The following is a 57,671-nucleotide window of genomic DNA, read 5'->3' on the forward strand; positions in this document are numbered from 1 at the left end:
CACCCCACAAGACACTTCCAACAAGAAAATTCACTCTTTGTGGAACAGGCATCTTGCCTGTTCCCAGAAGCCCACAACAAACTTCCCACCAGAAAATTCACTCTTTGTGGAACAGGCCCAAAAGCCTGTCCCAAAATGAAACTTATATTTCATTTTACAGGGGTACATTTACCTAGCTGACTTTTTTTCCAAACGCAAGATATTTCCCCTAGCATTAGTACGGTAAACCCAAGTTTGCCTACCATCAGAAACCACAACCCGCCAACCTTCGACAATCATTTGACCGCACATTTCATCTGCTTTCGAGAGTCCTAAACAAGTATTCGGCCAACTTTGTCCGCTCGATTCAGTTACTTTCAACTTGTCAGCAGCAATGCCAGTGGAGTCCGACAACTCTCGGCGAACTGCTGCTGCTACGGTTGCGGGCAATTTGTTCGGGGGATTTTGGCGTGTAGCCTCGGCCAAATTGCCCGGTTCGGAAATTAGAGTATTAAGTGCCAATACCGAATAGCTGATTTTTGGGGGCAGCGCTGCTGAGGAAAATTGCTGCGCGGTTTGTTGCTGTTGCTTTTCCAACTGGGCAAGGGAATCTTTAAGAGCGCCCGCGTTCGCCGCAGCGGTGTGTCTTAGCGCCGGATACATTTCCCATACCAGAATTCCTGTCAGCACCAAAGCCAAGATTACAGGATTGGGCTGCTTTTGGTCTCGGTTTTTATTCTGGGGAAATTTATTGGTGGAGATTCTTTTCATCATACGCCCTCTGCCTCACTTTACACAATGCGCGATCGCTCCTGAACACTCAACTGCAGATACTTATTTAGGCACTTTTGCTGATGCTGCTAGTTCCTTTGTGGAGAACTAACTTGACTGCTGGTGCGGCCCAAGTATTTCCTACTCGCGGCCGGCAGTTGTGTTTCAGGAAACTTGCACTACCCAGTTATCACTTAATTTTTACTTTTTGTCTCGGGGTATTAAGAAAAATTTATGCTTAAGTAAATATTCTTAAAATCCTCTAATTGTGTCCCACAATCTCAGTACGAATGACTTTTCATCGTTCCAAAACTGCTAAAGGTGTTTGAGACTGCGGTAGGCGAGCTGAGCCGCCGAGATGAAAGGGATGCCACAAAACTTGTTGCAACAGGACGGAAACGCATTATAAACTAAGCTAGCTATCGCTGATTAATTGTATTAGCATTATTGTTTTTTAGAGCGATAGTCCCGGGAAATACTTTAGTAGCAAACGCTAGTTTTTTAGTTCAATTTTTTTGAAACCTATCGATTATGAGTAGAAAATCCCTGGGAATCCATTTAATGAATCGGTTGAGCTATCCTCAAAAATTTACCCTAATCGGTTTTCTATTTGCAATACCGTTAACCTTAGTCATGTACCTGCTGATTTCCGAAATTAATAGCAGGGTTGATTTTGCCCAAAAAGAAATCTACGGTAATGAATACCTGCGCCCGCTTCGCCATTTGAGGCAATACATACCTAAACTTCAACTGTTAAATTATCAGCCTTTAAATACAAATTTAAGCGCGCAAGAAGATACGATAGCAGATTTAGAAGCCAAGATTGACGCGAACTTTCAATCCCTGCTATATACAGACCGTCAGTTAGGAAAAGAATTAGTTTCTAGCGAGTATTTTAATAAAATCTATCACAATTGGCAAAAATTTAAACTTCGTCGCAGCCAGTGGAGTAGAGAAACTTACGATTTTGTATGTCAAGGTTTAACAGAAGATATTAATAGATTGAGCGCTCACGTCGGCGATATCTCCAATCTCATATTAGACCCTGATTTAGATACCTATTATTTGATGGATGCTACTTTGCTGAAGATTCCAGAAATGCAAAAAATTTTATCAGAAATTAGACTAATTTCTCAAAAAAATAGTTTGGTTTCCTATGTCAAACCTGAAAAAAGAGCAAAGCTGATTACTTTGGCTGGCAAATTGAAAGAACTTAATCAGGATTTAGCAATCAATATGGAGGTAGGATTTAGCAATAATCGTCACGGGAATCTGCGATCGAAATTAAGCGATAAATTGACAAAATTTAACTCGGTAGTAGATCTCCTAACGGCGCAACTAGATAAACTGATTAATCCCACAGCCGTAGTGGAATATTATGCCTATCTTGATGGAAGCGATAGAGTTCTGGATTCGAGTTTTGAACTATGGGACGAAACTTCTAATGAATTAGACTTCTTACTGCACAAACGTATTGAGAGTTTTATTACAAAAAAAATTCTTATTTCGGTTTTGGTGTTAATAACCTTACTAATAGTTATTTATTTATTTGTAGCTTTTTACAGAAGCGTTATGCAAACTGTATTTGTCCTAGACGAAGCCTCAAAAAAGATGGCAAGCGGCAATGTCGATCACAAAATTATTTTGGATAACAGAGATGAACTGGGGCAAGTTGTGGCTGCGTTTAACAAAATTGCCGATGCCTTAGTTGCTGCTAATCAAGAAATTACTGTTCTCAACGATCGCTTAAAAGCTGACAATCTCCGAATGAGCGCAGAACTAGACGTTACTCGCAAGATTCAGCAGATGCTGCTGCCGAAAGACCGAGAACTCAAGGAAGTTACGGGCTTAGATATTGCGGGATTTATGGAAGCTGCCGATGAAGTAGGCGGCGACTATTACGACGTACTCCAGCACAAAGGTAGAGTGAAAATTGGCATTGGCGACGTGACGGGACATGGATTGGAGAGCGGCGTTGTAATGATTATGGTTCAAACGGCAGTCCGAACTTTGCTCGCTTACAATGAATCAGACCCGGTTAAATTTTTAAGCGCTATTAACAGTGTAATTTACGATAACATCCAGCGGATGAAATGCGACAGAAACGCTACCCTTGCCTTGCTCGACTATCAGCAGGGAATGCTGAAGTTGAGCGGCCAGCACGAAGAAATGATTGTAGTGCGGTCGAACGGTTGTGTAGAGCGGTTTGATACGATCGATTTGGGTTTCCCGATCGGACTGGATGCAGATATTGCTGAATTTGTTGCTGAAACAATTGTGCAGTTGTATTCAGGAGATGTGGTAGTGCTGTACACTGACGGGATTACGGAAGCTAAAAATATGGATAAACTGCTTTATGGTTTAGAGCGGTTAATTAAGGTAATAGAGATTAATTCGCAGCGTTCGGCTGCCGAAATCAGGCAGGCTGTAATTAACGACGTGCGATCGCACATCGGCGAACAAAAAGTTTTTGATGACATCACATTGCTGGTACTCAAACAAAAATAACTACTTGGATATCTCTTATAAAGTTTAAAATATATTCAGTGATCCCACTGATCTCAAACTTTAGCTCTCACATCGATATGACCCAGATTTTCGGCAATTTCATCGAGCAGCCCGCTAGTCAAGAATACTTAATAATTGGATTTTCTCCGAGTTCGGTTCCTCTCAAGCAGCGGTGGCGGAACAACGGTTTGTCGGCGGATTTTCTGGCTGACTACCTGACGACTTTTTTTCCGCGCAACGAAGACGAGCCCTCGACAATTGAAAGACAAGCTGAAATAAAAAGCGCTGTTAGCTACATTGCTAACGAGTTATTGGAAAATGCCATGAAGTTTAATGATGAAACCTCGGAGTACCCGATCGATATTAAACTGCAATTAGAGAGCGACGGTGTGATTTTCTCAGTTGCTAACAGCATCTCTCCGCAAGCTGTGGACAAGTTTCAGGCTTATATTCAGCAGTTGCTGTCTTCGGAGCCAAGCGAACTTTACCTTCAGCGGCTGGAAAAAAATGCTGCTGACGAAAGCTGTACCAATTCTGGATTGGGTTTGTTGACCATGCTCACCGATTATACCGCCAAACTTGGCTGGAAATTCCAGACCGTGCACCAAGATCCGGAAGTAATTGCGGTGACAACTATGGTGCAATTAACAGTATAAGCAACGCTGGCGATCGATAATATCTAAGGGACTTTTTTTTGTGGCTATGGAAATTAATACACGAGATTACCAAATCTGTTACGATCCAGCAACGGCAACCGTGAGTTTTCTTGGATCTCTAAGGCTGAGCGGGCCTGCAGAGTACACGCCGATAGCGGAGTTGCTGGCGAAGGTTGCCGACGTGGAACCGATGAAAATTACCCTAAATTTGCAGCAGTTAGAATTTTTGAACAGTTCTGGCATCAATATGCTATCGAAGTTTATTATCGAGGTTCGGAAAACAGCCAGGGTGCAAATGGCGGTACAAGGTTCTCAAAGCATAGCTTGGCACGGTAAATCTTTGAAGAATTTCCAGCGCCTAATGCCTGGTTTGGAGTTGGATTTTTTCTAGAAACACGATTACTTTTAGGGTGCGAGCTGTTGAGCAATTTTTTGTTAGTCGAGGCGCCAATTCTCGAGTTATGCTGGAAGAACAACCATCTAGAGAACAGCTACTTTTAGAGATTGAAAGATTGCGCCAGCAAGTGGAAGACTTGAAGGAGGAAAAAGCGGATCTGGAAATCTTGCTGGAAACTACTGCTGAACATTCCGATACGGTTGAAACTGAGTTGCGATCTCGTGCATTCGAGGCGGTGCGCGAAGGCGAAGTCAAGCTGGCTCAATTTCTCGAAGCGATTCCCATAGGTGTGCTCGTGCTGGATTCTCAAGGCAGACCTTACTACGTAAATCAGGCCGGACAGCAGTTACTCGGTCAAGGAGTTTTGCCATTAAATGCAGTTGAGGATTTGTCAGAAAGTTATCAAATTTATATGGCGGGAACTGACACTATTTACCCTTTCGAGAAGTTGCCGATCGTCCGAGCTTTGAGGGGCGAAAACGCGACGGCTGAGGATCTGGAAATTCATCAACCCCACAAGAAAGTTCCCCTTGAGATTTGGGGAACGCCAATTTTTGACGAGGGTGGCAAAGTTGCTTTTGCGATCGCAGTTTTTCAAGATGTTACGGAACGCAAAGAAGCTGAAGCCGATCGCCATTTATTTATTAAGAAACTATTTGACCTTAATCAAAATTTAGAAAAATCCCTGGATGCCGAATCAGAGTTAACGGATGCCTACGGTAGATTTGTGCCTCACCAATTTTTAAATTTGTTGGGATATGAAAGTATTATAGATGTCAATTTAGGCGACCAAGTGCAGCAGGAAATGTCGGTGCTATTTTCGGATATTCGCGATTTCACGACGCTTTCAGAAACTATGACTCCCCAACAAAATTTTAAATTTATCAATGCTTATCTTTCGCGGATGGAGCCTGCCATTACTAGCAATAACGGGTTTATTGACAAATACATCGGCGATGCAATTATGGCTTTGTTTAGTGACTTTGCAGATGATGCAGTGAAAGCGGGTATTGCAATGCTAACTCTCCTAAAAAATTACAACGAATACCGTCAAGGCGTCGGCTACATCCCAATTCAAATTGGAATTGGCATCAATTCGGGTTCTTTGATGCTGGGGACAGTCGGGGGTAAAAGCCGAATGGACAGCACTGTGATTAGCGATGCTGTTAATCTAGCATCTCGCATTGAAGGATTGACCAAAGATTACGGCGTACCTCTGTTAATTTCTCAGCAGACTTTGGAACGGTTGCGAAATCCGAACGATTATGCTATTAGGATTGTGGATAAAGTACAGGTAAAAGGAAAATCTCAATATGTCGTAGTCTATGAGGTATTTGATGCAGATCCGCCGGAAATTCTGTCGGCCAAGCTAGCAAATTTGCCTGTATATAATGAAGCTATGTTACTGTGCGATCGCAAGGATTTCCGAGAAGCGGGGAAATTGTTTGAAGAATGTTTGCGGACAAATCCGAGCGATCGGGTAGCTCGCATTTACCTGAAACGCTGTCGGGATTGGCGATCGCTCCTCAAAGGAATTTAAAGCAAGTTACTCGATTTTAGATTTTTAATTTTAGATTTTAGATTTACTCCACAGATGAATCTGGGAGATAGAAGTTTGATCTAAAATTTTGAGCTGCTTACCGCACAATAATTCAGGATTCACGAGCCAGAATCCAGAAGAGATTCTGTGCGACAGGTAAGTCACAAAGTCATCCAAGCCCGGAGAGCTTTCTGGGATGAAGAAAACAGAAGCCTGTCCCGTGTTTAAAATCAGCCACAACAGCATTAACAATCGAGCTTTTAGGCACAACCCAGAGACTTTCAAGAAAATCCGGATCGTCCCCGATACCACACTGGTTTTTAGGGAGTATCTCACTTTTGCAGCCAAGCTAGAAATTGGAGTTTTGAGGCAGGAGGCAGAAGAAGTGTTTTTAGAAAAATTAAGATACTCCGGGTTTTTAAGGTGAAGCGTTTATATTTTCAAGCCACTACAACTAAAATATATCGGGAGAGTGATGACTGAGCTCCGGAATCTGTCAAAGGTGTAAAATATAAAAAGCTTTATACCTGTTAATTCTGAGGCCTCTCAAAAAAATAGAACGGCTGAGGGCGGAACGACCAGCGATCGATAATTGGGGGCGAGAACTGGGGCAAGCGCTGAAGCTGTCTCAGAAAAAGTTGGCGGATGAATGAGGGATGACCATTCCCACGATTAATTGTTGGGAAAACGGACACGCTACCCCTTCTCGCTGGGCACTCAAGCAACTTTACATCTTGCTGGATGAGTTAGGTAATTCGCCTTACTGCATTCGCGAAGCGTTGCAGTAAGGCGCAGCGAGGAAGATATTTTTCGGATAAGGAGTACAAAGGGTGAGTTTAGAGGGAATCAACAGCATTTTCAGAGTTCGACTATTTCCCTATGGGGTGGCGACCTTCTCTGTGGCTCTGGCACTGGGGCTAACGCGATCGCTTTTACCGTGGATCTACCCAACCACGACGCCCCTGTTTTTCATCGCGGTGATAGTGAGTACCTGGTATGGCAGTTTCGGGGCCGGGTTGCTGGCAACAATTTTATCCACGCTGGCAATCAACTATTTTTTTATTGAGCCGTTCTATTCGTTACAGAGCGCTAATCTACAGACAATAGTTCGGTTGGGTATGTTTTCGATCGCGGCAGGATTGATCGCTTCACTCAATCTATCGTGGCGCACTGCTATAAAAAACGCGAAAGCAGCCTTGCAAAATTTACAGCAGGCAATGGAACTAGAACAACGGGTGCAGGGCGAAGCAGCACAAGCTGCGGTGACTGAGGCAAAAGAACAGCTAGAAACGGTACTTTCTAGCATCAACGATGGGTTTTACATCCTCGATCGCGATTGGCGCTACACCTATGCCAACGATCGCTACTGTGAAATGGTTGGAATGCCGCGGTCAGCGATTCTGGGTCAGAACGTTTGGGAGCTATTTCCCGCTGCCGTTGACACCGATGCTTATGTGCAGTTTCATCGGGCAATGCGCGAACAAAAGCCGCTCCAGTTTGATTATCTCTACTCTCCTTGGAATGGTTGGCACGACCATCGAATTTACCCTTCGCCCAGTGGACTGACCGTTTTGCTTGCTGACATCACCGATCGCAAACAGGCGGAACTCATCCTAATCGAGCAGAAACGACTGCTGGAGTCGATCGCATTCGGACAGCCACTAGACGACTGTCTGGCAGCCGTGTGTGGCTCAGTATCCAGGCTAAATCCGGGTACCCGCGCCTGCTTCCTGCTAGCCGACGCTCGGCGACTGACGTTTAACGCTTCCATTAGTCCAGACTTTCCACCGTCTTTTGGTGAAGGACTCAAGGATGCTCCGATTAACGATTTGTGCATTGGAACCTGCGGCGAAGCAGTGTATTGCGGTCAGCCCGTGACCTGCGCCGACATTGCCAACGACGATCGCTGGTCGCAAGCATGGCGAAATTTATGCGTGGCTCATGGCATTCTAGGGTGTCATTCTCAGCCCGTGATCGGGCAGGACAATGTAGCTATGGGGTCGCTGATGCTTTGCTTTAGCGAGACGCGGAGGCCGACGGATTGGGAATATAAACTCGCCGAGTTCGGCACGCAAGTTGCCAGCATCGCCTTCGAGCGCGATCGATCGTTCCAGGCGTTGCGTGAGAGCGAAGAACAGCTCCGACTGGCTTCCGAAGGCGGAAATTTGGGTTTGTGGTATTGGGATATAGAAACAGACACGCTGAGTTGTACGGATAGAGCCAAAGCGATGTTTGGTTTACCCGTGGATAAGGCAATGTCGGTGCAGGTGTTTTTAGAAGCCGTGCATCACGACGATCGCCCATTCGTTCACACCGTACTCACTGAGCTAAAAGCGAATCAAGCGCATACTGAAATAGAATATCGGACGCTGTGGGCAGATGGCACCGTTCGTTGGATTTTGGCAAAGGGCGATTGCGCCTACAACGCTGAGGGAATCATAATTTCGACGCGGGGCGTATTGCTCGACATCAGCGATCGCAAACAAGCCGAAGAAGCGTTGCGTCAAAGCGAAGAGCAGAGTCGGAACATTCTGGAAAGCATTGATGATGGGTTCTTTTCCCTGGATGAGAATTGGCGTTTCACTTACCTGAATCGGTCAGCGGAACTTCTGCTAGACCGCACTTCGGGCGATCTGATTGGGAAGAATTTGTGGGAAGAATTCCCAGGACTCGGTGGCAGCGAGTTTGAGCGGGTTTATCGGCGCGTGGCCAACGAGCGCGTGGCTTTATCAGTCACGGCGTTTTATCCCGACCACGATCGGTGGTATGACGCTCGCACCTACCCTGCAGCGAACGGGATTACCATTTATTGCCGAAATGTTACCGATCGAAAACTTGCCGAGGAGGTATTGCAACAACGAGAAGCAGAACTTCGTTTAGTTACCAATGCCGTGCCTGCCTTGATCACCTTTGTAGACTCAGACCAATGCTACCGCTTCAACAATCGAGCATATGAAGAATGGTTTGGACATCCGGCCGCGGAAATCTATGGCAAGCACCTCCGAGAGGTTTTAGGCGAAACTGCCTATGAAGGGATTCGTCCTTATGTTGAGCAAGTCTTGGCAGGAGAGGAAGTGACCTTTGAAACCCAAATTCCCTACAAAGATGGTGTAACCCGTTATGTCAATGCAACCTATGTTCCCCGCTTCAATAGCCAGGGAAAAGTTGAAGGGTTTGCAGCACTGGTCAACGATATCACCGCTCGCAAACAAGCCGAAGCCACACTACGGGAGAGTGAGGAAAGGTTCCGGCTGATGGCAGATGCTGCCCCTGTGATGATTTGGATGGCTGGCACCGATAAACTCTGTAATTACTTCAACCTCCCGTGGCTAAACTTTACGGGACGGACGATCGAGCAAGAAAAGGACAATGGTTGGGCACAAGGAGTCCACCCCGACGACCTCGATCGATGTTTAGGCACTTATGTGACTGCCTTTGATGCCCGTCAACCGTTCAAGATGGAATATCGCTTGAAACGCTTTGATGGCATATACCGTTGGGTTATGGATGAAGCTGTTCCTCGCTACGGATTGGAAGGTGAGTTCTTAGGGTACATAGGCTCTTGTGTTGATATTGAAGACCACAAGCAAGCTGAGGAAGCCCTGCGCCAGAGTGAATCCCGCCTCCGTCTGATCTTTGAAAGCGCCAAAGATTATGCCATCTTCACCCTCGACCTTAACGGCATTATTGCCAGTTGGAACTCAGGGGCAGAAAGGTTGTTGGGCTATACCGAGACAGAAGCACTTGGTTGCTCGATTCGGATGATCTTCACGCCCGAAGATAACGAACAAGGACAAGCCGAGTGCGAGAGGCAAACGGCTCTACTGCAAGGACGGGCCGAAGACGAACGCTGGCACGTCCGCAAAGATGGGAATCGCTTTTGGGCCAGTGGATTGATGATGCCCCTGCTTAATGAAGCCGATTGTCCGCAGGGATTTGTCAAAATCATGCAGGACAAGACCGCACAACGGCAAGCAAGTGAGCGACTGCAATTGCTTTATGAAACTACCCGCGATCTGTTGAAGACACAACAGCCTCTGGCTTTGATGGACACGCTATTCCGCAAACTTTCAGTGCAACTCGATCTGCACTGTTACTACAACTTCATGGTGGAAGAAAAAGACAACCGCCTGATGCTGCATTTGAGAAACTACGACGGCCTCTCTGAAGAAAGGGTGCAGGCGATCGCATGGATCGAATTAGGTGAATATCTCTGTGGAGTCGTTGCCCAAACGCAGCAGCAACTAATCTTGAATCAAGCCCAAATTTCCACTCATCCAAATGCTAAAGCCCTCTTTGAAATGGGCATCACGGCTTACGCGGGTCAACCGTTAATCGCTCAAGGGCGGTTATTAGGAACGCTCTCATTTGCCAGTCGGACTCGGACGCACTTCACGCCTGCAGAAATCGAGCTGCTGCGCTCGACCTGTGACCAAATTGCGATCGCTCTGGAACGGGCAAGCCTGAACGATTCACTCCAGCAGCAAGCGGAACAGCTAAAACAGGCAAATCGGATCAAGGATGAGTTTTTAGCGGTACTATCCCATGAATTGCGATCGCCCCTCAATCCCATCCTGGGCTGGTCAAAGCTGCTGCAAACTGGCAAGCTGGATGCGGCGAAAACGGCACAGGCGTTAGCGACGATCGAACGCAACGCCAGGCTGCAAAGTGAACTGATTGAAGATTTGCTCGATGTCTCGAAAATTCTTCAAGGCAAGCTCAGTCTTAATATGCGTCCAGTCGATTTAGCTTTAACGGTGGAATCGGCGATCGAAACCGTCAATTTGGCTTCAGTTGCCAAATCCATTGATATTCGGACTGTGTTAGATCCTCAGGTGGGACAGATTTTGGGGGATTCGGGCCGTTTGCAGCAGATTGTTTGGAATCTTGTTTCTAATGCGGTCAAATTCACCTCAGCCGGAGGGCGCGTTGAGGTGAATTTGACTCGTGTTGGCAATCACGCTCAAATTACGGTGGCGGATACAGGGATTGGCATCGCGCGGGAGTTTTTACCCTACGTGTTTGACTACTTCCGGCAAAAAGATGGCGCCACAACCCGCAATTTTGGTGGCTTGGGATTGGGGCTGGCGATCGTGCGCCATCTAGTCGAACTGCACGGCGGCACCGTTGTCGCAGATAGCCCGGGTGAAGGGCTAGGAGCTACCTTTACCGTAAGACTGCCCCTATCAGGGAAGGTAAAGGGACAAGAAAACTCTCTTGCAGGACTTTCGGAACGATCGACTGCAGATGAACCGTTATCCGGGATGCGGATACTGGTTGTAGATGATGAGCCGGATATGCGAGACTTGATTTCCTTTTTGCTAGAAGATGCAGGTGCAGAGGTACTGACTGTTGCTGTCCCTCAAGAAGCCGTCACAGCGTTGACTAATTTCCAGCCAGATGTCCTGTTGAGCGACATTGGAATGCCGGGGATGGATGGCTATATGCTGTTGCGGCAAGTGCGAGCCTTACCGCCAGAACGGGGTGGGCTGATTCCCGCGATCGCCCTGACTGCCTATGCGGGCGAGTTTAATAAACAGCAAGCTTTGCAAGCTGGATTTCACCGACATCTGGCAAAGCCGATCGCACCGGATGAATTAATTAAGACGATCGCCGCACTTCTTAGCAAGAATACTCATGAGCCAGCCAGCTATAAAAATTGATCTGAAGGATCTCAAACCGATCGAACATCACCAAGCTTTTAAGTTGCTGTGGTTAGGCAGCGATATTTGTATTGCAGGAGAATCTACAAATAAATCCGGTTTCTAGTCTAACAGTGCGTAAGTCCTGATAATATAATCAATAATTTGGAGTGTCAAAAAAAGACGATGGGAATTAACAAGCAGCAGCCTAGAATACGTATAAAACCTTCAGTGATTAAAGCAATAGCTCTGTTCTTTCTGTGCTGCTTTTTAACTGCAAGTTGCGGACAGGGACCACGTAGATCGGTGACTGCGAGCGGCGAAAATGCTAATAACCGCGTTACTATTGGCACAACCTTGAAATTGCGGACGATCGACCCTGCAGACGGTTACGAAACCTTATCAGGACAATTGCTGCGAAATTTGGGCGACACTCTCTACACCTACGAGTCGGGAACTACAAAGTTAATCCCCCACTTAGCGACAGCAATGCCAAAAGTTAGCCAAGACGGATTGACATATACAATCCCCTTGCGTCAAGGAGTTATTTTTCACGACGACACACCGTTTAACGCCGCAGCAATGGAATTTTCCTTGCAGCGGTTTATCCAAAATGGCGGCAGTCCGGCTTTGTTGTTGAGCGATGCAGTGGAATCGGTGAAAGCGACGGGCGAATACGAATTAACTTTTCAACTCAAAAAGCCTTTTGCTGCTTTTCCTTCCCTGTTGACATTTTCCGGTATGTGTGCCGTTTCTCCAAAAGCTTACGAGATTGGGCAGGGTAAATTTAAACCCGATACCTTTGTGGGAACTGGACGTTACAAGCTGGCGAAGTACGGCAGCGATTCTCTCAAGTTTGACGTGTTTGACAAGTATTGGGGGGAAAAGCCGGTTAATCAAGGAATTGACATTTTGCTGCTTTCTAGTTCGTCAAATTTGTTCAATACTTTTCAGACTGGTGCAGTCGATGTGGCTTATTTGTCTCTGGATGCAGACCAAGTTCGCAGCTTGGACGAGGGAGCAAAAAAAGGTAAATGGCAGGAAATCGCGGGGGAAAGCAGTACGGTTAATTACATGACGCTGAATATGCAGTCTAAACCGCTGGATAAGTTAGAAGTGAGACAAGCGATCGCATCAGTGATGGATCGCCCCCTGATTAACGAGCGCGTACTGCAGGGACAAGCACAACCGCTTTACAGTCTGATTCCCACAACCTTGGACGTTCAAAAACCAGTTTTCAAAGAACTGTACGGCGACGCCAACACCGCAAAAGCTAAGGAACTTTTAACGAAAGCGGGATACTCGGCTACAAATCCTTTTGTTCTGCCAATTTGGTATGCTTCGGCTTCCAGAAAAAGAGCTTTAGTCGCCAGTACGATCGAGGCGCAAACTAAACTCAAAATGGACGGGATAATGCAGGTAGAAATTAACAGCGTTGAATCTCCGACTTTGTTTCAAAACATAGAGAAGGGAATTTATCCTGCGGTTTTAGTGGATTGGTCCGCCGACTTTTTTGACGCTGACAATTACATTCAGCCGTTTTTAGATTGTGCCACAGGTTCGGAGGCTGGGGGCTGTTCCAAGGGTGCCAGTCAAAGTCAGGGTTCGTTTTATTATAGCGATCGGGTAAATCAACTGATCGACCAGCAGCGCAAAGAAACAAACCCTGAAACCCGCAAAGGCATATTTGCCGAAATTCAAGACATACTGGGTAAAGATGTACCTTTCATCCCTCTTTGGCAGGATAAGGACTATACATTTGCTCAGAACAGCATCGCTGGGGTTCGTCTCGAACCGACGCAATCTTTTCCTTTTTGGTTCCTGAAGAAGCAATAATTCGTTACAATAATTTGGGGGAGTTGAAACGTCAATAATTATTGCATAATTTGTGCACAACAGGGTGATGATTGTCACAGTTTCTCAAAGAGACTGATCACCCTAACCTCTTTAATAATGTGGGATATTATTAAAAGAGAGATTTTGCTGAGGGTGGGTATATGAAACTTGGAATTTTAACAACAACAGGGCTGCTGATTGCGATGGGCTGGACCTCGGGAGTAAAGGCAGAAAACGTATCCCACGTCAAGCAACTATTAGAAACTAAAAAATGTAGCCAATGTGACTTGACGGGAGCGCAACTTGCTGGTATGAATCTGAGCGGGGCAGATTTGAGCGGTGCGAATCTCAGAGGTGCAAATTTGAACGGTGCAAATTTGGACGAAGCCAAACTGAACGAAGCCAATCTGAAACAAGCTAAATTGCAAGGTGCGAGTTTAATTGCGGCTAAAATGCACGGGGCTAATTTGGAGGGTGCGGATTTGAGCCGTGCTAATCTAAGTATGGCGGGTTTAGTGATTGCGAGTTTGAAAAATACCAACCTCACCAGCGCTAATTTAATCGGCGCTAATTTAGAAAGCGCCAATTTGGCGGGTGCAAACCTGAGAAATGCTCGCCAGTCTGTAGCGAATTTAGCGAATGTCAGCCTCAGAGGTGGTAGTTTGTCGGGAATGGACGTACAGGGAGTCAACTTGCGGGATGCAAATTTGACCAATGCAAATTTGAACGGTGCAAATTTGAACGGTTCGGACTTGACAGGTGCTAATTTAAAGAATGCCAATATGGCAAATGTAGATTTGAAAAACGCTTCTTTGCCGTAGGACGATCGCCAATTGCTATATCAAATTCTAGTCCTTAAGAAACTTAATATAACAACGTAGGGGCAATTCTGAAATTGCCCCTACAGTTTTAATTGTAGGATTTATCTTGTTTCCGATCGCTGGGTAGGTCAATCGATTTTAGATTTTAGATTTTAGATTGAAGCATTGACCCCACGTATTAATCCGGGGGCTTGTATCCTGGATGCTTTCGATCATTGTTCGGTGTGCGAAGCTTTTCCCTAGCGTCTGGGATTGCTTCATATTTGGATCTAGGATCAATCTTCCTCGTGACTATCTTGGGCGAAGCGGATAATGTCATCATCGCCGAGGTATTCACCATTTTGGATTTCAATCATCACCAGGGGTATAACGCCTGGATTTTCTACGCGGTGAGCAGTATTCATGGGAACATAGGTTGACTGTTTCTGCATGAGAATCGTCTCTTTGTCGTCGCAGATAACTTTAGCGGTACCGGAGACGACAACCCAGTGTTCGCTGCGGTGATAGTGCATTTGGGTGCTGATGTGATGCCCCGGCTTGACTTCAATGCGATTGATCTTATAACGATCGCCCGCGTCTATAACTGTAACTTGACCCCAGTAGCGGGTTTGTGTGCGATCGTCAATTTTTTCGATTGTGTCCACTGTTTCCACCATGCTGTTTATCTCGCTAACGGTGTCTGCAAAAATATCTGTAGTTGAAAGTATAGCAGGGATTAGGTAAGTGCGATCGATTTAAAGATTACTGAATTAGTCGCCACTCGCGAGCATCAACAAATTGTGACAAATGCCCCACATTTGTTGTCGCAATTAACACCTCATTGCCTTCACTGGCCTCCAATATTGCTTGAGCCGCCAAAATCACATCTCCGTCAAGTGCATTAGGTTCGGCTGTTGGTCTTCCTCTCCTTCTCGAATCAGCCCACAACTGAGCGGCTAAAAGCATTACCTCTGTAGTCAAAGGACGGTAGGGAAGTTGCGATTTAAGTTCATCAAGTCGTCTAATGCCTGCCGCCTTACCTGCACGAATTAATTCGCGCCTCACCTCATAGTCAGCAATTTCAGGGATCATTACAATGTAACCTTTCATGGGCAAAGATTGCAGCCAAAGTTTGCCCTCTTGATATAAAGGAGAGGTGGCTTTGGGATTGGTAACAATTCCTAACGGCCCAGAATCTAAGAACACTATTCTGCTCATGGAATGCTCTTATATATGCACGGGATTTTCTTCTAGTGCCTTGCGGAGAACTTCAGCGGTTTCTGTTTGCTCCTGTTCATCTCCATCGTCAACCCAAGACTGTAGCAATTTGCTCAGAGCTTCGTGCTGCTGTAGGGGATCGATGGTCTTAATTTCGTCTGTAGCTTTTATCGAAGTATCGGGGGTTCCTGGCTTCATTTCTACTGTTTCGCGAAATAGCCGAATCATCTGAAGTAAGTTTGGCCAATATTCTCTCGGAGTTTGCTGAATCTCCCGCAAAAAATCTACAATTTCTTCGCCTATGCGAGTTTCTGACGCTGAAGTTGCTGTCGCTTGGCTTTCGCTGATTAAAGCTTGCTCAGGCATAATCACTTTTCTCCTTTCTCAGATTTATATGAAGTTCAATTGATTTACTAAAAGGGGAGGGGGGCGGGTCGATCAATATCGTGGACGTGAATTAGAGATGCAGGCGTGAACCCTTACTCCTATTATAAACAAAGGGCGGGCTAGGGCCCGCCACACTTTTTACTTGCTCAACACACCATCGGGAATCCCCAAAATATCCTCAATGCGAGGCATATCTTCCAAAGCAATCACTCGCCCTTCATCCTCAAAACCAGCAATTTGATCGAAATTCAAATACCGATACAAATCGCCAGCAAAAGGATCGATTCTCTTCGACACAATGTCATTGTATTCTTCGACTGTAGGAATGCGACCTAACAGCGAACAAACGGCCGCCAATTCCGCTGAACCGAGATAAACTTGTGCATCTTTGCCCATGCGGTTGTTAAAGTTGCGAGTAGAAGTGGAAAAAACCGTTGTCGCATCTTTAACCCGGGCTTGATTGCCCATACAAAGACTGCAACCGGGCATTTCTGTGCGAGCTCCAGCGGCTCCAAAAATGCTGTAGAAACCTTCTTCTTTGAGTTGCTGTTCGTCCATGCGAGTGGGCGGACAAATCCACAGGCGAGTTTTCACTTCCCCTGCACCTTCCAACACCTTCGCAGTGGCGCGGTAGTGACCGATATTTGTCATGCAAGAACCGACAAATACTTCGTCAACGCGATCGCCCGCAACCTCACTCAACAACTTAACATTATCCGGGTCATTGGGGGCAGCCACAATTGGCTCTTTAATCTCGTTCAAATCGATTTCGATGATTTCAACGTATTCCGCATCAGCATCAGCCTCCAGCAGTACCGGATTTGCCAGCCATTCCTCCATCTTCGCTACCCGGCGCATCATCGTCCGCGCATCTTGATAGCCCCGCGCCACCATGTTTTTGAGCAGCGCGACATTGGAACGAATGTACTCGGAAACAGTCTCCACGCTCAGTTTAATCGTGCATCCAGCGCAAGAACGCTCGGCCGTCGCATCGGTCAATTCAAAAGCCTGCTCCACCTTCAAATTCGGCAAACCTTCAATCTCCATAATCCGCCCAGAAAAGATGTTTTTCTTATTCTGTTTCTCGACGGTTAGCAAACCTTTTTGAATTGCTACATAGGGAATAGCATTCACAACATCCCTGAGCGTTACTCCCGGCTGCAATTCACCTTTAAACCGCACTAAAACCGATTCCGGCATATCCAAAGGCATAACGCCCAAGGCGGCAGCAAAGGCCACCAATCCCGAGCCCGCAGGAAAGGAAATTCCCAAAGGAAAACGAGTGTGAGAATCGCCGCCGGTTCCCACTGTATCCGGCAATAACATTCGATTCAGCCAGGAGTGAATAATGCCGTCTCCGGGGCGCAAAGCTATGCCGCCACGCTGTGAAATGAAATCGGGTAATTCATGGTGAGTTTTGACATCAACTGGTTTCGGATAAGCGGCGGTGTGGCAGAAACTTTGAATTACCAAATCGGCGCTAAATCCCAAACAAGCAAGTTCTTTCAATTCGTCCCGAGTCATCGGCCCGGTGGTATCTTGCGAGCCGACTGTTGTCATGGCTGGTTCGCAAGATGTACCGGGACGAACGCCGGACAAACCGCAAGCTTTGCCTACCATTTTTTGTGCTAAAGTGAAGCCTTTGCCCGTATCTACTGGGATTGTAGGGCGGGTAAAAATAGTGCTGGGTTCTAGTCCTAAAGCTGCGCGGGTTTTGTCGGTTAAAGTGCGTCCAATTAATAGCGGAATTCGACCGCCGGCGCGAACTTCGTCTAGAATTGTGTCGGGTTTGAGAGTGAAGGTGGAGATAATTTCTCCGGCTTCGTTAGTGATTTCGCCTTTGTAGGGATGGATGGTAATTACCATTCCTGTTTCCATTTGGGAGACATCACATTCGATCGGCAATGCACCGGAATCTTCAGCGGTATTGAAGAAAATCGGGGCGATCGCACTTCCCAGAATATAACCGCCACTGCGCTTGTTGGGCACAAACGGAATATCATTGCCAATGTGCCACAGCACGGAATTAATCGCTGATTTCCGCGACGAACCGGTACCGACAACATCACCAACATAGGCTACCGGATGGCCTTTTTGCTTCAATTCTGCAATGGTTTGCAAACCCCCAGGCATCTTACTTTCCAGCATCGCCAAAGCGTGCAGGGGAATATCGGGCCGCGTGGTAGCATGAGGTGCTGGCGACAAGTCGTCAGTATTCGTTTCTCCAGGAACTTTGAAGACTGTAACGGTAATCGCTTCTGGCAACACAGGACGACCCGTAAACCACTCGGCATCCGCCCAAGAATCGACTACCTGCTTGGCGTAGGGATTTGTATCCGACAAAGCTATAACGTCGTGGAAAGCGTCGAATACTAACAAGGTTTTGCTCAGTGCCCGGGCTGCGGTGGCGGGAATGGCGACCTCGGCAGTGGGGTTGAGCAAATCGATTAAAGATTGGACGTTGTAACCGCCCATCATTGTCCCCAGCAGGTAAACTGCCCATTTGGGAGCAATTAGGGGGCTGTGGATTTCACCTTTAGCAATGCCAGTTAGAAAACCAGCTTTGACGTAGGCGGCGCTGTCTACTCCGGGCGGGACGCGATCGCGCAATAATTCTATTAAGGTTTCTTCTTCTCCAGCCGGCGGATTTTTCAGCAGTTCACACAGTTCCGACGTTTGCTGGGCGTCCAGCGGCAGCGGTGGAATTCCCAAAGCGGCCCGTTCGGCAGCGGTACGGCGGTAAGATTCAAGCATTTCTCCTCTCTCCTCGGATAGTATTCGGTGGTTGGCAAGCAGGTGACTTTACTTTTTAGATTAGGAGCTTCCGCTGCACATTGAGTAAAGTACCTCGCTCTTATAAAAACTTAACGCAACTTTAAAAACTGTAGATTGTCATACCAAAGATAGATGTGTTCTCCATTCGGAGTGTACGAGATCGCACTCCAGGCGAGCAGTGTAGAGGCCGTCTGTTGCATTGTTGTGGTTAAGATTAATGTGTTGTGGGCTACGATCGATCGTCCTCTGCATCCATCCCTAACAGCTAAAGCTAGGGAAGCATTTGTCAGTGAGCAATTATGCTCAGAATTTACTCGGATTGTGGGTACAAAACTCAGATTGGCGCGATCGAGGAATCATGCCGAGTGCCATATTTAGGCTCACCCACTCCCAAATCGCGAATTTTCTACTCCTAGAAAAGCAGTTTTTTTGAGTAATCTTACTGATTGACAAATGAAATTAAGTCCTTCAGTTGTTACCAATGCTCTGCATCGGAAATCGTCATTTACCACAAGTTTAAAAAAGTTGTCCTGCTAATGGATCGATTAAACAATGGAAAGTTTTATCCCTGAAAAGTCTGAAAACTGTCACGGCTGGGCCTCTAAGCCAGACTTGTACCAAGAGCTGCAAGGAACCAAAGAATTACTGCTGACGATCGCTCACTCGATGCCAATGCCACTGATCGTCAGCAGTCTGGCGGACAGCACAATTCTTTATAGTAACGATTTATGCCGTCAGGCTTTCGGGTTCACAGCCTTCAAGTCGATCGACGGCCAAAAAGCCGAAATACTCTACCACAAACCTGCAGATCGCCAGGAATTGCTGTTGCGGCTCGCCCGCAACGAACACGTCTGCGAGACAGAAGTCCGGCTTAAAAAAGCTGACGGCACGCTGTTTTGGGCAAGTGTATCGATGCGGTATCTGACATTGGTGTCGGGGAAAGCTGTTCTGTCGGTGTTCAGCGACATTACCGCTCGGAAACGAGCGGCCGCGAAAGAGCAGGAATTGCTCACGTCAATCCACTCGCGGGCCCGCCAGCAAGCGGCCGTCGCTTACTTGGGGCAGCAGGCCCTGGCCGAAACAGATTTGTCTGCACTGATGGACAAAGCTGCGGTTTTAATTGCTCAAACCCTCGACGTTGATTATTGCCAGTTGTTAGAACTGTTGCCCTCTGGTCATGCTTTTCTGCTGCGAGCGGGGGTTGGCTGGCAGCAGGGCCTCGTCGGCAGCGCTACTGTTGCCGCTTCTGCCCGATCGCAAGCAGGTTACACATTGCTAGCGGGCGAACCGACAATCGTCGAAGACTTGCGGGTGGAAACGCGCTTTAGCGAGTTGCCGCTACTGCACAACCACCGGGCTGTCAGCGGCGTTACTGTAATTATTCCCGGCAATCGAAAACTGGGAAGCAACTGGGGACAAGCAGAACCAACGAACAGTTCCTCCTCGCAGGCCTGGGGCATTTTGGGGGTTCATACCAGCCAAAGGCGGGTTTTCAGCCAAGATGACGTTTATTTTGTAGAAGCCATCGCCAACTTGTTAGCTGCGGCGATCGAGCGCATTGTATCGCAAGAGCGCTTACAAATGATGGAACGGGCGATCGAAAGTTGCAGCAACGGCATTGCAATCACCGACGCAACCGTTGCAGATAATCCGATTATTTATGTCAATCCCAGTTTTGAGCGGATTACTGGTTATCGCAGAGACGAGTTAATCGGCAAAAATTGCCGATTTTTGCAGGGCACAGACACTGACAGCCCCGCTGCCAAACAATTGCGAACTGCGATTGAAGAAGGCAGAGAATCTCAAGTTATATTACGCAACTTTCGGAAAGACGGCACGCCTTTTTGGCACGAACTGTCTATCGCTCCGGTTTACAACTCGCGGCGACACTTAACCCACTTTATTGGAGTACAAACAGACATTACCGACCGCCAGCGCTCGGAAGAAGAATTATTTTTAAATTCTCAAGCTTTAGCAACTTTTAGCGCTAATCTCAAACACTTGCACCGGATTACAACTTATCATTATCAAAACTTTGAAGAACTGGTTGACGATTATCTAACAGCAGGCTGTTTGATGTTTGGACTTTCTAGGGGCATCATGGCTGAAGTTGACCGCGAGACTTTTATTGTACGAGCAGCGAAAACTGATTTAGAATACTTAGTGCGAGGCTGTGAATTGAACCTCAGCGATACTTACTGCGCTGCCGTCATTCAACTTAACAAAACAGTTGCGTATTCTCATATAGGAGCAGAGCCTGAGATGCGCCAACATCCAGCTTATCAAAAATGCCCCTCGGAATCTTACATCGGGACGCCGATATTTGTTAATAACAAAACTTACGGCACTTTGAGTTTTAGCTCTAGAGAAATAAAGAAAAAAAAGTTTCAGTACGAGGAGATAGAAATTATAGAACTGATGGCTCAAAGTATTGGCAAAATTCTGGCGGTTCACCAAATGGAAGTCGAACGCCAGCAAGCTGAAAAAGAGCGATGCGAGTTGATAGTATCTCTCAAAGAAAGTGAAGAACGCTATCGCCGTTTAGTAGAACTATCTCCCGAAGCGATCGCAGTTCACAGCCAAGGGAAAATCGCCTACATCAATGCTGCCGGCGCTAAACTCCTCGGTGCGAGTTCTCCCGAGGCGCTAATCGGCTTTCCGGTATTGCATTTCGTCCATCCAAACTATGTGGAAACAGCCAGAGAGCGCATTCGGCTAGTCGAGACAGAAAATCAGCCGCTCGACCTTGCCGAACAAAAACTGATTCGGTTCGACGGACAAATAATAGACGTTGAAGTTGCCGGCATCCCCGCTACTTATCAAGGCTTGACCGCCGCCCAGATTATTATCCGAGATGTCACCGAGCGCAAGCGAGTAGAACGGGAACTGCTGCACGGCGCTTTTCACGATGCGCTGACAGGTTTGCCCAACCGCCTTTTGTTCCTAGACAGGCTAGGACAAGCCATCCGCCGATCCCATCAGTCCCCCGATTACAAATTTGGTTTACTTTTCCTAGATTTAGACCGCTTCAAAGTAGTTAATGATTCTTTAGGACACGTTTTAGGAGACAAACTGCTAATTGCCCTCGCGCAGCGACTGCAAACCTGCGTCCGGGTTTCTGATACCGTCGCCCGGCTGGGGGGAGACGAATTCACCATCCTGCTAGACCACATTCAGAGCCTCAGCGACGCCACCCTCGCAGCTAAAAAGATACAAACAGAACTGACGAAGCCGTTTCATCTTGAAGGGCACGAAGTATTTACCACGGCTAGCATTGGCATTGTTTTCAGTCGAGGCGACGCCACCGCCAGTGGCGAATCAAATTCGTACACTCACCCGGAAGAATTCCTACGCGATGCTGACATCGCTATGTACCGCGCTAAAGCTTTGGGTAAGGCCCGCCACGAAGTCTTTAATTTGGCGATGCACGACCAAACTATGTCGCTGTTGCAGTTAGAAACTGACCTGCGGTTGGCTATTTTGGGGAAGGAGGAATTAGGACAGAGCAAGGATCAATGTTCGCACTTTATTGTGCACTACCAACCGATTGTTTCGATCGCCAGCGGTGCGCTCGAAGGTTTTGAGGCCTTAGTGCGCTGGCACCACCCAGTTCGCGGTCTAGTTCCGCCGTCTACTTTTATCCCTGTAGCTGAAGAAACAGGTTTGATCGTGCCTCTGGGAGCCTGGGTGTTGCGGGAAGCTTGTCAGCAATTGCGGATTTGGCAAGAAATGTTAACGGAGCAAGAGAGAAGAAGTCCAATGGAAGTCGGAATAAGGCCCTTCGACTCCCTTTGGCTTCACTCAGGGCAAGTCGCTCAGGGTAACAAAAAGGAAGAAGGCGCTTCGACTTCGGTCAGGGTAACAACAGGGAAGATGGCAACGGGCAATGTAGGGGATTTAACTGATGTAACACATACAGGGAATGAGGAACACGGAACTTTTACTGAGGTTAGCCCCAGTATTGGTCACAGGGAAGAAAGAATCGGTAAAAAATTACCACTTCCCAGTTACCAATTCCCGATTACCGATTTCCACTCATCTATTACCAATTCCCAATTCCCAATTACCAATACTTCGGCTACGTTCAGTACAACTTCCCAGGTACCAATTCCGAATTTTAAATTACCAATTATTGCTCCTTCGCAATTAACAATGAGCGTCAATCTCTCTCCTAAACAGTTAGGTATGCCGAATTTAATCGAGGAAATCGATGAAATTTTAGCAGAAACGGGCTGCAATCCGAGCTGTTTAAAATTGGAGATTACTGAAAGCGCGATCGTGGAAAATGTGAAGAAAGCCAATATTGTGCTAGCCGAATTAAAAGCTAGAAATATTCGATTGTCGATCGACGATTTCGGTACTGGCTATTCGTCTTTGAGTTACTTGCACCGTTTTCCGCTGGATACACTGAAGATCGATCGATCTTTTGTGAGCCGCTTGGGGGCTGGCGAAAATGGTGACGACGGGGGTCAGCCTTTGCAGATTGTGCGGGCGATCGTAACTTTGGCTCACAATTTGGGATTGAATGCGATCGCCGAAGGTGTAGAGACAGGCGAACAGTTAGCGCAGCTTCGAGAACTCGACTGCGAATTAGCTCAGGGATATTGGTTTTCTAAACCTTTGGACAGTTCTGCCGTGACACAAATCCTGATAAATCTCGGTAATAGAGCAATTATGGACTGAGTGAGGTACAGATTGGTAAATAGTGCGTCACCCCGTGAAGACATTTTTGCTACAAACTCACAATCTCAAAACTGATGCACCAGAGAATAAATGGTGCATCAAAATTAGATTTTCGGTGATGATATCAAATCTGTTAGCATCGGAATTATAGCCATCCTAAATCATTTGTGAATTTCTTACTCCCTCCCCTTGATAAGGGGAGGGTTGGGGTGGGGTCAAAAATTTACGACTCCTGCAAGGATTGCTATATTCATATATCTATTCTCGGCATCTGCGTGAATCCGCGTTAATCCCTTGTCATATGCGGCCCGAGAAATTATCTTTTTCACACCGCCGATGACCGCAGATAAACACACATTAACGCAGATGAATTCTATCAATTCCGGTTGCCCCGTCCGTGATTGTTAACTATTGACTGGATTTTACGCCTGACGATGCTACCGGATTTGATCGGGTTGAAAATTACCCAACGGACGCACAGTAACGCTTTCGCAATGACCAATTGCCAATTACAACTTACCAATTCCCCATTAACAATTAGCTTTGAGGGGAATCTCGATCGTCAATTCTGTACCCTTTCCCGGCGAAGAACTGCATTTCAGCGACCCATTGTGTCTGTCTGTAACAATTTGATAGCTAATTGACAAGCCCATCCCAGTGCCTTTACCCACAGGTTTAGTGGTAAAAAACGGGTCAAAAAGGCGAGTGCCGACAGCCTCCGGTATTCCCGGCCCGTTGTCAGCAATCCGAATAATTACCTTGCCCGCTGGCGATATTTCAGTGCGGATGCGGATGTGGCTCGGCTGTTCCCGCATTTCCTCAGCAGAACGGCGCAGATCCCGTTCTTCCAAAGCATCCAAAGCATTGCTCAAGATGTTCATAAATACTTGATTTAACTGTCCGGCATAACATTCTACTAAGGGCAGTTGACCGTATTCTTTAATCACCTCAATTTCTGGATGATTGTGTTTAGCTTTGAGCCGGTGCTGCAAAATCATCAGGGTGCTATCTATGCCGTCGTGGATGTTGACTGCTTTCATTTCCGCTTCGTCCATGCGGGAAAATGTGCGGAGAGAAGCAACAATTTGTTGAATTCTGTCTGCACCGACTTTCATTGAAGAAAGCAACTTTGGCAGGTCTTCCATCAGAAAGTCGAGTTCAATAGTGTCTACTTCCTCTTGAATTTCCGGGACTGGATCGGGATAGTGATTTTGGTAAAGTTCGATCAGGTGGAGTAAGTCTTGAGTATAGTCGTTAGCGTGGGTGAGATTGCCGTAAATAAAGTTAACTGGGTTGTTAATTTCGTGCGCGACTCCTGCCACAAGTTGACCGAGACTCGACATTTTTTCATTTTGAATTAACTGCGATTGAGTGCTGGTTAATTGCTGCAAGGTTTGTTCTAATTCGAGAGCTTTATTGCGAGTTTGGGCGTAAAGATCGGCTTGGTTGAGAGCGATAGCCAATTGAACTGTAATCGCTTGCAACAATTCTACTTCGCTGTCGCTCCAATGCCGCACACAAGCGGAGTGGGAGCAGGTAACAACACTCAGGACTCCCGAAAGTGCCTGCATCGGAATTGCCAATATAGATTGGTAGCCCATAGAACGAAGAGACTTTCTCCAAACAGGGTCTGCGATTGCTTCGACATTATCGACTTGCAGCGTTTCTAGACGCAAGATCGGTTCTCCTAAAGCGCCCAATTCCGAAGCTTTATAGCGACCTATTAAATCGGGAAGTTCGGGAAGGCAAGATTCTTTAATAATTTCCCAGAAAGGTTCCTCCCCGTCGCAGCGATACCAGCTAAAGTTGCAACGATCGATCTGCAGGAAAGCGCGAATTTCTTGGACGGCGACAGCAATGATGCTGTCGAAATCGAGGGAATTACGGATTTGAGCGGTGAGACTGTTGAGCAATTTTTCTCGATCGGCCTGCTGTCTGAGTCGGGCTTCCGATCGCCTCAAGGCAATTTCTCCCCGCTTGCGATCGGTAATGTCTTCAGTGACAACTAATAGATATTGCGGTTTGCCATCAGCATCGAGAATTGCGCTTTTCTTCGTATGAAATATGCGAGTATCGCCTTCTCTTGTTTGAATCAGTTCTTCGGGAATGTCTACAATTTGCCCCCTGGCGAGCGCTTCCCGGTCTTTGGCGGTGACAAAGTCGGCTTGTTCTCTGGGCAAAACGTCGGAGTCCTTTTTGCCCATAACTTCTGCTGAACTGTAACCGAGCACCTGTTCGGCGACTGGGTTCCACAGTACAAACCGCAGTTCTTGGGCCTCCTTGACAACTACTGCGACGGGTATGGTGTTGAGCACTGATTCCATAAACTGTTGAGCCTGTTGCAGTTCTGCTTCTGCCTGTTTGCGATCGCTAATATCTCGGACGTTGGCAATGACGCTGAGATTGCCGTTGAGATGAATTCTGGACAGGGCAACTTCTGCATCAAAAGTTGAACCGTCGTTGGGACGCCTCGCTTTCCATTCCACGCGACCTGTTTCGCCGGCTAATACTCTTTCCCAAAGTTCTCCCATTTGTTCAATGGGATTGTCGCTACTTGAATAGTCATTTTTAGTTGATAATTTTGTTGCTTGTTCCTGGCTCACTCCGTACATTTCTAACATTCGATTATTGACATCGAGAATGTTGCCTTCTAAATCGTGAATGAAAATAGCATCGTAGACATTGTTAAATATGGTTCGCAGGTTTTGCTCGGAAACTTGCAGCGCTGCTTCTGCCTGTTTGCGATCGCCAATTTCTTGTTCTAATTGGGTGACTGCTTGGGAAAGTTCGGCCGTGCGCTCGCTCACTCTGTCTTCCAGCTCGGCGGCTGCTTGTCGCAGGGCTGCTTCGGCGGCTTTGCGATCGGTAATGTCGATCACCGTACCGAACATTTTTACCACCTTGCCGTTCACATCGGTTTCCGCTTGGCCCACGGCGTTCACGTGTCGCAAGATGCCGTCGGGACGGTAAAGGCGAAAGTCAAAATCAAAAGGGATGCCTGTTGCGAGTCCCCGCTGCACTTGAGTTTGCCACAATTCCAAATCTTCTGGATGAATCAGAGCGACCTGTTCGGCTAGGTGGGGCGCGATGGGGGCCGGTTCGAGTCCGAAGATGCGAAAAAGTTCTTCCGACCAAGTGAGGGTTTCGGTGGCTGCGTCGAGTTCCCAATTGCCGACGTGGGCGAGTCTCTGGGCTTCTTGTAGCTGCCGCTGGCTTTGGCGGATGGCGGTTTCGGCAACTTTGCGATCGGTAATGTCGAACAATACGCCGCAAAATACGATTTCGCTGTTCTCGCTGCGGGTGGGCATGGAGTCGCCCTGCCACCAGCGAATCTCACCGTCGGGCTTGACTAACCGTCCTTCGTAGTGCCAGGGAGAGAGGTTTTCTACGGCTTCGTTGACGGAACCGATGTAACTCTCCAAGTCTTCAGGGTGGATGCGAGAAATGAATGTATTGATGTCTTGCATCATTTCTGCTGCTGTAACGCCGCTGATATCTTCTATGCGATCGCTCATGTAGTCAATGCGCCAAACTCCCTCACGGTTGCAAAACTGGAACAAGGCTCCGGGCATGGTGGCCGCGATCGTCCGAAACTTGGTTTCGCTGGCACTGAGGGCGGCAAAAGTCTGTCGCAGTTCGGCCGTGCGTGCTTCTACTCGGCGCTCTAGTTCTGCGTTGGCGTGTTGTAAGGCTGCTTCTGCTCGCTTGCGATCGGTAATGTCGGTAGCTGTACCCGTGGTGCCGAGGAAGTTTCCGGTTTCGTCGTAGAGGGCGATCGCGTTAAACATCAAATGTTTCATGCTGCCGTCTTTGGCGATGTGGGTGCTTTCGTACTGGAAAACTGATTCTCCGGCAAACAGGCGGGCGAAAACTTCTAAATCTTTCTGGCTTTGTTCTGGTGTCGCAAAGTCGGAGAACGACCTACCGATCATTTCTTCTGGTTCGTAACCGTAAATGTACTTAACTGCTGGGTTGACGAAGGTATAGCGTCCTAAAGCATCGACCGACCAAATCATGTCTTGGGAGGTTTCTACCAGGCTGCGGTATTTGCTTTCACTGGCTTTGACGGCTTCTTCTGTTTTTTTGCGTTCCGTCATGTCGCGGGAGACGCCGACAGTCATGACAATTTGGCCGTCTGCGTTGCGAATCGGTGTTTTGACTGTGCTGAACAGCAGCACTTCTCCGTCGTAGCGCGTCACCGGTTCTTCGGAAATTTGCAGAGTCTGTCCGGTTTCAAATACGAAGGCGTCATCTTTGATGTACTGGAGAGTATTGTCGGTATCGGCGAAAGGTGCGTCTACTATGTCTTGAAGTTCCTCTTCAGTCATGCCGTAATAGTCGCGGAACGCTTGATTTGCCCAAACAATTTTGGATTTGGGGCCTTTGACTAATACCATATCGCCGATCGAATCGAGAATTTGGTGATATTTTTCCTCGCTGTCGCGGAGTTTCTGCTGTGCCGCTTCGATTTGTGCTATTTGCCTCTGGGTTTGCAAGTGCAGTTCGGCTTGGTGGATGGCAACTGCTAAATGGTCGCCTACTTGTCTGGCAAATTCGATTTCGTCTTCTTGCCACTGGCGGGGTTGACCGCAGGAGTGAATGCACAGCAATCCCCACAGGTGTTGCCCTTGCAGGAGCGGTACGACTAAGTTGGCTCGGATTTGAAATCGCTTGAGGATTTTGAGGTGACAAGGGCTCAACCGGGCTTTGTAAATGTCCGTGACTGCTTGAACGTATCCTTTGGCATAGTTGGCGGCAAATTGTTCGCCGAAACAGTAGTCGCTGACTCTTGCTCCCAAAGATGGGCTGTATTGGGGCAGTACGTCTTCGGACACTACTTCGCCCTCATTCCATTCGGATTCGGGAAGAAAGCGGTAGACGGCGACTCGATCGGCATTTAGGAGTTGCCGAACTTCGGTGGCTGTGATTTTGAATATTGTTTCTAAGTCTAGGGATTCACGAATTTTGCTAATAACTCCCATCAGCGCTTGCAGCTTTTTGAACCAGGTTTGAGACTGCGTTTGTCTTTCTAGGTGAGCTAGTTTCTCGCGCAGGTTGCTGACTTCGTGATACAGGTATTCATGAAACATAATGCTTTTTCTTTAGTTATTTTGCGGTTTGTTATCAAGGTTGATGGCATCTCAATAGCGCTCTGCAAGTTGAGCCTGGTAACTCAAAAAGGCAAAGAACATATTCTCCTCCTTCTGCTAGCACTTAGCAGCTACTCACGCTGCATTTCCGTATTTTTTCTAGATTGAATGGTCAATCGACCATGTTAGCTCCTGTATTTTTACTGAAAAAATGGCATAATTTGTTACTTAATAAATTGGTAATTATTGAGAAGAATGGCAACCAAGCTTAAACATAAACCCGGTTTCTTAAGGTAATTAAGTCAGGGAATTTCCGAAACTGGAAACAAGAAACAGCCTTTCATACCAGGAGCCTGGGGAGCATCCTGACTAATTTTGACATTTTTTTCGCTCGCCTTCGGTTGCAATTGTCACCTTTTTATTATTACGGCCAACTCGATCTATGGTTTCCTTGGTTGGGCGCTCGAATATCCTGTTGGGAGCGCCTGTATGAAAATTTGTTTAAAGTTAGGCGCTCGCCTTTTCTATGGTTTTCGCTAATTCTCGATTTATCTGTCCTAAATTAAATTTAATACAGACTTTCGGGCAACCCGATATTTTAGAGAATTTTCCTAGCCTTCTAATTGTTTTATGCTATCGATTTGATTTTTTAAACTTATTAAAATCCACCGCAGCAGAGATCAGTTTTAAGTTAAACACTTGAGGTAGTTGCAGAGTATGGTTAAATTGGCTGAACTCAAGGGCGATTCCCTACCCTTCACCGAACGCACCCGGGTTCGGGATAGCTTCGCTTTACGAACAGTTTTTACCCAATTTTTGCATTTTTTGAGAAGTGTAGAAATTTTTAGATAATACTAAGATTTAGGGTATCACATTTTTGACTAAAGTCAAGGTCTTTCAAGCTTGATGAACAGAAATGGGGATCGCGAGGATTAAAGTTTGGGCAAAGTAATGATAAATTGCGTATAAACTCGCATTGCGCTTTGTATATTTAAAGTGCCACCCTGCTGTCGGGCAATAATATCGCGAGTCAGAGACAATCCAAAACTGATGGCTTCTGCTGTCGGTTTAGTAGTAAAGAAAGGCTAAATTTTTTCTTTGCTTTTTAGATAAATTCCGAGGTTGTTTTCGCGGATAAAAAGTTCAAGTGCTTTTGCCAGTTTTGGCATTTTTACCAAATTTTGGATAATATCGTTTCCGGTTGCATCGGAATGATACCGAGGAGACGGCTTGGCCGTCCCTACCCCGATTAATTGTAGGGACTTAGGCCAAGCCGTCTCCTGACAGCAGGTAATATTAATTCCGATGCTACCGGAGTTGATATAATAAAACTTTCAGTTTAGCGATCGGTTCCTTGCTGCCATTTTTCTGCTTTTAAAATGCAGCATAAAAAGCATTTTCAATGATATTTATAAAAGCGGGATTGAGAGCCAGTAAGCCTATTTCAGACCGAGCGATCGCACTGCCATACTCGATATAAATTATTATATTGAAGTGGCGAGCAGGCTGCTCTGATCGACGAACTGCTAAAAACTTAAGAAGCCGTTTTCAGTATTGCCCTGGCTTCCTCAATATTTTGGGCAACCAATTTGCCCGACTCGATAAAGGCTGCTCTTTCAGTATCGCTGAGTTCGAGTTCCACTATTTGTTCGACTCCCTGATATCCCAAGCGGCAGGGCACTCCTAAAAAGATATCTTGCAGGCCGTATTCGCCGTGCAAATAAACGCAGCAAGGCAAGAGTCGCGACTGATTAAATAAAATAGATTCTACCATCAAACAGACAGCAGATGCGGGTGCAAAATAAGCACTACCAGTCTTCATCAATTCTACAATTTCTGCGCCGCCGTGGCGAGTCCGCTGTACGAGTCGATCGATCGCGCCAGCATCCATAAGTTGATTGATGGGAATACCGTTGACAGTAGAATAGCGGGGCAAAGGAACCATCAAATCGCCGTGAGAACCGATGACAGTTGCATTGATTTCAGCAATTGAAACGCCCAATTCCATTGCTATAAAAGTTTCAAAGCGGGCGGAGTCGAGAACTCCCCCCATCCCCATGACTCGGTGTTTGGGCAAATCCGCTGCTTCCCACGCTAAATAAGTCATGATATCTAGGGGATTTGTCACTGTGATTAAGATTGCTTCGGGAGAATGCTCGATCGCCTGTTTTGTGGCTTCGGTGACAATTCGAGCATTGATTTTAATTAAATCTTCCCGATTGATACCGGGTTTGCGCGGCACTCCGGCGGCAATTACTATAATATTTGAGTTGGTGGTATCTCTATAATCATTTGTACCGACAATTTGGCGATCGTGGCGTTCTACTCCCCTGGCTTCCATCAAATCCAAAGCAACGCCCTGCGGCCAACCCTCCACAATATCTAGCAATACTACATCTGCCAGATTTTTCTCAGCAATTCGCTGGGCTAACGTACTGCCGACTTTGCCTGCACCAATAATTGATACGCGGTTTGATGGAGAATTCATTGGATTTTAGATTTTAGATTTTAGATTTTAGATTTTAGATTTGAGCAATGAGCTTAATTGGGGAAAGGTGCGCGGTGTGCACCCTTCGCTACATTAAGAACAGTGATGTTTAGTTTTGGTGAGTTAGTTAAAATCTTCGAGTTGGTCTACCCGCAGCCAAATATTGGGGGTGGGTACTTTGCCAAATTTGACGAAGGCATAGTCGCCGCGAACATCCATCACTTCGCCCTTTGTTTCAAATATATACGAGGAAAAGCGCTGGTCGCTGGCTTTGGCTTCTAGACTGTTTTCCAATTTTTCGCGTACAGCGCGAACTATACTGCCTTTCTTGATTGCCATAACTTGCTTTGTTTAGTTTAAAAAACTATACAAATTTTAATCTAGATTGGGCTGGAAAGGACTTCTTCTTTCTTCTGACATCTGGCACCATTCTCGCTTAACAGGCCGGAAATGCCTGTTCCACAAGAGTTCAATATTCTTGTGGGCTGGGTGTCCCCCCGGCCCGTGACAGCCTTATTGACAATGGTGCAAGATATCAGTTCTTCCTTCTTCCTTATTCCTTTTTCCTTCTTCCCTCTTCCTTCTTTCTTCCGCTTATTGCTGGCACGCGGGGCAAAAATGAGTCGATCGCCCTGCTAATTTTATACGTTCGATGGTTGTGGAGCAAGTGCGACAGGGTTGACCGGCGCGATTGTACACCCAAGCGACGCCGCCGTAGTTGCCGTTGACACCTTGGACGTTGAGAAAATTGCTAAAAGTCGTGCCGCCGGATTCGATCGCCTTCTGTAAAACTTGAATAATAGCTGTATGGATGTGCCCAATTTGCTCTGCGGTCAAATCCGCGCACAGAGTTGTGGGCATCACTCCCGACAAAAACAAAGTTTCGTCTGCGTAAATATTCCCCAAACCAGCTATCAGTGCCTGGTCTAGCAAAGCTGTTTTAATGGGTCGCGCCCGCCGGTGCAGCTTGCGGGCCAAATATTCTGTTGTAAACTCGTCGGAAAACGGTTCGGGGCCTAAGAGTTTGAGGCCGATGACTGTGCTGGAAACCTCGGTTTCTGCTGGCACATACCACATTTGCCCGAAGGTGCGCTGGTCTACAAACCGCAATTCTTGGTTTCCTTCAAAGAATAGCCGCACTCGCGCGTGTTTTTGCAGGGGTTCGGATCTGTTCACCCACAGCAGTTGCCCGGTCATCCGCAGGTGAACGCCCAACCAGCCGGCTTTTGAAGGAAGGAGGAAGGAAGAAGCAAGAGGGGAAGAGCTTGGAGTTTGAGCCCTAAATTCTTCCCCTTTCCCTTTCTCTCTTTCTCCTTCTGGGAATTGAGATAGTTCTGCCAGGAGGTATTTGCCGCGTCTGTACCAGCGGGCGATCGACTTTCCTTTGAGTTTTGTCAAAAAATCGGTCGCAGATATTGAGCGGGCGATCGTGCTGTTTAACAGCACGTCCCCGCCCAACATTTCTCGATCGAGGGTCGCTTGATTCAAACCCCGGCAAATAGTTTCAACTTCTGGCAGTTCTGGCACAATTAGCGTTGTTCTGTTCCTTGACCTTGAGGCGAACCTTGGACCGTGCCCGGCGTTTCGGAGCCCGGTTTGCTGTCCGTAGAAGTTTTCGGCTGCTGCGAGGGGGTACCCTGGCCGGTTTGCCGAGTTCTCTCGTCGAGCGTGGTTTGTTTGCCGCCGGAAGCTACTGGAGTCCCTGTTTTCGATTTTGCTGTGGGTGGTGCCACTTCCACTAATTCGCTTTGGGCGTAGTTGTTGGTGTTGACGCCTGCATAATTTACGCTGTTAAAGCGAACGATAACTGGGTATTTAATGCCGCTTTGGTCTACCGTAGCAACGGTGCCCACTTCTTGATACCAGTAGGATTCTTTGCGGAGAATCCGGACTGTAGAACCGCGTTGAACCATGAGCTTTTTTTCCTTTGCGATGAATAAACGGATCAAGCCATTTTTTTTACTCTAGTCGATCGCGCGGCGCATTTAAAGTCTGCAACGAATTTTTTACCTCCCGCGCCGTTTTTTGTCTGCTGTTTGTAAAGAAAAGTAAATACTTTGGTAGGGCGATCGCTGCGGTTGCAAAATAAATAAACCCACATTATCCGTCAAATAAAACCAGTACGATCGAGTTGAAAACAAACTTTACAAATAGTTGTGAATTGCTACAGTTTAATGTTCTGGGAAATTCTGATAAGTTATGACTGAACCTCACGCCACAGTAATACTCGCGATCAGCGCAGACGGTAAAATTGCAGATGCAGTACGATCGCCCGCGAGATTCGGTTCTGCCAACGACAAAGCCCACCTCGAACAGCAAGTAGCAGCAAGCGACGCCGTTTTGTTCGGCAACGGCACGTTACAGGCTTATGGGACGACGATGAGAGTGATTTCGCCGGAATTGGTCAAACAGAGGCAACTGCAAGGGAAGCCCCCACAACCTGTGCAAATTGTATGTTCGCGATCGTCCCAATTGGACCCCAACTTGCGATTTTTCCAGCAACCGGTGCCTCGCTGGCTGCTGACGGGGCAAGACAGTAGGGAAACGGCAATGCCGTCTCCGTACCCGACCAAAGACACTAAGTTCGATCGCACATCTGGCACCATTCTCAAGAACGGGCAAGATGCCCGTTCCACAAAAGATGAATTTTCTTGTGGAACAGGCATCTTGCCTGTTCATAAAAGGCTTATTGAGAATGGTGCAACATCTCAATTCGATCGAATTATCTATGCAAAAACCGCAGGTGGAGAGATTGATTGGATTGATGCGTTTCAACAGCTAGCAAGCTTCGATATCAAACGCTTGGCGATTCTGGGCGGCGGAAAACTGGTAGCCTCTGTGCTGGCTGCAGGCTTGGTAGACGAACTTTGGCTGACGGTGTGCCCGTTAATTTTGGGCGGGGCGGATGCACCGACGGCTGTTGAGGGAGAGGGTTTTTTGGCGGATTTAGCTCCGAAATTGGAACTTTTGGCGGTTAAACAGGTGGGACAAGAGGTATTTTTGCATTATCGGGTCGATCGAACTGAAGCTCAAACGTAATCCGAGACTAGGGTTTGACGATTAAGCCCTCCGATCCCCCCTAGCCAAGGGCGGGCACGGGGGCACCGCCCCTACGAAGGGGGGAACCGGAGGCACTCAAAGTCCCCCTTCTTAAGGGGGATTTAGGGGGATCGGGTTTCGGACAAAAGCGAGATTTGTGAGGTTTCAAGGTTCAGTTGACACCAGTTGCCATTCAGCTTTCCCAGCGATCGAATAATTGTATTAACTTAAATGAAGTTCGATCGCTCTACGCTCAAATCTCCCTATGCTGAAACAGCCAAAACCTGAATATTCTGTAGCCTGGATTAGCAAAATAGGCGAAATCCCGCAAGCGTCGTGGGATGCCTTGGCGATGCCACTAAAAACTCCTTTTCTCGAATGGGATTGGCTGAACAATCTCGAAGTCTCGGGCAGTGCAACAGGTAAAACCGGTTGGCTACCGCATCACTTAACAGTCTGGCGAGACAAACAGTTGATTGCTTGCGCGCCACTTTATGTCAAAAGTCACAGTTACGGGGAATTTGTATTCGATAATCAGTGGGCGGATTTAGCCCAACGTTTGGGTGTTCACTATTATCCCAAATTGATGGGAATGACGCCGTTTACTCCGGCTGAAGGCTATCGGTTTTTGATGGCCGAGGGAGAAGATGAAGACGAGTTAACCGGAGTAATGGTAAGCGCGATCGACCATTTTTGCGATCGCCACAATATCTCTGGTTGCAATTTCCTTTATGTCGATCCAGAATGGCGCGAAAGAATGGAACGCCACGGTTTCAGCAGTTGGCTGCACCACAGCTATATTTGGCAAAATCAAGGCTATCAAAATTTTGACAATTATTTAGGCGCATTTAATGCCAACCAGCGCCGCAATATCAAACGCGAACGCAAAGCAGTCGATCAAGCTGGGTTGTTGGTAAAAACGCTGACTGGCGATGAAATTCCCCAAGCCATGTTTGCTCAAATGTATGCTTTTTATGAGAATACTTGCGACAAATTTGGTTGGTGGGGAAGCAAGTATCTGACTAAGCGATTTTTTGAACAGTTGCACCACAATTATCGCGATCGAGTTTTATTTGTAGCCGCCTACGACAAGGAAGATGACAGACAGCCTGTGGGTATGTCTTTTTGTTTGTATAAGGGCGATCGACTGTACGGGCGTTATTGGGGCAGTTTGCAGGAAATCGACTGCTTGCACTTCGATGCTTGTTACTATACGCCGATCGAATGGGCGATCGATCGGGGCATCCAAAGCTTCGATCCCGGTGCCGGTGGGCGGCACAAAAAACGGCGCGGCTTTCCAGCTACGCCCAATTATAGTTTGCACCGATTTTATAACAACCGTCTGGCGCAAATTCTCAAGTCTTATATCGGTCAAATCAACGAAAGAGAACAGCAAGAAATTGATGCCGTCAACGAGGATTTACCTTTTACTAAGTTACCTCCTTTGGTACTCGGCGATTGACGGTTGACTGTGAATGTGGAATTGGAAATTGGGAATTAGTAACAGCCTATCGGTGTCAACATAATACTAAAACCCTGTGTATAATATCTCGTTTGTATCGAAGTTTCGCTCCCCCTAAATCCCCCTTAATAAGGGGGAATTTGAATGCTCTTCCCCCTTTATTAATGGGAGTTAGAGGGGACTTAACAATACTATTGTCCCCCCCTTATTAAGGGGGGTTAGGGGGGATCGAAACTCAACTATAAACGATATTTATTAGGGATTTTAGTCTTAAGTTGACACGAATGGTGACAGTCAACCGTCAACCAATTAACCTAATTCACAAATACTCTCCCATCTTCCTGAATTTCCAGGGATTTTGTATCAGCGGCCACCTCAGTTGTCGCGCCGAAACTGACTTGCAACATTCCCGGCATCGCGGTTGCTTGGGGGCGAACCAGCACCAATCCGCCGTCTGGGCGCTGGTAAGTGAGGGTGATTGGCACTGGGAGGGTTTGAAGCAAAATTTCCGATTGTTCGCCCAGAGTGCGCGGCTGGGTAACGCCTACGATTTGATAATTGATGACAGCATTGGTGGTATTCACCAGTTTAATTACTATCCCGCCTTCGGCAGGCGTAACTCGCGCACTTGGCAGGGGAAAGCGGGGAGGCGCGTCTGTGGGTGTAGATGGCATCCCGCTGAGGCCCGGACTTGCAGCCGGAGTTGGTTGGCTGACGGGTTCTTCAGTGGCTGCGGGAGTTTCTGAGGGAGTCTCTGCGGGTTGGGAAACGGGTTTTCCTTGTTGGGGCGGTGGGCCGCCGGCCTGGGAAAGTGTTGCGAGACTAACGAGTAAACCTCCGCAGGTGGCTGCTAGCAAGCTGATTTTTTTTAACGGTAGATTGTGGCGAAACATAAATAACTCCTCACAAGTTCGATCGAGGTTTTCCAACAAAGTTCATGTTAATCTATGCGTGAATTGAATTTTAATAGGTGGGTTTGGGCCAGAGGTAAGAAGAATCAGACTTTAGGGGTAGATTTTTTTTAACCGCAGAGGGCGCAGAGGGCGCAGAGGAGGAGGGGAAGTTTTAGGGGCGAGATGCTTCTGATTTGTGGGCGGGGAGGGTGACGGTAACGGCGGTACCTCGATCGACTTGGCTGTCAATGCGGATTTGGCCTCGGTGATTTTCGACAATTGCTTTGGCGATGGCTAATCCTAAACCCGAACCGGCGGCGCTGCGGTGGGTGCGGGCGGGATCTGCGCGGTAGAATCGATCGAACAAATGCGGCAGGGCTTCTGCGGAAATTCCGATGCCGGTGTCTGTTACTTTTATTTGCAGCGCAGGATTTAACATCGCCGAATTTCTTTTGTTTTTAGCTGCAAGCTGCAATTCTACTTGAATTTGACCGCCAGAGGGGGTGTACTGCACGGCGTTGCTGACGATATTGGTAAACAGTCGGGCTAATTGATCCCAGTCTCCCAACAGTGTAAAGTTGTCCTCAGCGTTGGGCAGATCGACAATTTCCAAAGAAAGAGAGAGATTTTGGGTAGTGGCGATCGCCTGTTGTTCTTCAATTACCTCCATCAGCAAAGCATCGAGAGGAACCTCAATCCACTGCTGCTGCACGATACCGCTATCTTGTCTGGCTAAAAATAGCAAATCGTCAACCAAGCGCCCCAAACGGCGCGTTAGGCGTTCGATAACTTGTAGCTGTTGATGCTGCTGCGGTTCGATATCCGGTTCCGCTAAAGCTACTTGGACGTTAGTTTGAATAGTGGCGATCGGATTTCTGAGTTCGTGAGAAGCATCAGCAGTAAACTGTTTGAGACGCTGATAAGATTCCCGCACAGGTTTCATAGCCAATCCCGACAGCAGCCAGCCAATAGCTGCAACGCAAATTAGAGTTAAACCCGCGCCCAAAATCAAATCGAGAATTAATTGGCGGATGGGTTTTGTCACTTCAAACCAAGGATGGCTGACTCGCAAATATCCCAGAACTTGGCGTCCGATTTGTACTCGCTGCGTTACTTGTCTGAGGGAGTAGTTTTGATCGGACTGCAACTTATTATTAATTATCCAAACTGTTTCGCCGGTGCGGTTAGCGTGAATGGGAATATTCAACGGTTCCAATAATGTAGACCACAGCAATTCGCCCGTAGGACTGAACCATTCTAAATCAATGTGGTCGTCTTCTACTGCATCGGTGCTATCTGGAAAACTGGCTTGAATATTAACTTGCCACTTATTTTTATCTTTGATAGTAGGGAAACTTAGCGGTTCGATAACGAGAGTTCGCTCTATTACTTCGACAACATGATTGAGGGTGTCATCAATGCGATCGATCAAAGTATTGCGGACGTAGAAATAGAAACCAGTGGCGAATACAAGTAACAATACAGCAGTAACGGCTGTGTACCAAATAGCGAGGCGGCGGCGGGTAGCTTGGAACATATTGCGAAGGAAGTTCGGCAACGGATTGTGTAATTGATTCAACAGATTTAACCGATTTAATAACTATAACCTTCTTCTCTTCTTCTCTTCCTTCGTCTTCTTCGCGCCTTCCCGGTTCGTTAAAAAAAGCCTTGTTCGCAAATTATTCCAAAAAACTCTAACAACTTTCCATTCTTGATACTTCAGACAGATGTGGAGGTAGCTGTCACCCTAGTATTCTAATCGCGAAACTTTTTAGGTAAAAGTCTGTGACAAAATTTTTATTCAGGGCCGCGATCGGGCTGTTAATGGCATTTTTTGGGGCAATTACCTATTTTACAAACGACGTACAAAATCCGGTAACTGGAGAGAGACAGCGGGTGCAGCTTTCTCCCCGCCAAGAGATAGTTTTGGGATTGCAGGCGCGAGATCAAATGGCCGCCAAGCACGGGGGGCTTTATCCCAGCCAGAGTATTCAGCAGTATATCGATCGAGTCGGCGAACGAGTTGTCAACAGTTCGGCGGCGAAACAAGCGGGTTATCCGTTTGAATTCCACCTGCTGCGAGACCCCCAAACTGTCAATGCTTTTGCTTTACCGGGGGGACAAGTTTTCATTACCGCCGCACTTCTGCAGCGCCTGAATTCGGAGGCTCAGTTGGCTGCTGTACTGGGGCACGAGGCCGGTCACGTGGTGGGCCGGCACGGTGCGGAACACTTGGCAAAACAGCAGTTGGGCAGGTCTTTGGTAACGGCGGTTGGTGTGGCTACTAGCGACGAGCGCGGGGGTGGCCAGCAGGCAGCATTAATTGCTCAAGCTGTCAATCAAGTGGTCGGTTTGCGGTACGGTAGATCCGACGAACTGGAGAGCGATCGGCTCGGTTTTCGGTTTATGACGGAGGCGGGTTACGATCCTAGAGCTATTGTTGAGGTGATGCAAATTCTCGGTGCCGCTAGGAAGGGCGAAGCGCCACCGGAGTTTTTGAGTTCTCACCCCAACCCTGAAAACCGAGTTGAAAAGTTGCAAGCTTTAATCGCGCAAAATTACCCGAACGGCATTCCAGCTAATTTGGTGTCTGGACGTGAAGAGTTTGCTAAGAATTTGTCTGGCGGTTAGCGATAATTGCATCGGGCTTTACAAAAGTTATTACTAAAGGCGGATCTAAGTTCGGCTTGGATTTGACACGATCAAGTTAATGAGCGATCGAGCAATTTGAAAGTTGAAAACCATGATCGAATCTTGGATGATTATCGGCGGCGTGACTTTCTCAGTCGCCTTCGGCACTCTGTTTTTTAAACTCCGCGATATTAACTGGGCCGTCAAACTTCAAAGACCGGATTGGATGTTTTTTGAGCCTGCTATTCCGTTAATTTGGACGGTGATTTTTGCTTGCGGGGCCGGCAGCGCTACTTTCGTGTGGGAACAGGAGCCAGGGAGCCTTAAAACATGGCTGTTGATGGCTTTGTACTTGCTTTTAGAAATTGTCACAGTTGCTTATATTCCTGCTACTCTCAGAGCCAAAAGTCTCAAAGTAGGGACAATTTTGGGAGGGGCTGGCGAGATTGTGGGAGCTGTGTTGACGTTGGCTGTTTTGCCGATTTCTCAAACTGCGGCGTTGTTACTTTTGCCTTACGTGATTTGGGGTGCGATCGGCACTTATACTACTTGGGAAATGATTCAATTAAACCCAGAAGCGGCATAAATATTCGGTGATCGTCGGCGCACCCTACATACTATAACGCTCTTCTCTTCCTTCGTGTCCGTAGCATCTTCGCGGTTCATTAAAAAAAGCATTGTTAATAATAGCAAATCCGTGCTAGCGGGTTAACCCACCCGATAAAGTGAGGAAATCCGCTTAACATTGTCTGCCTAGTTGATGAGAAAATAGATGAATAAAACTGCTTTAAATCAAAGGATGACAGCTATCAATGGCCATTAAAGACCAGCCCCAACCACCTCGTTTTCGACAAATTAGCAATGTCTTGTTATTGCTCTCAAGTTTGTTCCTGTTGGCAAACATCTTTTTACCGAATTTGTTCGGCCCCCAAATTCCCCAAGTGCCTTACAGCTTGTTCGTCCATCAGGTTCAAGAACAAGATGTAGTCCGAGCTTCGGTAGGCCAAAATGAAATTCGCTACCAACTAAAAGGCGAAGGAGACCAACCCGGTCAAGTGCTGTCAACTACGCCGATTTTTGACCTGGAACTTCCTAAACTTTTGCAAGAAAAAGGCGTTGAATTTGCGGCAACTCCTCCTGCCAAAAATGGCTGGATCGGCAGTGTTTTAAGCTGGGTGGTTCCGCCGCTGATTTTTGTGGCGATTTTTCAATTTTTCATGAACAGACAGGGTGGCGGGCCTCAGGGTGCGCTCTCGCTCGGCAAAAGCAAAGCTAAGGTCTATGTAGAAGGCGAATCGGCGAAAATTACTTTTGCTGATGTGGCTGGAGTAGAAGAGGCTAAAACTGAATTAGTCGAAGTTGTTGAATTCCTGAAAACTCCTGACAGATTTACGGCAATTGGCGCGCGAATTCCGAAAGGTGTGCTGTTAGTCGGGCCTCCGGGAACTGGCAAAACGCTGTTAGCAAAAGCAGTGGCTGGTGAAGCTGGCGTGCCGTTCTTTAGCATCTCGGGTTCGGAGTTTGTGGAACTGTTTGTAGGTGTTGGTTCTGCAAGAGTTAGAGATTTATTCGAGCAGGCTAAGAAACAGGCTCCTTGTATTATTTTCATTGATGAATTGGACGCGATCGGCAAATCTCGTAGCAGTAACGCTAGCTTCGGTGGGAATGACGAACGCGAACAAACTCTCAATCAATTGTTAACTGAAATGGACGGTTTTGCTGCGGGCAATACTACGGTAATTGTGCTTGCTGCAACTAACCGCCCGGAAAGTTTGGATGCTGCTTTGTTGCGCCCTGGTCGTTTCGATCGCCAAGTTCTAGTCGATCGCCCCGATTTATCTGGCCGCGAAGAAATTTTGAACATTCACGCTCAAAAAGTGAAGTTGGGCCCGGATATTAATTTGAAGGCGATCGCCACTCGCACTCCCGGTTTTTCGGGCGCAGATTTGGCAAATTTGGTGAATGAAGCTGCTTTGTTGGCGGCGCGCAACAAACGCCTAACTGTAGCGCAGGAAGACTTTGCAGAGGCGATCGAACGCATTGTGGCTGGCTTAGAAAAGAAAAGCCGCGTGCTCAATGAAAAAGAGAAAACCATCGTTGCTTATCACGAAGTAGGACACGCAATGGTGGGTGCTCTGATGACTGGTAATGGCGAAGTTGCCAAAATCTCGATCGTCCCTCGCGGTATGGCTGCTTTGGGTTATACTTTGCAGTTACCGACTGAAGACCGTTTCTTGTTAGATGAGTCGGAATTGCGGGGTCAAATTGCGACTTTGTTGGGCGGGCGATCGGCTGAGGAAGTCGTGTTTGGTAGCATTACTACCGGCGCTTCAAATGACTTGCAAAGGGCGACTGATTTAGCTGAACGGATGGTGACAACTTACGGGATGAGTAAGGTTTTGGGGCCTCTAGCTTACGATCGAGGTCAACAATCAATGTTCCTCAATGACGGTATGGGAAATGCCCGCCGTGCGGTAAGTGCTCAGACTGCTGAGGCGATCGACCAAGAAGTGAAGGAAATTGTCGAAACTGCACATCAGCAAGCTTTGGATATTCTGAAAGCAAATCGGGAATTGTTGGAAACAATTACGCAGAAACTGTTGGAAACTGAGGTGGTGGAAGGTGATTCACTTCGCGAATTCCTCCGTCAAGTGCGGCCTTTAGATAAGGTTGCGGCTTCAGTTTAATAGGGTTTAATCGGACTTACGCATGAGGCCCAGAAACCGGGTTTTTTCGAGAATACTCCGCTGTAGTCGGCAGATTCGAGAAAAACCCGGTTTCTTTGTTCGGAGTGCGTAAGTCCTGCTCATAAAGATGTATGATCATTTTATGTCCTTCGTGTAAGCGCCTTCCTTGAGCGAAAGTACACAGCCTTTTACTTACTCAGTGTTTGACGGATAGCTCATTAATCCAAATATACATAAAAACATCATGGCTAAAGTTAATCTAGATGCTCTGATTGAACGAGAAGATTTTGAAGTAGAAGAAAATACAAATCCAGGTAAGAAAAAAGAAACAATTTCTATTGAAGATATCAAAGCAGATTCATTTTTCTTTTCAAACATCAGAAAACCAGATTTCCAAAGAGAAACTAATGAATGGGATAGCGAAAGGATTTGTGAATTAATAAAGAGTTTTATCGAAGGTGATTTGATACCCGCAATCATTTTGTGGCGAAGTACAGGTGGATACTTATTCGTGATTGATGGGAGTCATAGATTGAGTGCATTGTCTGCTTGGGTTAACAATGATTACGGTGATGGAGAAATATCGAAACAATTTTATGACGGTGTAATTCCTGATGAACAATTAAAAATTGCTGGAGAAACACGAAAACTGATCAACAAAAAAGTGGGACTATACGAGGATTTTAGACGAGCTCTCACACATCCTGATAAAGTTCCACCAGAAATTGTAAAATCCGCAAAAAGTTTAGCAGCTTTAGCAATTCAGCTTCAATGGGTTGAAGGTGATGCAAGTAAAGCCGAAAATTCATTTTTCAAAATTAATCAGCAAGCTGCCCCCATTGATAAAACCGAGCTCAAACTTCTTGAATCCAGAAAGAAACCTAATAGCATCGCAGCACGCGCAATAATAAGAAGCGGCAAAGGTCATAAATATTGGTCGAGATTTTCAAAGGAAATACAGGATCAAATTCAAGAAATAGCTAAAGAAATTAATGAGATACTTTTTGAACCGAAGTTGCAGACTCCAATAAAAACTCTAGATCTACCTGTGGGCGGAAAATTGTCTTCCGCTCAAACTTTACAATTAATTTTAGACTTTGTAAATATTGTTAACAAAATAGATTTTAACAATAAGGATTTTAACAATAAGGAAGTTAATGATGATCTCACAGGTAAAACAACAATAAAATTTTTAAACAAGGTGAGAAAAGTTGCATATAGATTAAATAGCAATCATAAATCCTCTTTGGGGCTACATCCCATTCTATATTTCTATTCACAAAATGGACAACACAGAACAGTCTCTTTCTTGGCTGGTGTTGATTTTGTCATGAAACTAGATGAAAGAAAAAAGTTAAAGGACTTCATATATGTTAGAGAAAAATTTGAAGATTTTCTTCAAAATTACGACTACTTAATTACACAGATTTATTATGAAAAGCATAGGGATGTTCAGAAAAGCTACAAACACATATCGAATTTTTTTGAGCAAGTTGTGATTGATTTAAAAGGTGGAAAAACTCTTAATGACACTATAGACAAAATTATATCGAGCGATGAGTTTAAGTATTTAAATATTCGTAATAAAGAGAAGTCAATTACTTCATCTACAAAAGAATTCAATACAAATAAAAAGAGTGAGATTTTTATAAAAGATGCATTGCTGAGTGTACCGCGCTGTAAAATATGCAAGGGATTAATTCACAGAAACTCAATTTCTATCGATCACATACAGCGGAAAGAAGATGGGGGATTGGCAATTTCAGATAATGGGCAGATAACTCATCCATACTGCAATACAGGATATAAAAATTAAGCTTTAAAAAAGATCGCATCCAACCAATGCAGCAATTACATTATGATTGGTCTGGCGATCGAGTTGGGCTGATAAAAGGCTAATGGCAAGACTCTATTATCGAGGCATGGCAGAAGAAAACGGTAAACCCAAAATGGGACGCAACGCGAGGCTACTGGGAGTCAGACCCAGTATTGACATTGATGTTGAGCAAGTGCCCAAAGACTGGTTGGATGAACAAGGTTATTTACTACCAGAAACAGAACGCAAGTCTTCAGAGGAGTCTGTCACTGTAGCCATTAGAAACACAAAAGGAATGTCTGTATCCCTCTCTATCGAAGGCTTACCACCATTCCGCAAACCCCCAAAATTTGGCGGAACAGGAAAAGATCCTCTTTGGCAGATTGACGACAGCAAGATCCTCGGAGATATTGAAGCTGTGCAAGATAGTCCAACTCATGTGAGTATTTTGCCAAGCGCTACAATGCTTTTAGAGAAATATGAAGCAGCCCTGGCCCAGACACAGAGCGAATGGGAGAAAGTTTGATAGTTTAATTTACTCAGCGGGAGAACAGCAATGGCATGGGTGTTTAGCTTATCGGCTGAATGTGGCACAAAGCAATCTGAAGCACAGCAATTTGCTCAATATTTCAATGAAATTTCCTGGGTAATCTCAAACGGTAGACATTCCCAATGTCGGGCAGAAAGTTTTCAGGACATAGAAGAAAATTGGTGGTGTCGAGTTTGTCCAAGTGGCATCAGTGAGATTGGAATTGACACTCCAGAAAGTGCTTATTTAATGACGGAAATAGGTATACTTCTGTATCAGAGTTTGCGGTTTGCTCCACCGTTTCGGTATGCTTTAGTTGGTATGGAAGTAGATGAGTTTAGAACCTACAGCGAATTGATTGAAGAGCCTGCCTTGGTTTTTCCTGGATTGGTTTTAGCTGAAGCTGTTTGGCAAGCAACGGGAGCATCTTCGATTTTTCGATTGTTCAGTCTCGGATATGTTTGGAAGCCCTATGAAGGTGAAGTTTATAGACCACTACTAGCATCACCGGACTTAAAGAAGAAGCCTGATGAATTGCTGCGTGAGGTAATTTTTTTCAAGGGAGGCATCACCCCTCACAGTAAATACCAAACTGTGCGATATTCACGGCAAAAGCGATCGCCCTTTACCTATCTAAATCAGTCTGCGATATTTAGGGAAAAAGCGAGCGCCCTTTACCTATCGAAATCGAAGAATTAGTCGCTCCCTACAGCGATCGTTATAAACATAGAGAAACCCGGCTGCTTCAAAACACCGGGTTTCTAAATATTGTTGCTGCATTTTCGACCGATTAAATTCCGGGCACGTAGGCCATAACAGGAGTACCTTGCTGCTGCTGCTGCGCGATTTCCAAAAGGCGTTGAATGCGATCCTCTGTCGGCGGGTGAGTGCGGAAAAGTGACTGCAAACCTTTAGTCGAAAAAGGATTCACAATCAGCAGCGGCGACATCGCAGGATTGCCGTGCATGGGAATTTCATGACCTAGTTTCTCCAATTTTTGCAGGGCGTTTGCTAAGCCTATCGGGTTATTGGTAATTTCCACCGCACCGCTGTCGGCTGCAAATTCCCTCGTTCGAGAAATCGCCAATTGAATTACGGTTGCTGATAGCGGTGCTAAAATGATTAAAAACAGCAAACCAAACGGATTCGCGCCTTGTCTGCTGTCCCGCGTTACCGGGCCGTAAAGCGCTCCAAAAGTCAGAATTCGCCCGACAAATGTAATCGCGCCGGCAATTGTGCCTGCAACTGCTTGAGTGAGAGTATCGCGGTTGCGGATGTGCGTGAGTTCGTGCGCTAAAACCCCTTCTAATTCTTCGCGGGAAAGCAGCTTGATGATGCCTTCAGTAACTGCTATTGTCGCGTGTTCCGGGTCTCTTCCTGTTGCGAATGCGTTCGGAGATTGAGTGGGAACTAGAAATATTTTCGGCACCGGAATTTGGGCTTTTTCGCTCAGCGATGCTACCATATCGTAGATTTCTGGTGCTTCGCTGCGGGCGATCGGCTGAGCGCGGTAAGCCATTAACGCGGCGGTGTCGGAATAGTACCAAGAGCTAAAACTTGAGAAGGCGGCTAGCGCTAAACCGATGTAAAGTCCTTGCTCGTTGCCGATTAAATAATAACTTCCTAAAACGAGAAGGCCGCTTAGAAGTCCTAAGAGAGCGGCTGTTCTGAGTTGATTGGTTCCTAGCATGGCGGGTTGAGGGCGATCGCTATTTTGATATTTTTTATCTTGTAATTAGATTTTCATAACTGCGGGCGATCGCGCCTCTATCTGCCGAAATAACTGCTGCCGCCAATAGTAGTATATTACCTGTTCAGTTATAGACTGCGAAGGGATATCGGGATGCTCTCTCAGGCTGCTCTCAACAGGCGACACAGCCACCGGATCTGAGAGTTCCACCCTCTGACTGGAAACCAGATTAAATCAACAAAATAAACGCAGACAATGTTACATTCATCTGCGTTTGTCTGCGTTCATCTGCGGTTGAATTCTCGAACCTTAAACAGCTTGTACTTGCTTTTCCTCAACAGCAACAGGTTCTTGATATACAGTTTGAGACTCATTAGCCAAAAACTCGGCCAATTGAGCTTCGATTTCATCCCGCACAATCTGGCGGTATTCCAGGAAATGCTCGTTGTGAGCACACACTGTTAAATAATGATCCCAAACCGCAGGATTGCGCTTGAGAATGCTGAACAAATGATGCCAGAACTTCCAGCGAGTTTTGCGCTTGACTCCTTGCCGCCACACCACAGTTAGCAGTGCTCGCAAATCGATCCAACTGGGAATTCTTGCAGGTATATTTGCTGTAGGTGCACCCAACATTAAGAAATGGCGGTATGTCCGGTCTAAATATTTCTCAGCATCGTACACTTCGCAGAATGCCTCGACATATTCGCGGGCAATATCTTCGAGAGGCCGCGTCGGGATAAAGTTCATCAAAGTAGTCTGGTTGAGGTTGCCAGATTTGTCGCGCAACCGCCCTTCTTTTGCTAGTCTGTGAGACAATGCAGTGTGCGGCAAAGCTTGCAGCATTCCAAAGGTTGTGCTCGGAATGGCGGCTGCTTCGGCAAACTGGACGATCCGCTGACCGGCACCGGGTTTTTCGCCGTCAAATCCGATGATAAATCCGGCCATTACTCGCAAACCGGATTTGGCAATTAACTCTACGGATTCGATCAGGGAATTGCGGGTATTTTGGAATTTTTTCGTCATTTGCAGGCTTTCTTCATCGGGAGTTTCAATCCCTAGAAACACTGCATTGAAATTGCAAGCAACCATCATGTCCATCAATTCTTGGTCTTGGGCTAAATCGATGGAGGCTTCCGTGTTGAAAGTAAACGGGAATTTGTGTTCTTCTTGCCAGACTTGTAAGTCTTTTAGCAACAGTTTGACGCTGCGTTTGTTGCCTATAAAATTGTCGTCTACCATGAACACGCCGCGCCGCCAGCCCAAGTTGTAGAGATAGTCTAATTCTGCTATCAATTGTTGGGGGTTTTTGGTGCGGGGTTTGCGGCCGTAGAGGACGATGATGTCGCAGAATTCGCACTGGAAGGGACAACCTCGGGAAAATTGAATCGACATCGAATCGTAGGCGTCTAATTCCAGCAAATCGAAGCGGGGGATTGGGGTTGTGGTAACATCGGGTTTTACGCCGTCCGATCGATAAATTCCGCTTTTTTCGCCGCGCGCTATTGCTTCGACGAACATGGGCAAGGTGATTTCGCCTTCGTCGAGAATCAGGTAATCTATGCCCGCTGCTTGAGGTTCTTCGGGTACGGAAGTCGGGTAGGGGCCGCCGCAAGCTACGGATTTACCGCGCCGTTTTGCTTCGCGAATGATGTCTAGCAAATCTTCTTTTTGGACAATCATTGCGGACAGAATAACGAGCTCTGCCCATTCCCATTCTGCTTCGGTGATTTGTCTGATGTTGCGATCGACTAACTTAAATTCCCATTCTTGGGGTAAAATAGCTGCTACCGTTACCAAACCCAGCGGTGGCAGCAGAACTTTACGATCGACTAATTCTAAAATTTTCTCGTAAGACCAAAATGTTTTCGGAAACAGCGGGTAAACTAGAAGAACTCGCATTATATGTTAAACCTCACATCAGTAAACAACTTGCGATCGGGCTGGCGTGTTTGAGAGTTCGATCGACTCTCAAGACTTAATGTTAAGGCTAAAATTACGATCTTGCACTCGATCGAATATCTGGCGAGGGGTGACACCCCCTAAGCCACACACAATGAGCGCAATTTTTAGCTTGCAGTTCCCTGTTAAAGTTTGCAAATGCTGATATCTTATCGTATTTGACCCTTAATTGACGATAATCGCATTTAAAAAGCATGGGACTAAGGCAAAAAAGAATTTGAAAAACTTACATTATTCGTAAAAGGCGCCTCGGCGCACCCTACATATATCTCGTAAGGTACACATTCCCTCTTCCCTGTTCCCTTTTCCTTCTAATTTGAATCTTTGCCGGGAATCCCGCTAGTTCTTAACATATCGGCAACTGTGCCGCAGTAACTCGGCATTCCTATGCTTTCGGGATTCACAAGATTTTGATAGGTAAAATGGCGGTAGCTGATGCAAAATCTATCCCAAGCAGCCACCTGAATTCGGAACAGCCAAATAAAGAAATCGGCCAGCCAAGGTGACAGAGTAATCCGAAAAAATATGTTTTTATTCAAATACTGGCAAGCTTGTTCTACCACTTCATTAGCTGTAATCGCCGGATTTCCTAGCACAAAATGTCGCGGTTCCTCGGAAGCCGGCGGATGTTCAACTAAATAATTAACTACTTTAGCAATATCTGCGCCGTGGATGAAGTGAAAACTGCCATCTGCCTTAAACCAGCGAATCAAACCAATCCATTTTGCGACAAGTGGCAAGCCCGATGACAAGTGAGAGACGGGTTTTTCTGCGTCTCCTCCCAATACTAATGTCGGGTAAAGTGCAGTAATCGGAGGCACATTTGTCAAGGCTGACAAATGCACCATACACTTGTACTTTGAGCTAATATAATCTGTCCCCAGTTCCCCGGCTTCTTTGAGCAAATTGTTGTCTCTACCGAGAATGCTGGCAGTTGAAAAATAAATTACTTGCTGGCAAGTCTGTGGCGAAAGTAGTTGAATTAGGCGGAGAGTTTTGGTTACGTTAACGTCAAACACTTCTTGAGTTCCTCCCCAAGCAGTGGCAGCTAAAATTGCGACATTAATTGTTTGCAGAAGTTCGGCGTGTCGATCGATATCTCGCATATCGCCTTGTATTATATGGATGCCGGGGCGGGCTTTCCAATCAAATTTTAATTTTTCGGGGTTGCGAACTAATAAGTAAAGTTCGTGGTTTGTCTCTTGAATCAAAGTTTCGGCCATGTAGTGACCGATACAGCCACTTGCACCCGTCACAAAAATTTTTTTGGAGTTCATTTTGCCGCAGGGGAAGAGGGAGGATTTGACGCTTTTTTGACGGTAGGGAAACGGGATGGCCTATTAGTGTCAACTTAAACATAAAGTCCATGAGGAATATCCCTTTTATTCGAGTCCAGATACCCCTAAATCCCCCTTAAGAAGGGGGACTTTGAGTGCTTCATGTCCCCCCCTTATTAAGGGGGGTTAGGGGGGATCTAGACTTTGATACAAACAAGAGAGACGGTCGGTTTTACGTTAAGTTGACACTAATGGACTCTTGGAGTGTCCTACAACTATCAGGTGCAATTAACCGGATTCGCTCCGATTATATAATCTTTTTCCACGGTAGGGATACGCCATTGCCGTATCCCCACCAAGATCAGGTGCAATTAACCGGATTTGATCGGATTCTACAATCGAAATCAAATTAAGCAGCAACTGCAAGCAATTTGTCGGCTTGTTTTGCGGTTTCAAAGAAGAAACGCACGTTATCTTCGGGAGTTCCCGGTAAGACGCCGTGTCCCAAATTGAGGATGTGTCCGCGATGACCAGCTTTGCGAATTGTATCAAGAATTCGATCGCGAATAAACGGTTGAGAACCAAACAACACGCCCGGATCGAGATTTCCTTGAACGTTCATATTCGGGCCCAAACGTCGGCGCGCGTCGGCCATGTCAACAGTCCAATCGACGCTGACGATATCCGCGCCGGATGTTGCCATACGTTCGAGGATGCCGGCACTTCCAGTGACTAACAGAATTAGCGGTGTGTCGGGATGGGTTTTTTTGACTTGCTCGAATACTTGCTTCTGGTAAGGTAGAGCGAAGGTGTCGTAGTCCTGCGGGGAGAGTTGGCCGGCCCAGGAGTCGAACATTTGCACTACTTGCGCGCCGCAGTCGATTTGATAGCGCACGTAAACGGCGATCGCATCGGCGAATTTCGACAGCAACTGATGTAGTAAAGTTGGATCGGAAAATGCCATGTTTTTGATGATGGCATAATCCTTAGAACCTTTACCCTCAACCGCATAGGCCGCCAGCGTCCACGGCGCGCCCACAAAGCCGAGCACGGTGGATTTGTTGCCGACTTCCTCGCGCAGGGATTTCAGGATTGTTTTGATAAACGGCAAGCTTTCTTCCGGGTTCAGCGGTTGCAGGTTGTCAATTTGCTGCTGAGTGCGGATGGGTGAGTGGATAATCGGGCCTTTGCCTTCGGCGATGTCCATGTCAATACCCAAACCCGGCATGGGGGTGACAATATCGGAAAACAGAATTACGCCGTCGGGTTGAAACGCGCGCCACGGCTGAAGGGAAACTTCGATCGCAACTTCGGGAATTTCGGAACGTTCGCGAAACGAGGGATACTTTTCTCGCAAATCTCGATAAGCCTTCATGTAGCGGCCGGCTTGACGCATCATCCACACGGGCGGGCGGTCTAGGGTTTCGCCGCGGGCTGCCCGCAACAACAAGGGAACTTCATTTAATGCCGACATTTTAACTTTTCTCTACCTTAGATATTTCAATGCCTTTGGTAGCTTACCACTGTGCGATCGTCCTTTTTGACAAAATCGTTGTGTGTACAAATGTGTATTTTGTCACTGCCAAAGAAAGTGAGGCGATAGCCAGAGATCGACTGGTATATAAAGGAGTGTATAAGTCCTGTGTATAGGCTCAGAAACCGGGTTTCTTCGTAGAAACCCGGTTTCTGATTCCGCGCTACAGTTTGACCTACTTACCTCGTCACGCAGACTCCGCCCACCACTACGCGACATTGATCTCGGCCCGCATCGAATCTACTATCATTCCGTCTCGCCGAGTCTAAATCTCTAGTCCGCGAATTGTAATAATAATCTCCCGCCGGAAAGTTTCTAGTCGGGACAGCGCAGTAAGTCGAGTCTTGATTACCATCGTCAAACCTGACTCTCACCATAGAACGTCTCTCGCGACAATCAACAGACCGCAAGCCAAAATCATCTTGCAGAAGCTGTGCTCTGTCATATTGACCGTCATATCGACCGTCATCTCGCCTGGTGTACCAATCGTCCCGCGAATTGCGGGATTGTCTGCCGCCCCCATCAATTCCCGCAACTTCCAGCGTGTAGTTACCGCCTCTGGCAGCATCTTTTGCTAACACTAACAGTTTATAATCGCCGCTACGAGGAATTTGATAATTAAAAGAACGCTCTTGGGTAAAAGCGACTTGTTTGTTGTTCCCGTAAAAAAGCACCATGACGGGAGCAAAACCGCTCCTTGTATCTGTGTCTAAAAACACTTCAATGTTATCGCCTTCCCTCGCGCTGAATGTGTATTCTTGGCCGCGCAATTCTTCCGTCGGAGAACCCGGAACCCACATATTCCGGAAACGGTAAATCGGGGAAGTGCGGCGAATTACTCCATCTATGCGATCGTTATTCTGTATCTGTTCGCCAACTGCACTAGACGAAATGCCAGTGAGTGCCAATCCTGCAACTAGCACAGTGGCCGCAATACTGTTTAACAAGTTGTGCGTTCTCATATCAACCTCTGGAAAAATTTAAAATCTTTTTGCTTTCTTGGCGCCGACATTTGCATACACAATCCATTTTAAATGTAATTTCTGCCAACCGTGTCAACCTCACCCAACCCCGCTATTTAGCTGGTGGAAAATCTCAAGTTAAAGTTATAGACGTTGATCTCTAATCTAAAGTTGCGATTTATCGCCGCAAATCAGCAATCCCGATTCAGCGTCGAGACAAGCCATGATTCCCATAGGTAAAGCAGCGTTAACCCCCTCGTGCCCGAAGGGCAAATCCGAGACAATGGGAATATTCAAGTCCCCCAGCCGATCGCGCAAAACTTCTTCAATGCTAAAACTGGGAATACTCGGGTCAATCTCGCAGTGGCTGAAACGTCCCAAAGCAATGCCTCGCACCCCAGCGAAAGCCCCCGCCATCCGCCAGTGAGTCAGCATTCGATCGACCCTGTAAGGAGCCTCGGAAACATCCTCAAATGCGAGAATAACCCCGGTCAAATCCGGTTGATACGGGGTTCCGAGCAAATGAGAAGCGACCGTCAGATTCGCAGGAAACAGCCGCCCGGTGGCTTTTCCGCTGCCCCATCCTTTACCTTGCAAAGATTGTAAGGGACGACCTTCTATGCAGTCAAAAAGTCGATCGACAGACCAATCCGGTTCAGCAGCCAAAGTTGTCAGCATCGGCCCGTGAACACCCCAAACACCCAATTTAGCGTGATTCCACAGCAAAGCAGTAATGTCGGAAAAGCCGATTAACCATTTCGGCGAATGGGAATCGGGAGTGGGAAATTGGGAATTTTCCGCCTTTCCCACATTTCCTTTTTCCAAAAGTCGAGTGCTGCCGAAACCGCCTCGAACACAGAGAATACCGCGACAATCCGGGTCATTGAGGGCATCTGCCAACTGTCGGACGCGGTTTTCGTCGGAACCGGCTAAATAGCCCCAGCGATCGTCAAAACCCGGTGTTAATTCAATTCGATAGCCGCGGGATTTCCAAATTTCTACACCCTTTTCAAAGTTAGTTGATTCTCGCAAAGTGCCACTAGGGGCAATTACTTTGAGCAAATCTCCTGGTTGCAGAAATTGTATGTCAGTCATTAGTTATTAGTTATTAGTTATATCGTGTTTGGTGAATCATCGTAATTCTGTAAGGGCGGGTTTTACAGACAATTTCTGACTGAAACAGACAATCTCGACAACCCGCCCCCACCCATCCATAAATACAAACCTACATTTTCGGATTCGATGCAAATTTCATGTTGATGTAGGTTATCGGTTGTGGCGGGGCGGGTCGATATAGATTGTTGATAATCTTTAGATATTGTCGGTGAAACCCGCCCCTAGGGGATATGGTTTATTATTGATTTAGGAGTGAGTTTTTCAGATTGTTTGTTAATCATTACTACGGTAAAGTCAGAATTTCCACCCCAGAATCAGTCACCGCCAGAGTGTGCTCGAATTGAGCCGAAAGTTTTCCATCCTTGGTGATAGATGTCCAACCATCGGCGAGAATTTCCACTTCCCAAGTACCCTCATTAATCATCGGCTCGATCGTAAAAACCATGCCTTGTCTGAGCTTTTTTCCTGTGCCCCGTTTGCCGTAGTGCAGAATTTCCGGTTCAGTGTGAAAGACTCGGTGAATCCCGTGTCCCGCAAAATTTCGCACTACCGAAAAACCCTGTGCTTCAGCATATTCTTGAATCGCGGCACCGATGTCGCCGGTACGAGCACCCGGTTTGACTTCCGCAATTCCTCTTCTTAAACATTCCTCGGTTACTTCAACTAACTTTTTCGCTACCGGTGAAGGTTTTCCCACAAAAAAAGTTTTGGAAGTATCGCCATGATAACCATCAACTAAAGGTGTTACATCAATATTAATAATGTCACCTTCTTTAAGAATTTGTTTCGCATTGGGGATGCCGTGACAGACTACTTCATTGACGCTAGCACACAGAGATTTTGGAAATCCTTTATAGCCTAGCGGAGCGCTTTTTGCTCCGTGTGCCAAAGTCCAGCGTTCGGCTTCATCGTTAATTTCTAAAGTGCTTACTCCCGGTTTAACCATCGGTTCGAGATGTAGCAGAAGTTCGGCCGCTAAACGGCCTGCTTGGCGCATTTTTTCGATTTCTCTACTGGATAAAAGCACTAAACGTTCGGTTGCCATGGTTTTTTTTTGTCTTTTTGTGTAGTCGCTTAAGAGTTAATTTAACTCAATTTTAGAATAGATTAGAATTGCTGTTCAATAAACTTGTAAGGTGCGTCAGTCAGGGAATCTTGGTAAAATTTTGCCAGTATTATTACTTACACACCCTACTAGCAGTGATAGATTTGAACCAGTGTTCACAACGATCGCCCAAAGCTGCTAAAGAATATTCTACCTCTGCTTGTCGCCTGCAAGCGCTGCGGTCAATTTGGTCTAAGTGGGCGATCGCACCTACCAAGCCATTTACACTATCAGGCTCCACTAAAAAGCCCGTCAGTCCGTCTCTAACAATTTCTGCCGGCCCCCCGCGCTCGTAAGCAATCACGGGCACACCGCACGCTAAAGCCTCGATCGCGACATTTCCGAAAGCTTCCACCCAACGTGGTGTCATCAACAATGCTCGGCACTGACGGACTTGCTCTTGCATTTGGGTTGTTGTCAGAAACCCTAAATATTCTACCGGAGCATCCGGGTAATCTGCACAAATTTTTTGCCAATAATCCTCATCTTGCATTTTGCCCATAATTTTCAGGGGAATGCCTGTAATTTTCGCTGCTGCTACTGCATCTTCTAAGCCTTTCTCCGGGGCGATGCGGCCTAGCCAAGCTAATTTAGACTGCGGTTTGTTGCAAAATTCGTACAGGGATAAATCTATGCCATTTCCCAACAACTGACATTCATCGGCAAAGGCGAATGTTTTGGCTTGAGAAGCGGTGTGAACTCCGATCGTACCAGGAAACTGGAGGGCGGTTTGTCCGGCAATGCGATCGAGGGCGGCGGAAAGGGAGCCCATGCTGATCAAATGTGCGATCGGAGTCCTAAAAAATGGTGTCAAATAAAACGGCAGCCAATCGTAGGCAAAGTTAACAATGACATGCCATTCATCCTGAACTTGGCGAGCATATTCCCACATATTCGCCAGCACAGAATCTGCGGGCATCACAATAGGATCGTTGTAATCTTGTGTTTGGGCGGTTACTTGCAAATCGCCCGTTATTTCGATTACTGGAATTGATTCTAAGACTGAACCTATCGGCGCTACAACTGCTATTTTATGACCCCGACTCTGCAATTCTTTAGCAATGTTAAGGACTGTAAGTTCGACACCGCCACCCAACCCCGAACCTAGTTGACCGACCGAAGTTGACAGGAACAATAGTTTTAAAGGGTTATTAGTCATTAATCCTTAATCATTAGTCAGCATTCACTAATTTTAACATAATCTAAATTATAAATTCTCCCATCTCAAATCTCAATTTTAAAATAATTTTAAAATTGCTACATTTATTAATCCCTCCCAGAACGCGGACGGAGGCGATTCAACTGATTGATTGCCCAGCGAGCAACTTCCTGAACTTCGGGATCGGGATCGTCCGTCGCACGGTGCAACAAGTAACTGATTTGATTCACCAATTCGTAAATTCGCGTCAAGTCGCGAATTGCATTTTTACGCACTTCGGGATTTTCATTTTGCAGCGAAATTGACCACGCATTATTCATTGGTTTGAGCGTGCGAATGCCAATTTCCGAGAGACTTGCCAAAATTAAACTGTACTGCTTGGAGTCGGAATTTGCTAGCAAATCGAGCAACGGCTCAACTGCTCTGGAATCTCCCCGCTGGCCGAGTTCCCAAATTGCTTTGCCCCTCTTTGCCGGATTTAGGTGCTGCAAATCTTCAATCAGTGCTTCAATAATATCAACTTTAGGTCTACCATCCGTTTCGGGAAGGGCAATATCTTTCTTGGGACTCGCTAGGGAATCGCCTTGATTAGTTGTTTCGGGAATGTTGAAACCTGTGTTGCTGTACCCATTGCTGTGATGTTCCAAGGGCGAGGTGTCGGAATTAATTCCATCGCCCTCGAATGCTGCATCGTCGGATTCTGATGCCCCGGATTCCAGGATAAAAGGTCGATCGCTGTCGAGACTGTTGTCTTTTGGCAAATCCAAAGGGTAGGGCAAGGCTGACAGCGGTTTTGATAGCCCAAAAGAAGCCTCTTGCTGTGTAATTGCGTGCGAGTTTGTAGGAGAATCGGAATTAGTAAATTGAGAGTTTCTTTGGTTGTGGCGCTCAAATCTTCCCCGTCTTCGCTTAGAATAATTTGACTCGTCACTGCTAACTAATTTGAGCATGATAAATACTGCCGCTGCCGTGACGACAACTGCTGCCAAACCCAACATTAAGAACCCCCGCTGACGAGACAAAATGACGATCAAATTGGATACTGATTTCGGGATCTTAGAATTAGATTTGGACGTTTTGGACGGCTGAGATTTGTTTTTATCGGGCGCTGGAGACGGTTTTGAAGGCTTGGAATCCTGGCGATCGCCCGGGGGAGAGTTCGCCTGAGCAATTTCTGGGGAAACAGCCCGGTAGGAAGCATTGAGAGCCTGGTGCTTTCCGTCCGCACTTGGACTGAACGCAGCGCCCAGACAGGCAATGCAGGTGAACAAACATACAGAGGAGCGGTAATGCGCCATAAGACTCAATCCGGGTTTTGAGAGGCAACGCCGCATGACGAGCTTTAGTTTAACCTTGAGTTAGCTCGATCCTAGCTGCTATGGACTTAACTAACTCACTAATAGCACCAGACTAACGAAAAACCCTGGTTTGAGAGGGCACCGAGCCAGCTCTCATAACCACAATTGTGTCATTGACGTGCAACTCCTTTAAATCATTAGTTTAATTAGTTTAAAACGAACAACTACATCGGCGGCCGCGACTTTAGCAGCGGCATCCCGAAAGTTGATTGCAGCTAATCTCACCTACGTGCAGTGTGCAGTGCAGGCCCTGCAGCGCAGCACTGCGGGGGCACTAGCAGACGATTGTGGCTCGCCGTCGATTTCTCACTAATAGCGTGGTATGACCAAGAGTTTAACAAGCTTCCGAGCCTGCGGGTCGATCGTTTTTGTCTGAATTTGGGCGGAAGTGGGACAGGGGGATTGGCACTGGAAACGAGAAACCTGGTTTTTTCGTTAATTCTTCGCTACTAAACCGCATATTTTCAGTACATTCAAGGACGCACTCTGGAGATCGTAAACCAGTTTTATTTACCAAAAATGCTGTAAGAAAGAGAGCGCTGATTTGACAGATGTTAATTTGAAGGGGGCAATTATGCCGGATAGAAGTGTTTGGGCGATCGGCTAAGATAACCGTTAGGAAATATTGTATTCCGCTAGCCAGCGCCAAAAATCATACTATCTTGTAAAAGTAGGGTCGGATTTAGTTAGGAGCTATAGTGACAGCGAGTAGACCCTTTCACGCAGGCGTCCTATGCCAACGTTTTGTTTATTTCTACCCACTTATTTAAGTTAAATCAATCGGTATTTAATGCTGTGCCACCAAATTTGATATAAGATCGAGCTAAATTTCTAGTGTGAGAGTAGAGGCGTTTGTGAGCCAACAAGATATTTTAAATTTAGCAAAAGAAGGCGATGCTAGGGCGATCGCATTTCTGATCGGCCAAGCACTCCAAAGCTTCGGCGTCACGGCTAAAGCCAGCCGGGAAAATGACACCCTGCACCTGCTGCTGGAAGCAGAACAATTGCCCGCAGAAGAAGCCTGTCTCCGAGTCGCAGTCAAAGGGTTGCAGCGGCTGCAACCAAATAACCTTTACTCAGTGACAGTTTACGGGCGGCAGGGCGGCCAGCAATTACCCGCTTGGACTCAGACGGTAGAATTAAAAAAACGCTTGACTTCCGAACCCGTGAGTCCATTAGTTGCCGTGAATGCAGCAGTAGCCGCTAGTGCAGCAGTAGCCGCGAGTCTACCCGCTTCTCCCATTCCTGTAACTTTGCCCAAGCTAGAAGAACCTCAAAATGTCACGACTGCGCCCCCTCCAACACCAGAAAAATCTCCGCCCCAACCCCCTAAAATCCCCACCCCAAAACCCCCAAATCAAAGGCAGCAAAAGCAATCACCCCAGCCAGAGTTAGCCCGCACTAAAACTAAAAAATCTGGGCTGTCAGTGGGTGCTCTGAGTCTAATTCTCGTGCCGATATCCGGCTTTGTGCTGGCTTCTCAACTTTACAAATCCTCAACCACCGCTACTAATAACCCTCTAACGTCCAAGCCTGCGGTACAAGAAGTGAGCTCGACACCAGCACCAGCAGCCGCAGCCAAACCCCTTCCAGATCCAAAATCGCCCTCCCCGGCTGCCAAAAAACCTGCCATTGTGCCCGCAACTGTCAGCATCAAAGCAGTTGGCGACATGGTTCCCGG

The 57,671-nt window shown here is 46.7% G+C and carries 44 protein-coding genes (1 of these 44 running past the window's edge); 22 read left to right on the forward strand and 22 right to left on the reverse strand.

Annotated elements, in window-relative coordinates:
* The coding region (locus QUA62_RS05775) for a hypothetical protein (protein WP_333402946.1) at nucleotides 1–180 on the forward strand (180 nt) is incomplete at its 5' end.
* Here the strand turns inward: QUA62_RS05775 and QUA62_RS05780 are convergent.
* Nucleotides 169–753 carry a hypothetical protein gene (locus QUA62_RS05780; RefSeq protein WP_333402948.1) on the reverse strand — a complete coding sequence of 195 codons (585 nt, stop codon included), beginning with the start codon at nucleotides 751–753 and terminating at the stop codon, nucleotides 169–171. The two genes, QUA62_RS05775 and QUA62_RS05780, sit on opposite strands and share 12 nt — an antisense overlap.
* A 528-nt stretch (nucleotides 754–1,281) precedes the next feature.
* On the opposite strand from QUA62_RS05780, the gene QUA62_RS05785 reads away from it, so the two are divergent.
* The 10 genes from QUA62_RS05785 to QUA62_RS05830 all read left to right on the forward strand — a co-directional run bounded on the left by QUA62_RS05785 (nucleotide 1,282) and on the right by QUA62_RS05830 (nucleotide 14,150).
* A complete protein-coding gene (locus QUA62_RS05785) occupies nucleotides 1,282–3,258 on the forward strand; it encodes a PP2C family protein-serine/threonine phosphatase (protein WP_333402950.1) in 1,977 nt (658 codons plus the stop codon).
* A gap of 77 nt (nucleotides 3,259–3,335) precedes the next feature.
* Nucleotides 3,336–3,914 (forward strand): DUF6272 family protein, encoded by a 579-nt coding sequence (locus QUA62_RS05790; protein ID WP_333402951.1) that lies wholly within the window; start codon nucleotides 3,336–3,338, stop codon nucleotides 3,912–3,914.
* 46 nt (nucleotides 3,915–3,960) lie between these two features.
* Complete coding sequence (locus QUA62_RS05795) at nucleotides 3,961–4,305, forward strand: slr1659 superfamily regulator (RefSeq protein ID WP_333402953.1); 345 nt, start codon at nucleotides 3,961–3,963, stop codon at nucleotides 4,303–4,305.
* A gap of 70 nt (nucleotides 4,306–4,375) precedes the next feature.
* On the forward strand, nucleotides 4,376–5,851 hold the full coding sequence (locus QUA62_RS05800; protein ID WP_333402955.1) for an adenylate/guanylate cyclase domain-containing protein: 1,476 nt from the start codon (nucleotides 4,376–4,378) through the stop codon (nucleotides 5,849–5,851).
* A gap of 196 nt (nucleotides 5,852–6,047) precedes the next feature.
* Nucleotides 6,048–6,278: a hypothetical protein gene (locus tag QUA62_RS05805; RefSeq protein ID WP_333402957.1), complete on the forward strand. Its 231-nt coding sequence runs from the start codon at nucleotides 6,048–6,050 to the stop codon at nucleotides 6,276–6,278.
* A 229-nt stretch (nucleotides 6,279–6,507) separates the two neighbouring features.
* On the forward strand, nucleotides 6,508–6,639 hold the full coding sequence (locus QUA62_RS05810) for a hypothetical protein (RefSeq protein ID WP_333402959.1): 132 nt from the start codon (nucleotides 6,508–6,510) through the stop codon (nucleotides 6,637–6,639).
* Nucleotides 6,640–6,681: 42 nt separating this feature from the next.
* Nucleotides 6,682–11,514, forward strand: coding sequence for a PAS domain S-box protein (locus QUA62_RS05815; RefSeq protein WP_333402961.1), 4,833 nt, complete (start codon nucleotides 6,682–6,684; stop codon nucleotides 11,512–11,514).
* Nucleotides 11,489–11,620: a hypothetical protein gene (locus tag QUA62_RS05820; protein ID WP_333402963.1), complete on the forward strand. Its 132-nt coding sequence runs from the start codon at nucleotides 11,489–11,491 to the stop codon at nucleotides 11,618–11,620. Before QUA62_RS05815 ends, QUA62_RS05820 begins: the two co-directional genes overlap by 26 nt.
* Before the next feature lie 59 nt (nucleotides 11,621–11,679).
* Nucleotides 11,680–13,329, forward strand: a complete 1,650-nt coding sequence (locus tag QUA62_RS05825) for an ABC transporter substrate-binding protein (RefSeq protein WP_333402965.1) — start codon at nucleotides 11,680–11,682, stop codon at nucleotides 13,327–13,329.
* Nucleotides 13,330–13,490: 161 nt separating this feature from the next.
* Nucleotides 13,491–14,150, forward strand: a complete 660-nt coding sequence (locus QUA62_RS05830; RefSeq protein WP_190734477.1) for a pentapeptide repeat-containing protein — start codon at nucleotides 13,491–13,493, stop codon at nucleotides 14,148–14,150.
* A gap of 275 nt (nucleotides 14,151–14,425) precedes the next feature.
* On the opposite strand, the gene QUA62_RS05835 is transcribed toward QUA62_RS05830, so the two are convergent.
* The 4 genes from QUA62_RS05835 to acnB all read right to left on the reverse strand — a co-directional run bounded on the left by QUA62_RS05835 (nucleotide 14,426) and on the right by acnB (nucleotide 18,488).
* Nucleotides 14,426–14,806 (reverse strand): cupin domain-containing protein, encoded by a 381-nt coding sequence (locus QUA62_RS05835; protein WP_333165736.1) that lies wholly within the window; start codon nucleotides 14,804–14,806, stop codon nucleotides 14,426–14,428.
* 85 nt (nucleotides 14,807–14,891) lie between these two features.
* On the reverse strand, nucleotides 14,892–15,347 hold the full coding sequence (locus tag QUA62_RS05840; protein ID WP_333402967.1) for a nucleic acid-binding protein: 456 nt from the start codon (nucleotides 15,345–15,347) through the stop codon (nucleotides 14,892–14,894).
* A 9-nt stretch (nucleotides 15,348–15,356) separates the two neighbouring features.
* Nucleotides 15,357–15,713, reverse strand: a complete 357-nt coding sequence (locus tag QUA62_RS05845) for a hypothetical protein (RefSeq protein ID WP_333402969.1) — start codon at nucleotides 15,711–15,713, stop codon at nucleotides 15,357–15,359.
* 159 nt (nucleotides 15,714–15,872) lie between these two features.
* Entirely contained in the window at nucleotides 15,873–18,488 is a 2,616-nt protein-coding gene (gene acnB, locus QUA62_RS05850; RefSeq protein ID WP_333214264.1) for a bifunctional aconitate hydratase 2/2-methylisocitrate dehydratase, read from the reverse strand.
* 153 nt (nucleotides 18,489–18,641) lie between these two features.
* On the opposite strand from acnB, the gene QUA62_RS05855 reads away from it, so the two are divergent.
* Both QUA62_RS05855 and QUA62_RS05860 read left to right on the forward strand, forming a co-directional pair.
* A complete protein-coding gene (locus tag QUA62_RS05855; RefSeq protein WP_333402971.1) occupies nucleotides 18,642–18,887 on the forward strand; it encodes a hypothetical protein in 246 nt (81 codons plus the stop codon).
* Nucleotides 18,888–19,061: 174 nt separating this feature from the next.
* Entirely contained in the window at nucleotides 19,062–23,192 is a 4,131-nt protein-coding gene (locus tag QUA62_RS05860; protein ID WP_333402973.1) for an EAL domain-containing protein, read from the forward strand.
* Nucleotides 23,193–23,722: 530 nt separating this feature from the next.
* Here QUA62_RS05860 and QUA62_RS05865 read toward each other — a convergent pair.
* From QUA62_RS05865 to QUA62_RS05885, 5 genes are all read right to left on the reverse strand, one after another.
* On the reverse strand, nucleotides 23,723–28,282 hold the full coding sequence (locus QUA62_RS05865; RefSeq protein WP_333402975.1) for a PAS domain S-box protein: 4,560 nt from the start codon (nucleotides 28,280–28,282) through the stop codon (nucleotides 23,723–23,725).
* A gap of 1,534 nt (nucleotides 28,283–29,816) precedes the next feature.
* Nucleotides 29,817–30,770 (reverse strand): malate dehydrogenase, encoded by a 954-nt coding sequence (gene mdh / locus QUA62_RS05870; protein WP_333280826.1) that lies wholly within the window; start codon nucleotides 30,768–30,770, stop codon nucleotides 29,817–29,819.
* 123 nt (nucleotides 30,771–30,893) lie between these two features.
* Complete coding sequence (locus QUA62_RS05875) at nucleotides 30,894–31,109, reverse strand: NAD(P)H-quinone oxidoreductase subunit O (RefSeq protein ID WP_006635201.1); 216 nt, start codon at nucleotides 31,107–31,109, stop codon at nucleotides 30,894–30,896.
* 255 nt (nucleotides 31,110–31,364) lie between these two features.
* The gene (locus tag QUA62_RS05880; RefSeq protein WP_333402976.1) at nucleotides 31,365–32,297 is read right to left on the reverse strand and encodes a DNA-formamidopyrimidine glycosylase; all 933 of its coding nucleotides are present in this window, start codon (nucleotides 32,295–32,297) and stop codon (nucleotides 31,365–31,367) included.
* Between the two features lie 2 nt (nucleotides 32,298–32,299).
* On the reverse strand, nucleotides 32,300–32,683 hold the full coding sequence (locus tag QUA62_RS05885) for a photosystem I reaction center subunit IV (protein ID WP_333280831.1): 384 nt from the start codon (nucleotides 32,681–32,683) through the stop codon (nucleotides 32,300–32,302).
* A 286-nt stretch (nucleotides 32,684–32,969) separates the two neighbouring features.
* Between QUA62_RS05885 and QUA62_RS05890 the strand changes: the two genes are divergently transcribed.
* On the forward strand, nucleotides 32,970–33,809 hold the full coding sequence (locus tag QUA62_RS05890) for a dihydrofolate reductase family protein (RefSeq protein WP_333402977.1): 840 nt from the start codon (nucleotides 32,970–32,972) through the stop codon (nucleotides 33,807–33,809).
* A 265-nt stretch (nucleotides 33,810–34,074) separates the two neighbouring features.
* On the forward strand, nucleotides 34,075–35,271 hold the full coding sequence (locus tag QUA62_RS05895) for a GNAT family N-acetyltransferase (protein ID WP_333402978.1): 1,197 nt from the start codon (nucleotides 34,075–34,077) through the stop codon (nucleotides 35,269–35,271).
* A 314-nt stretch (nucleotides 35,272–35,585) separates the two neighbouring features.
* Here the strand turns inward: QUA62_RS05895 and QUA62_RS05900 are convergent, their stop codons facing one another.
* Both QUA62_RS05900 and QUA62_RS05905 read right to left on the reverse strand, forming a co-directional pair.
* Nucleotides 35,586–36,164 (reverse strand): hypothetical protein, encoded by a 579-nt coding sequence (locus QUA62_RS05900; RefSeq protein WP_333214279.1) that lies wholly within the window; start codon nucleotides 36,162–36,164, stop codon nucleotides 35,586–35,588.
* 172 nt (nucleotides 36,165–36,336) lie between these two features.
* Nucleotides 36,337–37,701 (reverse strand): ATP-binding protein, encoded by a 1,365-nt coding sequence (locus QUA62_RS05905; protein ID WP_333402979.1) that lies wholly within the window; start codon nucleotides 37,699–37,701, stop codon nucleotides 36,337–36,339.
* Between the two features lie 248 nt (nucleotides 37,702–37,949).
* Here QUA62_RS05905 and QUA62_RS05910 point away from each other — a divergent pair, with 248 nt between their 5' ends.
* From QUA62_RS05910 to QUA62_RS05935, 6 genes are all read left to right on the forward strand, one after another.
* Nucleotides 37,950–38,795, forward strand: coding sequence for a M48 family metallopeptidase (locus QUA62_RS05910; protein ID WP_333402980.1), 846 nt, complete (start codon nucleotides 37,950–37,952; stop codon nucleotides 38,793–38,795).
* 112 nt (nucleotides 38,796–38,907) lie between these two features.
* The gene (locus tag QUA62_RS05915; RefSeq protein WP_190659668.1) at nucleotides 38,908–39,381 is read left to right on the forward strand and encodes a tryptophan-rich sensory protein; all 474 of its coding nucleotides are present in this window, start codon (nucleotides 38,908–38,910) and stop codon (nucleotides 39,379–39,381) included.
* A 226-nt stretch (nucleotides 39,382–39,607) separates the two neighbouring features.
* Entirely contained in the window at nucleotides 39,608–41,482 is a 1,875-nt protein-coding gene (gene ftsH4 / locus QUA62_RS05920) for an ATP-dependent zinc metalloprotease FtsH (protein ID WP_006635192.1), read from the forward strand.
* A gap of 244 nt (nucleotides 41,483–41,726) precedes the next feature.
* The gene (locus tag QUA62_RS05925) at nucleotides 41,727–43,298 is read left to right on the forward strand and encodes an HNH endonuclease (protein ID WP_333402985.1); all 1,572 of its coding nucleotides are present in this window, start codon (nucleotides 41,727–41,729) and stop codon (nucleotides 43,296–43,298) included.
* Between the two features lie 82 nt (nucleotides 43,299–43,380).
* Nucleotides 43,381–43,824, forward strand: a complete 444-nt coding sequence (locus QUA62_RS05930) for a Tse2 family ADP-ribosyltransferase toxin (RefSeq protein WP_333402987.1) — start codon at nucleotides 43,381–43,383, stop codon at nucleotides 43,822–43,824.
* Between the two features lie 30 nt (nucleotides 43,825–43,854).
* On the forward strand, nucleotides 43,855–44,526 hold the full coding sequence (locus QUA62_RS05935) for a hypothetical protein (protein WP_333402989.1): 672 nt from the start codon (nucleotides 43,855–43,857) through the stop codon (nucleotides 44,524–44,526).
* Between the two features lie 91 nt (nucleotides 44,527–44,617).
* On the opposite strand, the gene QUA62_RS05940 is transcribed toward QUA62_RS05935, so the two are convergent.
* The 10 genes from QUA62_RS05940 to QUA62_RS05985 all read right to left on the reverse strand — a co-directional run bounded on the left by QUA62_RS05940 (nucleotide 44,618) and on the right by QUA62_RS05985 (nucleotide 55,930).
* Nucleotides 44,618–45,517: a M48 family metalloprotease gene (locus QUA62_RS05940; protein ID WP_190738289.1), complete on the reverse strand. Its 900-nt coding sequence runs from the start codon at nucleotides 45,515–45,517 to the stop codon at nucleotides 44,618–44,620.
* Between the two features lie 45 nt (nucleotides 45,518–45,562).
* A complete protein-coding gene (locus tag QUA62_RS05945) occupies nucleotides 45,563–45,727 on the reverse strand; it encodes a hypothetical protein (RefSeq protein WP_333402992.1) in 165 nt (54 codons plus the stop codon).
* 99 nt (nucleotides 45,728–45,826) lie between these two features.
* Complete coding sequence (locus QUA62_RS05950) at nucleotides 45,827–47,419, reverse strand: B12-binding domain-containing radical SAM protein (protein WP_333402994.1); 1,593 nt, start codon at nucleotides 47,417–47,419, stop codon at nucleotides 45,827–45,829.
* A 371-nt stretch (nucleotides 47,420–47,790) separates the two neighbouring features.
* Complete coding sequence (locus QUA62_RS05955) at nucleotides 47,791–48,756, reverse strand: NAD(P)-dependent oxidoreductase (RefSeq protein ID WP_333402996.1); 966 nt, start codon at nucleotides 48,754–48,756, stop codon at nucleotides 47,791–47,793.
* Nucleotides 48,757–49,165: 409 nt separating this feature from the next.
* A complete protein-coding gene (hemE, locus tag QUA62_RS05960) occupies nucleotides 49,166–50,230 on the reverse strand; it encodes a uroporphyrinogen decarboxylase (protein WP_333402998.1) in 1,065 nt (354 codons plus the stop codon).
* Nucleotides 50,231–50,469: 239 nt separating this feature from the next.
* Nucleotides 50,470–51,252 (reverse strand): hypothetical protein, encoded by a 783-nt coding sequence (locus QUA62_RS05965; RefSeq protein ID WP_333403000.1) that lies wholly within the window; start codon nucleotides 51,250–51,252, stop codon nucleotides 50,470–50,472.
* Nucleotides 51,253–51,417: 165 nt separating this feature from the next.
* Nucleotides 51,418–52,347: an LD-carboxypeptidase gene (locus QUA62_RS05970; RefSeq protein WP_333403001.1), complete on the reverse strand. Its 930-nt coding sequence runs from the start codon at nucleotides 52,345–52,347 to the stop codon at nucleotides 51,418–51,420.
* Nucleotides 52,348–52,651: 304 nt separating this feature from the next.
* Nucleotides 52,652–53,413: a type I methionyl aminopeptidase gene (map, locus tag QUA62_RS05975; RefSeq protein ID WP_190659689.1), complete on the reverse strand. Its 762-nt coding sequence runs from the start codon at nucleotides 53,411–53,413 to the stop codon at nucleotides 52,652–52,654.
* A 133-nt stretch (nucleotides 53,414–53,546) separates the two neighbouring features.
* Nucleotides 53,547–54,632, reverse strand: coding sequence for a glycosyltransferase family 4 protein (locus QUA62_RS05980; protein WP_333280886.1), 1,086 nt, complete (start codon nucleotides 54,630–54,632; stop codon nucleotides 53,547–53,549).
* A gap of 107 nt (nucleotides 54,633–54,739) precedes the next feature.
* The gene (locus QUA62_RS05985) at nucleotides 54,740–55,930 is read right to left on the reverse strand and encodes a HEAT repeat domain-containing protein (RefSeq protein ID WP_333403003.1); all 1,191 of its coding nucleotides are present in this window, start codon (nucleotides 55,928–55,930) and stop codon (nucleotides 54,740–54,742) included.
* A 914-nt stretch (nucleotides 55,931–56,844) separates the two neighbouring features.
* On the opposite strand from QUA62_RS05985, the gene QUA62_RS05990 reads away from it, so the two are divergent.
* A protein-coding gene (locus QUA62_RS05990; RefSeq protein WP_333403005.1) for a CapA family protein crosses the window boundary here: on the forward strand, nucleotides 56,845–57,671 show its start. It continues 928 nt past the right edge of the window; 827 of the gene's 1,755 nt are visible here — the first part of the coding sequence; its start codon is at nucleotides 56,845–56,847; its stop codon lies beyond the right edge, outside the window.

Origin of the sequence: Microcoleus sp. MON1_C1 (assembly GCF_036701945.1) — a bacterium.
Lineage (GTDB): Bacteria > Cyanobacteriota > Cyanobacteriia > Cyanobacteriales > Microcoleaceae > Microcoleus.

What these genes read in the sequence shown, in the direction of transcription:
- QUA62_RS05780 (WP_333402948.1), bottom strand. Translation starts at nt 753, where the DNA reads ATGATGAAAAGAATCTCCACCAATAAATTTCCCCAGAATAAAAACCGA.
- QUA62_RS05785 (WP_333402950.1), top strand. Translation starts at nt 1,282, where the DNA reads ATGAGTAGAAAATCCCTGGGAATCCATTTAATGAATCGGTTGAGCTAT.
- QUA62_RS05790 (WP_333402951.1), top strand. Translation starts at nt 3,336, where the DNA reads ATGACCCAGATTTTCGGCAATTTCATCGAGCAGCCCGCTAGTCAAGAA.
- QUA62_RS05795 (WP_333402953.1), top strand. Translation starts at nt 3,961, where the DNA reads ATGGAAATTAATACACGAGATTACCAAATCTGTTACGATCCAGCAACG.
- QUA62_RS05800 (WP_333402955.1), top strand. Translation starts at nt 4,376, where the DNA reads ATGCTGGAAGAACAACCATCTAGAGAACAGCTACTTTTAGAGATTGAA.
- QUA62_RS05805 (WP_333402957.1), top strand. Translation starts at nt 6,048, where the DNA reads ATGAAGAAAACAGAAGCCTGTCCCGTGTTTAAAATCAGCCACAACAGC.
- QUA62_RS05810 (WP_333402959.1), top strand. Translation starts at nt 6,508, where the DNA reads ATGACCATTCCCACGATTAATTGTTGGGAAAACGGACACGCTACCCCT.
- QUA62_RS05820 (WP_333402963.1), top strand. Translation starts at nt 11,489, where the DNA reads ATGAGCCAGCCAGCTATAAAAATTGATCTGAAGGATCTCAAACCGATC.
- QUA62_RS05825 (WP_333402965.1), top strand. Translation starts at nt 11,680, where the DNA reads ATGGGAATTAACAAGCAGCAGCCTAGAATACGTATAAAACCTTCAGTG.
- QUA62_RS05830 (WP_190734477.1), top strand. Translation starts at nt 13,491, where the DNA reads ATGAAACTTGGAATTTTAACAACAACAGGGCTGCTGATTGCGATGGGC.
- QUA62_RS05835 (WP_333165736.1), bottom strand. Translation starts at nt 14,806, where the DNA reads ATGGTGGAAACAGTGGACACAATCGAAAAAATTGACGATCGCACACAA.
- QUA62_RS05840 (WP_333402967.1), bottom strand. Translation starts at nt 15,347, where the DNA reads ATGAGCAGAATAGTGTTCTTAGATTCTGGGCCGTTAGGAATTGTTACC.
- QUA62_RS05845 (WP_333402969.1), bottom strand. Translation starts at nt 15,713, where the DNA reads ATGCCTGAGCAAGCTTTAATCAGCGAAAGCCAAGCGACAGCAACTTCA.
- acnB (WP_333214264.1), bottom strand. Translation starts at nt 18,488, where the DNA reads ATGCTTGAATCTTACCGCCGTACCGCTGCCGAACGGGCCGCTTTGGGA.
- QUA62_RS05855 (WP_333402971.1), top strand. Translation starts at nt 18,642, where the DNA reads ATGTGTTCTCCATTCGGAGTGTACGAGATCGCACTCCAGGCGAGCAGT.
- QUA62_RS05860 (WP_333402973.1), top strand. Translation starts at nt 19,062, where the DNA reads ATGGAAAGTTTTATCCCTGAAAAGTCTGAAAACTGTCACGGCTGGGCC.
- QUA62_RS05865 (WP_333402975.1), bottom strand. Translation starts at nt 28,282, where the DNA reads ATGTTTCATGAATACCTGTATCACGAAGTCAGCAACCTGCGCGAGAAA.
- mdh (WP_333280826.1), bottom strand. Translation starts at nt 30,770, where the DNA reads ATGAATTCTCCATCAAACCGCGTATCAATTATTGGTGCAGGCAAAGTC.
- QUA62_RS05875 (WP_006635201.1), bottom strand. Translation starts at nt 31,109, where the DNA reads ATGGCAATCAAGAAAGGCAGTATAGTTCGCGCTGTACGCGAAAAATTG.
- QUA62_RS05885 (WP_333280831.1), bottom strand. Translation starts at nt 32,683, where the DNA reads ATGGTTCAACGCGGTTCTACAGTCCGGATTCTCCGCAAAGAATCCTAC.
- QUA62_RS05890 (WP_333402977.1), top strand. Translation starts at nt 32,970, where the DNA reads ATGACTGAACCTCACGCCACAGTAATACTCGCGATCAGCGCAGACGGT.
- QUA62_RS05895 (WP_333402978.1), top strand. Translation starts at nt 34,075, where the DNA reads ATGCTGAAACAGCCAAAACCTGAATATTCTGTAGCCTGGATTAGCAAA.
- QUA62_RS05900 (WP_333214279.1), bottom strand. Translation starts at nt 36,164, where the DNA reads ATGTTTCGCCACAATCTACCGTTAAAAAAAATCAGCTTGCTAGCAGCC.
- QUA62_RS05905 (WP_333402979.1), bottom strand. Translation starts at nt 37,701, where the DNA reads ATGTTCCAAGCTACCCGCCGCCGCCTCGCTATTTGGTACACAGCCGTT.
- QUA62_RS05915 (WP_190659668.1), top strand. Translation starts at nt 38,908, where the DNA reads ATGATCGAATCTTGGATGATTATCGGCGGCGTGACTTTCTCAGTCGCC.
- ftsH4 (WP_006635192.1), top strand. Translation starts at nt 39,608, where the DNA reads ATGGCCATTAAAGACCAGCCCCAACCACCTCGTTTTCGACAAATTAGC.
- QUA62_RS05925 (WP_333402985.1), top strand. Translation starts at nt 41,727, where the DNA reads ATGGCTAAAGTTAATCTAGATGCTCTGATTGAACGAGAAGATTTTGAA.
- QUA62_RS05930 (WP_333402987.1), top strand. Translation starts at nt 43,381, where the DNA reads ATGGCAAGACTCTATTATCGAGGCATGGCAGAAGAAAACGGTAAACCC.
- QUA62_RS05935 (WP_333402989.1), top strand. Translation starts at nt 43,855, where the DNA reads ATGGCATGGGTGTTTAGCTTATCGGCTGAATGTGGCACAAAGCAATCT.
- QUA62_RS05940 (WP_190738289.1), bottom strand. Translation starts at nt 45,517, where the DNA reads ATGCTAGGAACCAATCAACTCAGAACAGCCGCTCTCTTAGGACTTCTA.
- QUA62_RS05950 (WP_333402994.1), bottom strand. Translation starts at nt 47,419, where the DNA reads ATGCGAGTTCTTCTAGTTTACCCGCTGTTTCCGAAAACATTTTGGTCT.
- QUA62_RS05955 (WP_333402996.1), bottom strand. Translation starts at nt 48,756, where the DNA reads ATGAACTCCAAAAAAATTTTTGTGACGGGTGCAAGTGGCTGTATCGGT.
- hemE (WP_333402998.1), bottom strand. Translation starts at nt 50,230, where the DNA reads ATGTCGGCATTAAATGAAGTTCCCTTGTTGTTGCGGGCAGCCCGCGGC.
- QUA62_RS05965 (WP_333403000.1), bottom strand. Translation starts at nt 51,252, where the DNA reads ATGAGAACGCACAACTTGTTAAACAGTATTGCGGCCACTGTGCTAGTT.
- QUA62_RS05970 (WP_333403001.1), bottom strand. Translation starts at nt 52,347, where the DNA reads ATGACTGACATACAATTTCTGCAACCAGGAGATTTGCTCAAAGTAATT.
- map (WP_190659689.1), bottom strand. Translation starts at nt 53,413, where the DNA reads ATGGCAACCGAACGTTTAGTGCTTTTATCCAGTAGAGAAATCGAAAAA.
- QUA62_RS05980 (WP_333280886.1), bottom strand. Translation starts at nt 54,632, where the DNA reads ATGACTAATAACCCTTTAAAACTATTGTTCCTGTCAACTTCGGTCGGT.
- QUA62_RS05985 (WP_333403003.1), bottom strand. Translation starts at nt 55,930, where the DNA reads ATGGCGCATTACCGCTCCTCTGTATGTTTGTTCACCTGCATTGCCTGT.